Origin of the sequence: Balnearium lithotrophicum (assembly GCF_900182585.1) — a bacterium.
GTDB lineage: Bacteria > Aquificota > Aquificia > Desulfurobacteriales > Desulfurobacteriaceae > Balnearium > Balnearium lithotrophicum.
Map to the genome: position 1 here is coordinate 1 of NZ_FXTM01000009.1, position 56,143 is coordinate 56,143.

At 41.6% G+C, this 56,143-nt stretch carries 63 protein-coding genes, 2 tRNA genes and 1 pseudogene (1 of these 66 cut by a window edge); 42 read left to right on the forward strand and 24 right to left on the reverse strand.

Going from position 1 to position 56,143, the window contains the following annotated elements:
* Window positions 1–302, reverse strand: a 302-nt coding sequence (locus FN732_RS04110) for a helix-turn-helix domain-containing protein (protein ID WP_142933554.1), incomplete at its 3' end; no start/stop codon positions are given.
* Between the two features lie 95 nt (window positions 303–397).
* On the opposite strand from FN732_RS04110, the gene FN732_RS04115 reads away from it, so the two are divergent.
* On the forward strand, window positions 398–1,657 hold the full coding sequence (locus FN732_RS04115) for a porin (RefSeq protein WP_185954239.1): 1,260 nt from the start codon (window positions 398–400) through the stop codon (window positions 1,655–1,657).
* A 16-nt stretch (window positions 1,658–1,673) separates the two neighbouring features.
* On the opposite strand, the gene dnaB is transcribed toward FN732_RS04115, so the two are convergent.
* Both dnaB and trpE read right to left on the reverse strand, forming a co-directional pair.
* On the reverse strand, window positions 1,674–3,122 hold the full coding sequence (gene dnaB / locus FN732_RS04120) for a replicative DNA helicase (protein ID WP_142935031.1): 1,449 nt from the start codon (window positions 3,120–3,122) through the stop codon (window positions 1,674–1,676).
* Entirely contained in the window at window positions 3,119–4,594 is a 1,476-nt protein-coding gene (trpE, locus tag FN732_RS04125; RefSeq protein WP_142935033.1) for an anthranilate synthase component I, read from the reverse strand. Before trpE ends, dnaB begins: the two co-directional genes overlap by 4 nt.
* 85 nt (window positions 4,595–4,679) lie before the next feature.
* Here trpE and queA point away from each other — a divergent pair, with 85 nt between their 5' ends.
* The 6 genes from queA to FN732_RS04155 are packed head-to-tail and all read left to right on the forward strand — an operon-like array spanning window position 4,680 to window position 9,736.
* Window positions 4,680–5,711: a tRNA preQ1(34) S-adenosylmethionine ribosyltransferase-isomerase QueA gene (queA, locus tag FN732_RS04130; protein WP_142935035.1), complete on the forward strand. Its 1,032-nt coding sequence runs from the start codon at window positions 4,680–4,682 to the stop codon at window positions 5,709–5,711.
* A complete protein-coding gene (locus FN732_RS04135; protein ID WP_246051328.1) occupies window positions 5,641–6,534 on the forward strand; it encodes a DUF3108 domain-containing protein in 894 nt (297 codons plus the stop codon). Before queA ends, FN732_RS04135 begins: the two co-directional genes overlap by 71 nt.
* A complete protein-coding gene (locus FN732_RS04140; RefSeq protein ID WP_142935037.1) occupies window positions 6,534–6,974 on the forward strand; it encodes an NUDIX domain-containing protein in 441 nt (146 codons plus the stop codon). Before FN732_RS04135 ends, FN732_RS04140 begins: the two co-directional genes overlap by 1 nt.
* Window positions 6,974–8,380 carry a bifunctional UDP-N-acetylglucosamine diphosphorylase/glucosamine-1-phosphate N-acetyltransferase GlmU gene (gene glmU / locus FN732_RS04145; RefSeq protein WP_142935040.1) on the forward strand — a complete coding sequence of 469 codons (1,407 nt, stop codon included), beginning with the start codon at window positions 6,974–6,976 and terminating at the stop codon, window positions 8,378–8,380. The genes FN732_RS04140 and glmU overlap by 1 nt, the downstream gene beginning before the upstream one ends.
* A complete protein-coding gene (gene trpC, locus FN732_RS04150; protein WP_142935042.1) occupies window positions 8,355–9,131 on the forward strand; it encodes an indole-3-glycerol phosphate synthase TrpC in 777 nt (258 codons plus the stop codon). Before glmU ends, trpC begins: the two co-directional genes overlap by 26 nt.
* Window positions 9,132–9,187: 56 nt before the next feature.
* A complete protein-coding gene (locus FN732_RS04155; RefSeq protein WP_185954240.1) occupies window positions 9,188–9,736 on the forward strand; it encodes a redoxin domain-containing protein in 549 nt (182 codons plus the stop codon).
* Between the two features lie 16 nt (window positions 9,737–9,752).
* Here FN732_RS04155 and rpmB read toward each other — a convergent pair whose 3' ends face one another.
* Together rpmB and FN732_RS04165 are read right to left on the reverse strand one after the other, a co-directional pair.
* Window positions 9,753–9,941, reverse strand: coding sequence for a 50S ribosomal protein L28 (gene rpmB / locus FN732_RS04160; RefSeq protein WP_142935046.1), 189 nt, complete (start codon window positions 9,939–9,941; stop codon window positions 9,753–9,755).
* Window positions 9,942–9,990: 49 nt separating this feature from the next.
* Window positions 9,991–11,058, reverse strand: a complete 1,068-nt coding sequence (locus FN732_RS04165; protein ID WP_142935049.1) for an IS481 family transposase — start codon at window positions 11,056–11,058, stop codon at window positions 9,991–9,993.
* A gap of 305 nt (window positions 11,059–11,363) precedes the next feature.
* Between FN732_RS04165 and FN732_RS09695 the strand changes: the two genes are divergently transcribed.
* The 13 genes from FN732_RS09695 to FN732_RS04220 are packed head-to-tail and all read left to right on the forward strand — an operon-like array spanning window position 11,364 to window position 20,839.
* On the forward strand, window positions 11,364–11,990 hold the full coding sequence (locus tag FN732_RS09695; protein WP_246051329.1) for a hypothetical protein: 627 nt from the start codon (window positions 11,364–11,366) through the stop codon (window positions 11,988–11,990).
* Between the two features lie 31 nt (window positions 11,991–12,021).
* Window positions 12,022–12,453 carry a 4Fe-4S dicluster domain-containing protein gene (locus tag FN732_RS09700; RefSeq protein ID WP_246051330.1) on the forward strand — a complete coding sequence of 144 codons (432 nt, stop codon included), beginning with the start codon at window positions 12,022–12,024 and terminating at the stop codon, window positions 12,451–12,453.
* Window positions 12,398–13,276 (forward strand): FAD/NAD(P)-binding protein, encoded by an 879-nt coding sequence (locus tag FN732_RS04175; protein WP_142935052.1) that lies wholly within the window; start codon window positions 12,398–12,400, stop codon window positions 13,274–13,276. The genes FN732_RS09700 and FN732_RS04175 overlap by 56 nt, the downstream gene beginning before the upstream one ends.
* Window positions 13,276–13,746: an NADH-quinone oxidoreductase subunit B family protein gene (locus FN732_RS09705; protein ID WP_246051331.1), complete on the forward strand. Its 471-nt coding sequence runs from the start codon at window positions 13,276–13,278 to the stop codon at window positions 13,744–13,746. The genes FN732_RS04175 and FN732_RS09705 overlap by 1 nt, the downstream gene beginning before the upstream one ends.
* Window positions 13,747–13,792: 46 nt before the next feature.
* The gene (locus FN732_RS09710) at window positions 13,793–14,038 is read left to right on the forward strand and encodes a hypothetical protein (protein ID WP_246051332.1); all 246 of its coding nucleotides are present in this window, start codon (window positions 13,793–13,795) and stop codon (window positions 14,036–14,038) included.
* Window positions 14,035–15,276 carry a Ni/Fe hydrogenase subunit alpha gene (locus tag FN732_RS04185; protein ID WP_142935055.1) on the forward strand — a complete coding sequence of 414 codons (1,242 nt, stop codon included), beginning with the start codon at window positions 14,035–14,037 and terminating at the stop codon, window positions 15,274–15,276. The genes FN732_RS09710 and FN732_RS04185 overlap by 4 nt, the downstream gene beginning before the upstream one ends.
* A gap of 58 nt (window positions 15,277–15,334) precedes the next feature.
* On the forward strand, window positions 15,335–15,817 hold the full coding sequence (locus FN732_RS04190) for a Crp/Fnr family transcriptional regulator (protein WP_142935058.1): 483 nt from the start codon (window positions 15,335–15,337) through the stop codon (window positions 15,815–15,817).
* On the forward strand, window positions 15,805–17,661 hold the full coding sequence (locus FN732_RS04195) for a proton-conducting transporter transmembrane domain-containing protein (RefSeq protein WP_142935061.1): 1,857 nt from the start codon (window positions 15,805–15,807) through the stop codon (window positions 17,659–17,661). The genes FN732_RS04190 and FN732_RS04195 overlap by 13 nt, the downstream gene beginning before the upstream one ends.
* Window positions 17,658–18,503 carry a complex I subunit 1 family protein gene (locus FN732_RS04200; RefSeq protein ID WP_142935063.1) on the forward strand — a complete coding sequence of 282 codons (846 nt, stop codon included), beginning with the start codon at window positions 17,658–17,660 and terminating at the stop codon, window positions 18,501–18,503. The genes FN732_RS04195 and FN732_RS04200 overlap by 4 nt, the downstream gene beginning before the upstream one ends.
* Entirely contained in the window at window positions 18,500–19,057 is a 558-nt protein-coding gene (locus FN732_RS04205) for an NADH-quinone oxidoreductase subunit B family protein (RefSeq protein WP_142935066.1), read from the forward strand. Before FN732_RS04200 ends, FN732_RS04205 begins: the two co-directional genes overlap by 4 nt.
* A complete protein-coding gene (locus FN732_RS04210; protein WP_142935069.1) occupies window positions 19,038–19,382 on the forward strand; it encodes an NADH-quinone oxidoreductase subunit C in 345 nt (114 codons plus the stop codon). Before FN732_RS04205 ends, FN732_RS04210 begins: the two co-directional genes overlap by 20 nt.
* Entirely contained in the window at window positions 19,383–20,465 is a 1,083-nt protein-coding gene (locus FN732_RS04215) for a hydrogenase large subunit (protein WP_142935071.1), read from the forward strand.
* 11 nt (window positions 20,466–20,476) lie between these two features.
* Window positions 20,477–20,839 (forward strand): 4Fe-4S binding protein, encoded by a 363-nt coding sequence (locus FN732_RS04220; RefSeq protein WP_142935073.1) that lies wholly within the window; start codon window positions 20,477–20,479, stop codon window positions 20,837–20,839.
* Between the two features lie 19 nt (window positions 20,840–20,858).
* Here the strand turns inward: FN732_RS04220 and FN732_RS04225 are convergent, their stop codons facing one another.
* Entirely contained in the window at window positions 20,859–21,803 is a 945-nt protein-coding gene (locus FN732_RS04225; protein WP_142935076.1) for a tRNA dihydrouridine synthase, read from the reverse strand.
* Window positions 21,804–21,874: 71 nt separating this feature from the next.
* On the opposite strand from FN732_RS04225, the gene FN732_RS04230 reads away from it, so the two are divergent.
* From FN732_RS04230 to FN732_RS04240, 3 genes are read left to right on the forward strand one after another with little or no spacing between them, the layout of a single operon-like run.
* A complete protein-coding gene (locus FN732_RS04230; RefSeq protein WP_142935078.1) occupies window positions 21,875–22,216 on the forward strand; it encodes a hypothetical protein in 342 nt (113 codons plus the stop codon).
* A gap of 17 nt (window positions 22,217–22,233) precedes the next feature.
* Complete coding sequence (locus FN732_RS04235) at window positions 22,234–23,055, forward strand: oxygen-binding di-iron domain-containing protein (protein ID WP_142935081.1); 822 nt, start codon at window positions 22,234–22,236, stop codon at window positions 23,053–23,055.
* 11 nt (window positions 23,056–23,066) lie between these two features.
* A complete protein-coding gene (locus FN732_RS04240; RefSeq protein ID WP_142935084.1) occupies window positions 23,067–23,447 on the forward strand; it encodes a roadblock/LC7 domain-containing protein in 381 nt (126 codons plus the stop codon).
* Here FN732_RS04240 and FN732_RS04245 read toward each other — a convergent pair.
* Genes FN732_RS04245 through carB form a run of 8 tightly spaced genes read right to left on the reverse strand, consistent with a single transcriptional unit; the run spans window position 23,430 to window position 31,831 of the window.
* Entirely contained in the window at window positions 23,430–24,125 is a 696-nt protein-coding gene (locus FN732_RS04245; RefSeq protein ID WP_142935086.1) for a hypothetical protein, read from the reverse strand. The two genes, FN732_RS04240 and FN732_RS04245, sit on opposite strands and share 18 nt — an antisense overlap.
* Complete coding sequence (locus tag FN732_RS04250) at window positions 24,122–24,595, reverse strand: hypothetical protein (protein WP_142935088.1); 474 nt, start codon at window positions 24,593–24,595, stop codon at window positions 24,122–24,124. Before FN732_RS04250 ends, FN732_RS04245 begins: the two co-directional genes overlap by 4 nt.
* Window positions 24,596–25,093 (reverse strand): ADP-ribosylation factor-like protein, encoded by a 498-nt coding sequence (locus tag FN732_RS04255; RefSeq protein WP_142935090.1) that lies wholly within the window; start codon window positions 25,091–25,093, stop codon window positions 24,596–24,598.
* A gap of 8 nt (window positions 25,094–25,101) precedes the next feature.
* Window positions 25,102–25,956: a radical SAM protein gene (locus FN732_RS04260; RefSeq protein WP_142935092.1), complete on the reverse strand. Its 855-nt coding sequence runs from the start codon at window positions 25,954–25,956 to the stop codon at window positions 25,102–25,104.
* Between the two features lie 2 nt (window positions 25,957–25,958).
* Complete coding sequence (gene truD / locus FN732_RS04265) at window positions 25,959–26,837, reverse strand: tRNA pseudouridine(13) synthase TruD (RefSeq protein ID WP_142935095.1); 879 nt, start codon at window positions 26,835–26,837, stop codon at window positions 25,959–25,961.
* Window positions 26,824–28,041, reverse strand: a complete 1,218-nt coding sequence (locus tag FN732_RS04270) for a bifunctional folylpolyglutamate synthase/dihydrofolate synthase (protein WP_142935097.1) — start codon at window positions 28,039–28,041, stop codon at window positions 26,824–26,826. Before FN732_RS04270 ends, truD (FN732_RS04265) begins: the two co-directional genes overlap by 14 nt.
* Window positions 28,042–28,061: 20 nt before the next feature.
* Window positions 28,062–28,610 (reverse strand): acyl-CoA thioesterase, encoded by a 549-nt coding sequence (locus tag FN732_RS04275; protein ID WP_142935099.1) that lies wholly within the window; start codon window positions 28,608–28,610, stop codon window positions 28,062–28,064.
* The gene (gene carB / locus FN732_RS04280) at window positions 28,610–31,831 is read right to left on the reverse strand and encodes a carbamoyl-phosphate synthase large subunit (protein WP_142935101.1); all 3,222 of its coding nucleotides are present in this window, start codon (window positions 31,829–31,831) and stop codon (window positions 28,610–28,612) included. Before carB ends, FN732_RS04275 begins: the two co-directional genes overlap by 1 nt.
* 57 nt (window positions 31,832–31,888) lie before the next feature.
* Between carB and FN732_RS04285 the strand changes: the two genes are divergently transcribed.
* From FN732_RS04285 to FN732_RS04295, 3 genes are read left to right on the forward strand one after another with little or no spacing between them, the layout of a single operon-like run.
* Window positions 31,889–32,407: an adenylate kinase family protein gene (locus FN732_RS04285; protein ID WP_142935104.1), complete on the forward strand. Its 519-nt coding sequence runs from the start codon at window positions 31,889–31,891 to the stop codon at window positions 32,405–32,407.
* Window positions 32,370–33,689, forward strand: a complete 1,320-nt coding sequence (rsmB, locus tag FN732_RS04290; RefSeq protein ID WP_142935106.1) for a 16S rRNA (cytosine(967)-C(5))-methyltransferase RsmB — start codon at window positions 32,370–32,372, stop codon at window positions 33,687–33,689. Before FN732_RS04285 ends, rsmB begins: the two co-directional genes overlap by 38 nt.
* Window positions 33,690–33,698: 9 nt before the next feature.
* Window positions 33,699–34,349 carry an HDOD domain-containing protein gene (locus FN732_RS04295; RefSeq protein ID WP_142935108.1) on the forward strand — a complete coding sequence of 217 codons (651 nt, stop codon included), beginning with the start codon at window positions 33,699–33,701 and terminating at the stop codon, window positions 34,347–34,349.
* Here the strand turns inward: FN732_RS04295 and truD (FN732_RS04300) are convergent.
* From truD (FN732_RS04300) to FN732_RS04320, 5 genes are all read right to left on the reverse strand, one after another.
* Window positions 34,339–35,505: a tRNA pseudouridine(13) synthase TruD gene (truD, locus tag FN732_RS04300; RefSeq protein WP_246051333.1), complete on the reverse strand. Its 1,167-nt coding sequence runs from the start codon at window positions 35,503–35,505 to the stop codon at window positions 34,339–34,341. The two genes, FN732_RS04295 and truD (FN732_RS04300), sit on opposite strands and share 11 nt — an antisense overlap.
* An 8-nt stretch (window positions 35,506–35,513) precedes the next feature.
* Entirely contained in the window at window positions 35,514–36,008 is a 495-nt protein-coding gene (locus FN732_RS04305; RefSeq protein ID WP_142935127.1) for a D-glycero-alpha-D-manno-heptose-1,7-bisphosphate 7-phosphatase, read from the reverse strand.
* Window positions 36,005–37,513, reverse strand: coding sequence for a YifB family Mg chelatase-like AAA ATPase (locus tag FN732_RS04310; RefSeq protein ID WP_142935129.1), 1,509 nt, complete (start codon window positions 37,511–37,513; stop codon window positions 36,005–36,007). The genes FN732_RS04305 and FN732_RS04310 overlap by 4 nt, the downstream gene beginning before the upstream one ends.
* A gap of 34 nt (window positions 37,514–37,547) precedes the next feature.
* Window positions 37,548–37,624 (reverse strand) — tRNA-Pro (locus FN732_RS04315).
* A 96-nt stretch (window positions 37,625–37,720) separates the two neighbouring features.
* The gene (locus FN732_RS04320; RefSeq protein WP_142935131.1) at window positions 37,721–39,169 is read right to left on the reverse strand and encodes an alginate export family protein; all 1,449 of its coding nucleotides are present in this window, start codon (window positions 39,167–39,169) and stop codon (window positions 37,721–37,723) included.
* A 214-nt stretch (window positions 39,170–39,383) separates the two neighbouring features.
* Between FN732_RS04320 and FN732_RS04325 the strand changes: the two are divergent.
* The 9 genes and pseudogenes from FN732_RS04325 to atpC all read left to right on the forward strand — a co-directional run.
* A pseudogene (locus tag FN732_RS04325) lies at window positions 39,384–40,022 on the forward strand (integrase core domain-containing protein); the annotation flags it as partial.
* A 135-nt stretch (window positions 40,023–40,157) separates the two neighbouring features.
* Window positions 40,158–41,204 carry a tRNA 2-thiouridine(34) synthase MnmA gene (gene mnmA / locus FN732_RS04330; RefSeq protein ID WP_281279906.1) on the forward strand — a complete coding sequence of 349 codons (1,047 nt, stop codon included), beginning with the start codon at window positions 40,158–40,160 and terminating at the stop codon, window positions 41,202–41,204.
* On the forward strand, window positions 41,204–41,641 hold the full coding sequence (atpF, locus tag FN732_RS04335) for a F0F1 ATP synthase subunit B (RefSeq protein ID WP_142935135.1): 438 nt from the start codon (window positions 41,204–41,206) through the stop codon (window positions 41,639–41,641). Before mnmA ends, atpF begins: the two co-directional genes overlap by 1 nt.
* 9 nt (window positions 41,642–41,650) lie before the next feature.
* Window positions 41,651–42,124 carry a F0F1 ATP synthase subunit B gene (locus tag FN732_RS04340; RefSeq protein ID WP_142935137.1) on the forward strand — a complete coding sequence of 158 codons (474 nt, stop codon included), beginning with the start codon at window positions 41,651–41,653 and terminating at the stop codon, window positions 42,122–42,124.
* 11 nt (window positions 42,125–42,135) lie between these two features.
* Window positions 42,136–42,669 (forward strand): F0F1 ATP synthase subunit delta, encoded by a 534-nt coding sequence (locus tag FN732_RS04345; RefSeq protein ID WP_142935139.1) that lies wholly within the window; start codon window positions 42,136–42,138, stop codon window positions 42,667–42,669.
* 27 nt (window positions 42,670–42,696) lie between these two features.
* Window positions 42,697–44,205 (forward strand): F0F1 ATP synthase subunit alpha, encoded by a 1,509-nt coding sequence (gene atpA / locus FN732_RS04350; protein ID WP_142935142.1) that lies wholly within the window; start codon window positions 42,697–42,699, stop codon window positions 44,203–44,205.
* 14 nt (window positions 44,206–44,219) lie between these two features.
* The gene (gene atpG / locus FN732_RS04355; RefSeq protein WP_142935145.1) at window positions 44,220–45,080 is read left to right on the forward strand and encodes an ATP synthase F1 subunit gamma; all 861 of its coding nucleotides are present in this window, start codon (window positions 44,220–44,222) and stop codon (window positions 45,078–45,080) included.
* An 11-nt stretch (window positions 45,081–45,091) separates the two neighbouring features.
* Window positions 45,092–46,534, forward strand: a complete 1,443-nt coding sequence (atpD, locus tag FN732_RS04360; protein ID WP_142935147.1) for a F0F1 ATP synthase subunit beta — start codon at window positions 45,092–45,094, stop codon at window positions 46,532–46,534.
* A gap of 12 nt (window positions 46,535–46,546) precedes the next feature.
* Window positions 46,547–46,972 carry an ATP synthase F1 subunit epsilon gene (atpC, locus tag FN732_RS04365; RefSeq protein WP_142935149.1) on the forward strand — a complete coding sequence of 142 codons (426 nt, stop codon included), beginning with the start codon at window positions 46,547–46,549 and terminating at the stop codon, window positions 46,970–46,972.
* A 15-nt stretch (window positions 46,973–46,987) separates the two neighbouring features.
* Here atpC and FN732_RS04370 read toward each other — a convergent pair whose 3' ends face one another.
* Complete coding sequence (locus FN732_RS04370; protein WP_142935151.1) at window positions 46,988–47,302, reverse strand: hypothetical protein; 315 nt, start codon at window positions 47,300–47,302, stop codon at window positions 46,988–46,990.
* A gap of 35 nt (window positions 47,303–47,337) precedes the next feature.
* Here FN732_RS04370 and FN732_RS04375 point away from each other — a divergent pair, with 35 nt between their 5' ends.
* The 7 genes from FN732_RS04375 to rsmG all read left to right on the forward strand — a co-directional run bounded on the left by FN732_RS04375 (window position 47,338) and on the right by rsmG (window position 53,398).
* Complete coding sequence (locus FN732_RS04375) at window positions 47,338–48,663, forward strand: APC family permease (protein WP_185954241.1); 1,326 nt, start codon at window positions 47,338–47,340, stop codon at window positions 48,661–48,663.
* 18 nt (window positions 48,664–48,681) lie between these two features.
* Window positions 48,682–48,757 (forward strand) — tRNA-Gly (locus FN732_RS04380).
* Between the two features lie 15 nt (window positions 48,758–48,772).
* A complete protein-coding gene (locus tag FN732_RS04385; protein WP_142935155.1) occupies window positions 48,773–49,507 on the forward strand; it encodes a TonB C-terminal domain-containing protein in 735 nt (244 codons plus the stop codon).
* Window positions 49,494–50,111, forward strand: coding sequence for a lysophospholipid acyltransferase family protein (locus FN732_RS04390; RefSeq protein ID WP_142935157.1), 618 nt, complete (start codon window positions 49,494–49,496; stop codon window positions 50,109–50,111). The genes FN732_RS04385 and FN732_RS04390 overlap by 14 nt, the downstream gene beginning before the upstream one ends.
* Window positions 50,108–50,875, forward strand: coding sequence for an SAM hydrolase/SAM-dependent halogenase family protein (locus FN732_RS04395; RefSeq protein WP_142935160.1), 768 nt, complete (start codon window positions 50,108–50,110; stop codon window positions 50,873–50,875). The genes FN732_RS04390 and FN732_RS04395 overlap by 4 nt, the downstream gene beginning before the upstream one ends.
* A 10-nt stretch (window positions 50,876–50,885) precedes the next feature.
* Window positions 50,886–52,781 carry a tRNA uridine-5-carboxymethylaminomethyl(34) synthesis enzyme MnmG gene (gene mnmG, locus FN732_RS04400; RefSeq protein WP_142935162.1) on the forward strand — a complete coding sequence of 632 codons (1,896 nt, stop codon included), beginning with the start codon at window positions 50,886–50,888 and terminating at the stop codon, window positions 52,779–52,781.
* Window positions 52,778–53,398, forward strand: coding sequence for a 16S rRNA (guanine(527)-N(7))-methyltransferase RsmG (rsmG, locus tag FN732_RS04405; RefSeq protein WP_142935164.1), 621 nt, complete (start codon window positions 52,778–52,780; stop codon window positions 53,396–53,398). The genes mnmG and rsmG overlap by 4 nt, the downstream gene beginning before the upstream one ends.
* On the opposite strand, the gene FN732_RS04410 is transcribed toward rsmG, so the two are convergent.
* The 4 genes in view from FN732_RS04410 to mltG are tightly spaced (at most 23 nt apart) and all read right to left on the reverse strand, a layout consistent with a single transcriptional unit that may run on beyond the window.
* Window positions 53,395–53,997, reverse strand: coding sequence for a TIGR00296 family protein (locus FN732_RS04410; protein WP_142935166.1), 603 nt, complete (start codon window positions 53,995–53,997; stop codon window positions 53,395–53,397). The two genes, rsmG and FN732_RS04410, sit on opposite strands and share 4 nt — an antisense overlap.
* Window positions 53,998–54,020: 23 nt before the next feature.
* Window positions 54,021–54,395 (reverse strand): fluoride efflux transporter CrcB, encoded by a 375-nt coding sequence (crcB, locus tag FN732_RS04415; protein ID WP_142935168.1) that lies wholly within the window; start codon window positions 54,393–54,395, stop codon window positions 54,021–54,023.
* A gap of 1 nt (window position 54,396) precedes the next feature.
* Window positions 54,397–55,542 (reverse strand): ATP cone domain-containing protein, encoded by a 1,146-nt coding sequence (locus FN732_RS04420; protein WP_142935170.1) that lies wholly within the window; start codon window positions 55,540–55,542, stop codon window positions 54,397–54,399.
* Window positions 55,518–56,143, reverse strand: partial view of an endolytic transglycosylase MltG gene (gene mltG, locus FN732_RS04425; RefSeq protein ID WP_185954242.1) — the 3' portion only. It continues 394 nt past the right edge of the window; only the last 626 of its 1,020 coding nucleotides appear in the window; its start codon lies beyond the right edge, outside the window; the stop codon is at window positions 55,518–55,520. Before mltG ends, FN732_RS04420 begins: the two co-directional genes overlap by 25 nt.

Consider the following 56,143-nt stretch of genomic DNA (forward strand, 5'->3'; position numbering starts at 1 on the left):
ATCTGAGGTTGTCTTACTCTGTGGGGTCTTTTGTTTCTGTCTTTGAGGCCTTCTAAACCGTACTTTTTGTATCTATTTTTCCATTTGTAGAAGGTGGTTGGACTTATTCCGAAGTATCTGCAGGTTAGTCTTGCATTTTGGTGTTTTTCGTAATGTTGAATCCATTTAAGTCTTTTTCTCACGTTTGGGTCTTTTGTTAGGTCGAGTTTTGTTTTTATTTTCGTTCCTCTTTTGATTGTTTTTTTGAAGGGTGTATTTGATATGTGCAGGGATGTTCCTTTGAATTTCTTTAATTGTTTCATTGGTGGACACCTCCTTTTGTTGGAGTTCAAATCTTATTTTAGGGTGTCCACCTTCTTTCTGAACTTCAATACTCCCCAAAATTGGAAATTTAATATTGATTAAGTCAATTTGTATAATCCGCTTTCACAATATAATTAAACAAGGAGGATTCCATGAGGAGGTCCCTCTTACTGGCAAGCATTTTTCTTTTCTTCAGGCACTACCCTCTGCTGGAGCTCCTCTTTCACAGGAGGAGATACTCCAGAAAATTGAGAACTTAGAAAAGAAGGTTCAGGAGCTCGAAAGGGAAAACAGAGAGCTTAAAAGGCTTTTAACGGAAAGAGGAGGGGTTGTTCCTTTAAGAAAGAAAACAGAAAAGGTGAAGGTAGGAGGAAGGGTTCTCTTTAGGTTTTCCCAGTCTGAGGACTTGAAGGAGGGACAGAAGACATTATTTGGAGACCCGGGAAACGGATTTACAGTGAGAAAAGCCAGGTTAAACGTTAAGGGAAAACTTAACGATGGATTCTCTTACGGGATTCAGATAAGGGCAGACAGGGGTAGTAAGGTTGAACTCTGGGATGCCTACGTAAAGTACCGTCTTTCTAACTTTCCCGTTTCGATAAAGGCTGGTCAGTTTAAAATTCCGGTCTCGATGTCCTACCTAAAGAGTGGAACGGAGCTCTGGATTCCCGAAAGGCCCGTTGCAGTAAACCAGATTGCTCCGGTTTGGAGGGATGTTGGAGTATCCGTTACGTACAAACTTCCGTTTAACGGGACGAAGTTAACTGCAGGCATCTTCAACGGAGAGGGTTGGACCAACAAGGATAAAATCTACAACAAGGACAAAAATTACCTGTACACAGTAGCCCTCGATACGGTAGCGTTAAACAGTGAAAACCTCTTCTGGAGACTAAGAGTAGGCGGAACTTTTGGTACCGACAGTGAAAGTAAAGGTTATAAAAAGTCTTACGGTGTAGCTTCCTTAAAGAGACACCTCTTAGACGTGGAGACAAATCTGACACTTAAACCCTACAGACTTTCTCTTGAGGCTGGATATCTCTACGACAATCCATCTGATGCAAAGGATAGCAACGGAAAAGATGTTTCAATTGGAAATGCTAAGGGTTACTACCTCCAGTTTAACTGGGGAGCTCCCGTATTTTCAAAACTCCACTTAGTTGGAAGATACTCGTACGTTGACCCTAACGACGACGTAGATGACAACCGTGATGTTGACTACACAACGTTAGGTTTCTACTACCTGTTGGATGGTTGGCAGGCTGCTCTAAGGTCGTCCTACACGTGGGCTAACGAGCGACACGGTGAGGAAGTTGACAACGACCTGTTTGTGACGGAATTCCAGCTTCTATTCTAAGGGGGAGGCTCCCCCTTTAAAATTCAAACAGTTCGTCATCGTCAAAGGAAAAGTCCCCAAGGTCCGTAAAAGGTTCCTCATCGGAAAAGGAGGGTACGGCCTCCTCAGAGCTCTCAGGAAGAGAGGTTTCAACCTTAACTGCTTCAGGTTCCTCGTTTTCAAATCTTGTCAAGTCCTTTATAAAGGCGAGTCTGACAGTTCCTATAGGACCATTCCTCTGCTTAGCAATTATTATCTCGGCAATTCCCTGTTCCTCTGGGTCGGGGTTCTTCTTGTAAACTTCCGGCCTGTGAATAAAGAGGACTATGTCTGCATCCTGCTCCAAACTTCCACTCTCCCTTAGGTCTGAAAGCTGAGGCCTTTTGTCTGCCCTGTGCTCGACCTGACGGGAGAGCTGGGAAAGGGCAATTACAGGAACGTTTAACTCCTTTGCAAGTCCCTTCAAGGAGCGGGATATTTCTGAAACCTCCTGTTGGCGACTCTCGGTTCTCTTAACTCCCTTCATCAGCTGAAGGTAGTCAACTATTATGAGGTCTAATCCCTTCTCTGCTAAGAGCCTCCTTGCCTTTGCCCTCATTTCAAGGATTGATATTCCCGGAGTATCGTCTATAAAAATGGGAGCCTGTGAAATTTTATCCGCAGACTTCAGGAGGAGGTCAATCTCCTGTGGCTTTAGGAAACCGCTCCTTATCTTGTGAAGGGGAATCTTGGCATCCTGAGCCATGAGCCTTGTTATAAGCTGCTCCTTCGACATTTCTAAGGAGAAAAATGCAACGGTTTTCCCCTCCCTTACGGCAACGTTGTAGGCGATGGAGAGGGCAAACGCCGTCTTTCCCATAGAGGGGCGGGCAGCTAAAATTATGAGGTCTGACTGCTGCAGTCCAGAAGTCATCTGGTCTAACTGGAAAAAGCCCGTCGGGAGTCCCGTGACTACTTCCCTTCTACTTGCGAGTTCCTCTATCTGGCTGATTATCTCAGGTATTACATCACCCACGTGAACTAAGGAGTTTGTAACCCTGTCCTCAGAAAGGGAGAAGACCTCCTTCTCAAGTGTTTCTATGAGAAGCTCCGGGTCAGGGGTCTCCTCAACGAGTTCGTTTATTCTCTTTCCGACTCTGACAATCCTACGAAGGAGGGATTTATCCTTAACAATTTTGCACGCTGACTCAAACTTTTCATAGTTCTCAAGGGCATACTCAATCAGGAGAAGGAGGTAGTTTTCCCCTCCTACCTTTTCAAGCAGACCCCTCTTTTCAAGTTCGTCCTTAAATGAAATCTCGTTGAGTTGTGATTCAGTGTAACCCTCCGCAATTAGGTCTCTTACGAACCTAAAGAGATTTCGGTGCTCCTCCTTGAAAAAGTCCTCAGGGTTAAGTAGCTCAACCCCTCTAAATGAATACGAGGGTTGAACAATCATCGTTCCTAAAACCGAGTACTCAGCTTCAAGGTCGAAGAGTTTGCTCACTCAAGTCCTCCCTCTGCCAGTTCAACTGCTCTAAATAGGGCCCTGGCCTTGTTCAACGTCTCCTTTGCCTCAAGTTCTGGAACTGAATCTGCAACGATTCCAGCTCCGGCCTGAACGTAAACCTTGTTCCTCCTAACAACGGCAGTCCTTATTGCAATTGCAGTGTCCATATTTCCATCAAACGAGAAGTAGCCAACTGCCCCTGCATAAACTCCCCTCTCTGAGGGTTCTATCTCATCAATTATTTCCATTGCCCTCACCTTTGGAGCTCCAGAAACAGTTCCGGCGGGAAAACAGGCCTTCAAAACATCAAAGGCATCCCTATCCTTCATCAACTTTCCTACTACGTTTGAAACTATGTGCATGACGTGTGAGTACCTCTCAATCACCATAAGGTCTGTGACCTTAACGCTTCCCGTCTCCGCTACCCTTCCAACGTCGTTCCTTGCAAGGTCAACCAACATTATGTGTTCTGCCCTCTCCTTTTCGTCTGAAAGGAGCTCCTTCTCTAACTCCTTATCCTCCTGAGGAGTTCTTCCCCTTCTCCTCGTTCCGGCTATTGGCCTCGTTTCAATCGTTTTGTCCTCAACTCTAACCAAAACCTCGGGAGAGGCTCCAACAATCTGAAAGTTGCTGTAGTCCAAATAGTACATGTAGGGAGAAGGGTTAATGTGGCGGAGAGCTCTGTAAAGGCTTAAAGGGTCGGCGTAAAAGGGCTTTTCAAACCTCCTTGAGAGGACAACCTGGATTATATCGCCGTTCCTTATGTACTCCTTAGCCCTTTTTACCATCGTCTTAAATTCCTCGTCTGAAACGTTCACTTTCCAGTCTGAGGTGGATTTTACAGGCTCAGTTTTTGGAAACTCCTGAGGTTTCTTTAAACTCCTCTCGATGGCTTCCAACTTCGAAAGAGCTCTCCTGTACTCGTTTTCAACCTCACCCTTTTCCGTGAAAACGAAAGAAACGGCAGTTATGAGGTGGTTTACGTTGTCAAATATGAGGAGGGCCTCCGGCAGAGTAAATATCATATCGTAAAGGTAGGAGTCCTCCTTATCGCTTCTAACGTTAACCCTTGGTTCAAAGAACTTTACAGCATCGTAGGCCAGGTAGCCGAAGAAACCACCCCAAAGCTTTGGAAGGTTCTCGGTTTTGTAGGTTTTAATGGAGTTGAACACGCCTCTAAGGAGCTCCAAGGGGTCCTCATGTTTAACAACTTCTATTCTTCCGAGCCTGTTAATTTCTCCAAACTTTCCCTTGCTCTTAACGGTAATGTAGTTTCCCAAACCGATTATCGAGAATCGCCCCCACTTCTCTCCACCCTCAACGCTTTCAAGGAGCATAAAGGCACCTAATCTTTTCAACTTTAAAAAGGCAGATAGGGGTGTTTCAAGGTCAGCCAAGAAACTCTTTGAAATAGGGAATAAATTAAATCCCTCTTTAGAAAGTTCTTCAATCTCTTTAACTTCCAACATACAGCTTCTCCAATTTGAGATTTGTAAAAGGAACTTATACCATTTTCATTACTATATTACTCAAGAACAAAATCTCGGAGTAAGTGTGAAGGTAAGTGAGTTTGATTACGAACTTCCAAAAGAGCTAATTGCGAAGTTTCCCGCAGAGCCGAGGGACTCTTCAAGATTAATGGTTCTCCACAGAAAAACAGGAGAAATTAAGCACAGGGTATTTAGGGATATTATAAACTACCTTGAAGAGGGAGACCTTTTAGTCATTAACGATACAAAGGTTATTCCTGCAAGGCTTTTTGGAAGGCTTGATACAGGTGGTAAGGTGGAGCTCCTTTTAATCCGCCAAATAGAACCAGACCTGTGGGAAGTTATGGCAAGGCCTGCAAGGAAGTTGAAGGAGGGAAAGAGATTAATTTTTGATGATGAACTCTCAGGAGTTGTAAGGGGATACTCAGGAGAGGGAAAGAGACTGGTTGAATTTGAACTTGTTGGAGATAAGACCTTTATGGAAAAACTTGAGGAGATTGGCCACGTTCCACTGCCTCCCTACATAGAGAGAGAGGAGAGAAGAGAAGACAGGGAAAAGTATCAGACGGTTTTTGCTAAGAGGGAGGGAGCCGTTGCTGCTCCTACTGCAGGTTTGCACTTTACGAAGGAGCTCTTAGAGAAACTCAAAGAAAAGGGAATTATAATTAAACCTGTTACGCTTCACGTTGGTCCTGGAACCTTTAAGCCTGTTAAGGTTGAAAATGTAGAGGAACACAGGATGGACTACGAAACATACTTTGTTCCAGAGGAGACTGCCAAAGCTGTAGAGGAGACTAAGAGGAAGGGAAAGAGGGTTATCGCAGTTGGAACGACCGTTGTCAGAACACTTGAAAGTGCCTCTGATGAGTTTGGAAATGTGAAACCTGGTGAAGGAGTGACAAACCTGTTTATATATCCAGGATACAAATTTAAGGTTATAGATGCCCTAATAACGAACTTTCACCTACCAAGGTCAACTCTTTTAATGTTAGTAAGTGCATTCGCAGGAAAGGAGAAAGTGTTAAATGCTTACAGGGAAGCTGTTAAAGAAGGTTATCGCTTTTACAGTTACGGTGACGCTATGTTTATCGTTTAAGGCGTACAGTTCAAATTATAAACCTGAAATTGTTATCTCAAAAGAACCTTCAAACTACGACTTTGACGGAGAGGTTTTAAAGTATCGTCTCTACTGGACAATATTTCACGTTGCAGATTCTGAATCGAAAGTTGAGAGGATAGGTGAAGGAAGGCTTAAAATTTGGGGAAGGGCTTCCACTGCGGGAATTGCATCGTGGTTTCAGAGGATATCAGATGAAGGGTACTCAATCTGGAACGAAAAAACATTATGTCCAGAAAGAACCTACATATTTCAAAAGGAGGGGGACTACGAGAGGAACAGGGTTTACACCTACGATTTGAGAAGAAAAATTGTAAAGTACGAAAAGATTCACCCCAAGAAGAAGAAAGTTCAGATAAAGTTTATAAAAATTCCCTTTCTTCCCTTTGAGGACATAGTAACGGCAACTTTCTTTTTCAGAAAGTACGGGATATTTAAGGTTGGAAAAACAACAGTTTTTCCTCTTTTTGCAGGAGGGAGGTTTCAGAACGTAAGCTTCAAAGTTGTAGATAAGAGAAAGATAGATACACTGTTTGGGAAGATAGAAGCCTACAAGGTTATTCCATCAAACAACCTGTCACCTGAGGGAGCCTTCAAGAGAAAGGGAAAGGTGGTTTTCTGGTTCTCTGCCGATGAGAGGCACATTCCGATAAAGGTTGTTGCTGAAGTTGCAATAGGGAGTGTAAGTGCTGTTTTAGTAAAGGCAAAGGGAAAGAACTTTGACTTAGAGAAGGAGATGGAGAAAAAAAAGAGAGAGAATTTAATTGAAAAGTTAATGAGTGGAGAATTTGGAGGTGAGTGATGCCATTTCAACCTAAAACTCCTTACTTGGCAGTCGATGGAATTATAAATATTCAGAGTGAAGATGGAAAATTTGAGGGTATCGTTCTAATAGAGAGGAAGTATCCTCCGGTTGGTTTGGCCCTCCCCGGCGGGTTTGTTGAAGTTGGGGAGAGTGTAGAGAGAGCTCTCTTGAGGGAGATGAAGGAGGAAACGGGACTTGATGTTGTAGCATTGAGGCAGTTTAGAGTTTACTCCGACCCTGAAAGGGACCCTAGGTTCCACGTGGTTTCCGTTGTATTTGAGTGTGTTGCGAGGGGTATTCCAAGGGGTAGTGACGATGCAAAGGTAGCGAGGATTTACAGGTACGATGAAGTTCCACTTGATAAGTTGGTCTTTGACCATTCAGAAATCCTAAGGGATTACCTTTCAGACAAAAGTGCGGTGTTTAGGGGGATTTAATGGATTTCAAAGTTGTAATCCTTGCAGCTGGAAAGGGAACCAGATTTAAATCGAAGTTCCCAAAGGTTCTCCATAGGATACTTGGAAAACCGATGCTCTGGTACGTTTTGAGGTCTGCATTAGAATCTGGAGCCTCCGAAGTAGTTGTTGTTACAGGTCATAGGAGAGAGTTGGTTGAGGATTTTATAAGGAGCGAGTTCCCTAACGTCAAAGTGGCCGTTCAGGAAAAACAGTTAGGCACTGGACATGCAGTTCTCTCAACGTACGAGTACTTAAAGGATTACGGTGGAAAATTGGTCGTCTTGAACGGGGATATGCCTCTAATTAAAAGTGAAGACATAAGGAGAATGGCGGAAACTAACGGAGATATGGCCGTTTTAACTGCTGTGACCGAAAATCCTAAGGGCTATGGGAGAATTATTGAGGAAAATGGAGAGGTGGTAAGAATTGTTGAAGAGAAGGATGCAAGTGAGGAAGAGAGGAAAATAAGAAAAGTAAACACCGGTGTTTACTCCTTTGATTCTAAGAAGCTTTTTGAGGCTCTAAGGGAGGTAAGGAACGAAAATTCTCAGAGAGAGTACTACTTAACAGATGTTCTTGAGATTTTTAAGAAAAAGGGTTACAAAGTTGTTGAAGTTGTAACCGATAACTTCTCCTCCGTCATGGGGGTAAACAACAGGTACGAGCTTTCAGTTGCAGAGAGGGAGATTCAGAGGAGAATTGTTAAGGAGCTCCAGCTGTCGGGAGTAACCATCCACAATCCAGAAACTGCCTACATTGAGCCAGATGTTGAAGTAGGTAGGGATACAGAAATATTTGCTCCCGTCTTTATAAGGGGAAGGACCAAAATAGGAAACAACTGTTACATAGGAGCATTCTCCGATATAGGGGATTCAGAAATAGGTGATGAGGTTACAGTTGAGAGCCACTGCTGGATGAGGGGAGCTCTTTTAAGGAAGGGAGCAAGTGTTGGGCCATTTGCAAAGCTCAGACCAGGAACTGTTTTGGATGAAGGGGCAAAGATTGGAACTTTTGTTGAGACAAAAAAGGCTCACCTTGAAAGGGGAGCAAAGGCCAACCACCTGACCTACTTAGGTGACTGTAGAGTAGGAGAGAACACAAATATTGGAGCTGGAACGATTACCTGTAACTACGATGGATTTAAAAAGTGGTTTACGGATATTGGTAAGAACGTTTTCGTTGGGAGCAATACGATTTTTATAGCTCCTGTAAAAGTGGGGGACTGGTCAATTACGGCTGCAGGTTCTGTTATTAACAGGGACGTTCCTGAAAATTCACTGGCGGTGGCAAGGGCTAAACAGGTTAACTACCCTGGCAAGGCTGAAAGGATAAGGGAAAAACTCAAAAAGAGGGCTGAAGATGAACATTCTTCAAAGGATAGTTGAGTACAAAAAGAGGGAGATTGAAGAGGTAAAAAAGAATTTCAACATACCCGTCCTTATAGACGAGGCTGAAAGGAGAGAAGTTCCCTTCAATTTTAAGGAGGCCCTTTCGAAAGAGGGAATTAACATAATTGCCGAAGTTAAAAAAGCTTCACCCTCAAAGGGAGTTATAAGGGAAGATTTCAACCCTGTTGAGATAGCAAAGGCCTACGAGAGAGGAGGAGCTGCTGCTGTATCTGTTTTGACTGACAAGGAATTCTTTCAAGGTTCTCCAAGGTATTTGGTTGAGGTTGCAGAAAGTGTTAATCTGCCTGTCTTGAGGAAGGATTTCATAGTAGATGAATTTCAAATTTACGGTGCAAAGACTTTAAAGGCATCCTCATTCCTCCTGATTGTTTCAATACTGTCCGATTCTCAACTTAAGGACTTTATAGAACTTGGTAGGGAACTTGGAATGGAGCCTTTGGTTGAGACCCACGATGAGTGGGAGGTGGAGAGAGCTCTAAAGGCAGGTGCAGAGATAGTGGGAGTAAACAACAGGGACCTAAAAACGTTCAACGTCTCCCTCTCAACAACACTAAGGCTCCTACCCTTAATAAAGGAAGAGGGGAAGATTGCCGTTTCCGAGAGTGGAATAAAGGGGAAGGGGGACATAATTAAACTTAAAGAGGCAGGAGTGGATGCCTTCCTCATTGGAGAAACGTTGATGAGAAGTGAAAATCCTGAGGAGGTTCTAAAAAGTTGGCTTTCTTGAGAATCCTATTGCTCTGTTTCCTTTTTACCTCAAATGCCTTTGCAGACTGGTACATTTTGATTCCCAAAAAGAGACCTGTTCGGAAGCAGATTCCCAAGAATGTTCCTATTCCTAAATTAAAAGGAGAAAAGATCCAACCAAAACCATACTCTATAGAGATAAACAAAATTTTAGCTCCCGACTTTTCTATACCAGTCAAGAATAGGAAAATCTCCAAAGAGGAGTTTAATGGAAACAATATCATTGTAGTTTTTGTTGATAGTCTCTTTTCTCCATTTACAGAAGCATTAGCATCCAAAGTTGAAAAACTTAATTTGAAAAGGACAAAATTTATTATTATCAGTGTCAATGATTCAGACTTTGCTTTTGTAGAAACTTTTAAGAAATTACTTCACATCAAGAAGACGATAGTAAGTGCAGATAGCTATGTTTTTAAACAGTTTAAGAGTAAAATTAAGGAAATTTCTGTTCCATCAATGCTAATAATTGATAAATATGGCTTTATAAGATACTTCTCTCCTCATATAGAAGGGGAGAACACGGAAAAATTAGTTTTAGAGCTTAACGAACTTTTGAAGTCATTAAACAAGGAAAAAAAAGGATAAGCGGCAGGGAGCCGCTCTAAATTGCTTTTTGAACTTTTCCGGCTTTAAGACACTTAGTACACACCCAGATTCTCTTCTTCTCTCCATTAACTACAGCCTTTACCTTTTGAAGGTTTGCCTTCTGCTTTTTGCTTGAAACCCTGTGAGAGTGGCTAACCTGATTAATAAAGATACTTGTCTTTCCACATATAGCACATCTTGCCATTTAAAACCTCCTATATTAAAAATGCATCGGCTAATTTATCACTAAGTTTTCAAAGTTTCAACACATTGTTCTCGTTCAATACATGGTGGACACCCTGGAGTTTTTTAATATATTCCTCAAACTTCTCTACTGGAGTCTTATAACCAAGACCTTGATGAGGCCTAACGAAGTTGTAAAAGCTTAGATACCTAAATAGTTTCCTGTTCATTTCATCAACTGTCGGCTCAGTCCCTTCTATCATCCACAGTTCCTTCTCCACCGTCTGTATGAACCTTTCAACATGTGCATTGGTCTTGGGAGACCTCGGATAGCTGAAGTAGTGTTCTATTCCCCTCTCCTTAAGGTAATCCTCTAACTCTCCTATAAACTCACTTCCGTTGTCAGTTTGAACCTTTTCTATTTTGAAGGGAAGAAACTTTTCAAGTTCTTGAAAGAATCGTTTCCCACTCCTGCTGCTTTTTGTAGAATAAATCTTTGCAAAGCCTATTCTGGTGAATTTATCTATAGCTGTGAATTGGTAGAAGGTTTTTCCGCACCAGTAGAGGTATTTGACGTCTATGAGGACTGTTCCGGGTTTATCGGCTCTAAGTCCTCTTCTGGTGCGGTTCTTTTTCCCTACTTGTTTTCTTTTCTTAAAGTTCCATGTGAGTTTTCTGGTTCTTTCTATCAGATTGTTTCTCTTTAAAACTCTGTAGATGGTTGAAGGAGAGACTTTTATGTCGAGGTACTTTTCTATAAAGACTGATATTTTTTCTTTGCTCCAGGTAGGGAATTTTTCCCTCACTGTGATTATGAGAAGTTCAAGTTCTGGTTCTATCTGAGGTTGTCTTACTCTGTGGGGTCTTTTGTTTCTGTCTTTGAGGCCTTCTAAACCGTACTTTTTGTATCTATTTTTCCATTTGTAGAAGGTAGTTGGACTTATTCCGAAGTATCTGCAGGTTAGTCTTGCATTTTGGTGTTTTTCGTAATGTTGAATCCATTTAAGTCTTTTTCTCACGTTTGGGTCTTTTGTTAGGTCGAGTTTTGTTTTTATTTTCGTTCCTCTTTTGATTGTTTTTCTGAAGGGTGTATTTGATATGTGCAGGGATGCTCCTTTGAATTTCTTTAATTGTTTCATTGGTGGACACCTCCTTTTGTTGGAGTTCAAATCTTATTTTAGGGTGTCCACCTTCTTTCTGAACTTCAACAGAAATTGTTAAAACAATAAAGTCAATCGTAAGGTCCAAGTATCCTATTCATTGTACTGCATGATAAAGAAATGCACTAAGTCTTCAAATCACTACTTAGTTTCTATTACTAACATAAAGAATATTTTATATATAGATTGCTTAATCATATAAGATTTTGCTTAATTTATAAAAATTTGACTAAATAAAACTGTTTTTTTATACTTCCACATATATCTCTTAAAGGGGGATAGAAGTGGAATTTCACTTGGATAAAGCAAAGATACTTTCCAAAGCAGACCTAAAGGAGTTTTTAGAAGGACTTAAAAACTTCGGAACCTTAATTGCCCCAAAGAGAAAGGGTGAAAAATTCGTATTCGATAGAGTTGAGAACGTTGATGAAGTGGAATTAAACTATACGAGAACCATCCTCCCGCCAAAGAAATTTCTCCTTCCTTACAGAAGGGAGAGATTTTCCTACAACCTGGAAACTTTGGAGTTTGAAAATCCCCCTTTCACCGAGAACCAAGTTATCTTCGGCATTCACTCATGCGACCTCCATGGAATAACGATTCTTGACTCAATCTACCTAAAGGAAAATCCAGACCCCAAATATTTGGACGTTAGAAGAAAAACAATTTTAATCGGAGTTTCGTGTAAACCTGATGAATACTGCTTCTGTTTATCAACGGGAACGGCGTTTCCCGATGGTGCTAACTGGGACCTGTTTCTAACTGATATTGGAAATGACTATTTCATTACGGTAGGAAGTCCTAAAGGGGATGAAGTATTAATCTCCCTTAAACACCTACTTAGAGAAATTACTCAAGAGGACTTGAACCTCTATAAAAAAACCTCATCACGAAAAAAAAACGCTCTTTAGTGATACTCCAGAACTGAGCAGAATCTCCCAAGTGATAGAACTTGAGTACGAGTCACAAGTTTGGGAGGAGGAAGCGAAAAGGTGTCTCGGATGTGGAACCTGCACCAACGTATGTCCAACTTGTTTCTGTTACTCCTCTGTCGATATCCCAAGTATCGATGGAAGAACTGTCTCAAGGATTGAGTTCACAACCTCATGTCAGTATCCATACTACTCCTTAGTAGCCGGTGGACACTACTTCAAGCCAAAACGTTCAGATAGGTTTAAGCACAGGTACTACCACAAGTTTGTAGGTTACCCATACCAAGTAGGTAAATTCGGCTGTGTGGGGTGTGGAAGGTGCTCTGCTGAGTGTCCAGCAAAAATCAGCATAGTCCAAACACTTAAAAAGTTAAAGGGAGAGGGTAATGAAGAAGGAGTTCGAAAAGTTACTGACGAAACCATTACCACAAGACCCGTTTAAACCACAAAAGGTTCTTATAACTGACGTTGAAGATTTGGCTCCAGACCACAAGAAATTTTCCTTTGTATTTACAGATGATGAACTCAATGAAAAGTGGAATCACACTCCCGGACAGTTCGTAATGATTACAGTTCCAAAAGCCGGAGAAATCCCAATATCTATCTGTTCCTCTCCCACGAGGAAAGGAACTATCGAACTAACAGTACGGAAGGTAGGAAGGAAAACAGAAGTTTTACACAGAATGAGACCCGGGGATTTCGCTGCAATAAGGGGTCCCTATGGAAACGGTTTTCCAGTGGAAATAATGCAGGGACATAACGTTCTAATTATTGCAGGAGGATTGGGAATAGCTCCTCTCCGTTCACTCATTTGGTACATCTTGGACAGGAGACAGCTTTTTAAAGAAGTTTACATCCTCTACGGAACGAGAAACTTTGAATCTGTCCTTTATAAGGAAGAACTCAGGAGATTAAGAGAAAGAAAGGACGTTAAATGTATCTACATCCTTGACAGAATTGAAAATGAGGAAGATAGGAGATGGACCGAGAGGGAGGGGCTTTTAACAGAGGTCATTTCTGAAGTTAAACTAAATCCGGAGGAAACCTACGTTGCAGTCTGCGGACCTCCTGTAGCCTATCGGTTTATAGGGAAGGAACTTCTCAAAAACGGATATCCGGAAAGTCAAATATTTGTTTCCCTTGAGAGGAAAATGGAGTGTGGAATAGGTAAGTGCGGTCACTGCCAAATCGGATACAAGTTCGCCTGTATTGATGGTCCCGTTTTTCCCCTTTGGGATACAAAAAATCTCCCGGAGATGATCTGATGGTAAGGGTAGGAATATTAGGACTAACAGGTTGTTCAGGGTGTCAGTGTGAAATCCTCAACTGTGAGGATGCAATTATCAGTTTGTTAGGTAGGGTTGATTTTTCATTTTTCCCCCTTGCGAAAGACAGCAATTCTATTAAAAACCTTGACATCCTTTTTGTTGAAGGCTCTGTATCATCCGAGTTAGATGAAGAATTGGTAAAGAAGGGAAGGGAAAATTCAAAACTCCTTGTTGCTATAGGAAGTTGTGCCTGCTACGGAGGAGTTCAGGCCCAGAGAAACGATGAGGTATCCCTTGAGGAAATGATAAGGGAGGTCTACGGAGAAAAAGGTGTTCCAATAAAGGTATTTAAGGCAAAACCTCTTAGGGAAGTAGTGAAGGTGGATTATGAACTTCCTGGATGTCCACTCGATAAAAAACAGTTTATCTATGCAGTTTCCTTCCTGCTTAACGGTATAAGGCCCTAAGATTCCCGTCTGCCATGAGTGTAAGCTTTCAGAAAATGACTGTTTATTGCTTAAAGGAATTCCCTGTTTAGGACCGGTTACTCAGGCTGGATGTGGGGCTCCCTGCACAGAGAGAAGAGTCGGTTGCCAGGGATGTCGGGGAAGCTGTGATTTCCCAAACCTTGCCGAGATGCTTTCCCTTCTTGAAGAGTGTGGATTAAAGGAAAAGGATGCCATCAACTTTTCTAAGGTTTTTGGTGGAGTAGATGTTCAGAGGGAACTTTCAAAACTCAACAGGAGAGCAGTGAAATGAGAAAGGAAGTAAACATAAATCACCTAACGAGAGTTGAAGGTCACGGAGCTGTCAGCATTGTTTTCGAAAATGATAGATTGAAGGAGATAAAGCTGAGATTTACAGAAGGACCAAGGTTTTTTGAGTACATTACGAGGGAAAGGTTATTCACCGAAGTTCCAAAGATTGTTTCAAGAATATGTGGAATATGCTACGTATCTCACCGATTGGCCTCCTGTTTTGCAATCGAGGATGCCTTTAAGGCAGGTATTCCTGACGAAATAAAACTTCTTCGGGAACTCCTCACAGTAGGGGAATTCCTGGAAAGCCACGCTCTACACCTTTATTTCCTTGTCCTTCCAGATTTTATGGGGTACGGTTCAACTTTGGAAATGGCCAACGACTATCCCAACGTGGTTAAGAGGGGATTTTTCATAAAGGACGTTGGAAACAGAATAATGAAGATAATAGGAGGAAAAACGGTCCACGGGGAGAATATCGTTCCTGGGGGATTTGAATCAATACCTAAAAAGGAGGAACTTGAAGAAATTAGAGAGCTTCTCTACAGGGTGATTCCGGAGATAGAAGCAACTATCTCCTTATTTGATTCTTTCAACTATGAAAAAACTAACAAAGAACACTCTTTAAGACTGTGCATAGACTCTGAGAAATTTTCCCTTATTGGGGACAAACTGTTCCTTTCCGATGGAACTCTTTTTACAAAGAGGGAGTACGAAATTTTTGTTGAGGAAAAGGTATCGGATTACAGTACTGCTAAGTACTCCACAATAAAGGGAAAACCTTATCTCATAGGTCCACTATCAAGGGTAAATCACTACATTGAGAAGTTTTCAGGAGAGGTAAAGAAGAGAATACAAACTCTCAAAAACAGATTTCCCACCGACAATACGCTACTTGCAAACCTATCGAGAGCTATTGAGATGTTGGAACTCTCCTATCAGGGTTTGGATATAGTTGAGGATTTGCTCAAAAGCTACCCATTTACAGGAAAGGTAAAGCTCCATCCAAAAAAGGGAACGGGCTACGGAGTAAAGGAGGCTCCTCGAGGAACCCTTTACCACAGGTACACGTTTGACGAAGAGGGAAGGTGCATCGGTGCCAACATCATAACTCCAACAGCTCAACTTCAGTCGGTGATAGAGAAGGATTTGAAGGAACTCATAGAACTCTATCCAGAACTTAATGACAGTGAACTTAAAAAGAAAGCAGAAATCCTTGTAAGGGCCTACGACCCGTGAATTGCCTGTGCTGTCCACCAGTTTGGTGGAGAAGAACAGATGGTTGAGGTGGTGAGGTATGGTTAAGACATCTCTTGTGAACGAATGTAAGCTCTTTTCAACTTTTAACGAAAAAGAGAAGGAAGTACTATCGGAGTTTCTTAATGAGGTCTCTTTTAAAAAGGGAGAAGCCCTCTTTGAAGAGGGCAGTGGAGCAGATGAATTTTTCTTCATAAGGAAAGGGAAGATAGGTCTATACCGAAACGATAACTTTGGAAATCTAACAAAGGTAGCTGAAGTTCACGGAGGAGTTCCTTTAGGGGAGTGTGCCTTCTTCCTTGGAACACCACACTCACTTAGAGCTATAGCAGAAGATGATGTTAGGGCTCTCTCGCTTTCAAGAGAGAAGTACGAACTTCTAAAGAGTAACTATCCCCAACTTGCAATAAAGTTAATTGAAATCATTAATGGAATTGTTTCTGAAAGGCTTAAAGAGGAGGATAAGAAGTTTGCAGATATATTCTGCTTTTTTAGGGTTGGAGGACAAGGATGGAGAAGATAGTTGGAATGTTAATAGTTGTTCCTTGGATTCTATCTGTTTTAGTTTTTCTCTCATCCAACCACAGGTTGAGACAATTTATAACCTTTTTGTCCCTTCCTCTACTTACAGGCCTATCGTACATCGTATGGAATTCTCACCTTCCCATTTTTATTGAAACACCTGATTGGATGGAAACAGCAGTCACTGTATTTGATTATCTACTACTCGGTTATTTTCTACTCCAGGGAGTAAGATTTAAAAATTTCTTAGTCTTTATTCTTGTCATATTCCAAGTATTCCTACTTACGTGGGCTCTTCTAATACTGCCCCATTCAGAAACACCTTCAATCTATGTTGATAAGCTGACAGTCTTCTTCTACTTTTTGGTTTCAATTGTCGGTTCAATCATCTGTATATACGCAACAAAGTATATGGAACAGGAGGACTTAAGTAGGGAAAATAGGTTTGTATCAGTGCTTCTCTGGTTTTTAGGGGTTATGAACTTTATAGTCTCTGTTAATAACATCGAATGGTTCTTTGCACTGTTTGAAACAACAACTCTCGCTTCCTACGTCTTAATCAGGTTTAGATGGGATGAAGTATCCATTAAAAATGCTCTTAGAGCTCTCTGGATGAACCAGATTGGAGGAGTAGCCATCCTCCTCTCCATACTTTTTGCAGTCAAATACTATGGAACGTTTTTCTTTACAGATTTCCTTAAGTTAGGAATTCCTACTGCTTCTATGATTCCCTTTGGATTTCTCTCAATTTCTGCCCTTGTAAAGGGAGCTCAAATGCCCTTTCACAGGTGGCTGTTGGGAGCTATGGTAGCTCCAACTCCCGTTAGTGCAATTCTCCACTCAGCCACAATGGTGAAGGTTGCTCCCTATCTGATACTCAGACTCTCACCTGTAATAAAGGGGACCCTCCTTGCCAAACTTCTCATTGTGACGACGGGATTTGTATTTGTAGCGGCCGGCCTTCTGGCTCTAACTCAGGAAAATTTTAAGAGGATTCTTGCCTACTCAACAATTTCCCTGTTGGGCCTCATGATGCTAACTGCAAGTATTGGAAGCCCCGTTGCTGTTACAGCATCCCTCCTTTTGATTCTTTTCCACGGAATAGTAAAAGCCCTTCTCTTTTTGGAAGCTGGAATTATGGAGAAGGAGTTTAATGCAAAGTACATAGAGGATATGAGGAGGCTTGTAGAGAGAGCTCCTATCACCGTTCTTTTTATTGTGCTTGGTTTTATGAATATGACACTTGTTCCGTATGGAATATTTGTAGCAAAGTGGATAACGCTTGAGGAAGCCTGTAATTTCCTCTACCACGGGGCGTACATAGCGTCTGTTATCCTCATAACTGTTGGAGGGGTTATCTTAACTGTCCTTTACTTTAAAGTTATAGGTGTAATTTCAAGGAAAAGAGGTGAGTTTGTAAGCTTTAAATTGGAGAAGCTTCCGCTAACGTATCTTTTAACTACAAGCACCTATTTAACACTTGCCATCTTGGGTTCAATCTTCATAGCTCACCTCAGTACAGACTTTATATCCCCAATAGTAAAGGAGATTACACATGAAATTCCTATGATAGAAGCAAAAGGCCTCACCCTCACTACTCCCTACTCAAAATTATTCGGCTGGCAGATTGTTGGAGCAATACTTTTACTGATAATTGTTCCTCTACTGGCCTACTTCATTCACTTTAGAGCAGACAAAATATACGAGTATACATGTGGGGAAAACCTCCAGTTAAGAATTGGAACCTATGATTTTGTATGTATCTCAAAACTTGAGCCATTTGTAGAAACAATATCTATTGCCTTTTTCATCCTCACTCTCATTTTAGGAGGAGGACTGGTATGACAAATTTATTTTCGATAATAGCTACCCTTCTTTCTCCTATTGTAGGAGGATTTGTGTACGGAATAGAAAGGGTTTTAAGGGCAAGGATGCAAAATAGAATTGGGCCTCCTCTTCTTCAGCCTTTTTACGATTTCCTCAAGCTGATGGATAAAAGACCTGTGATTATTCACTCGTTCCACGCATTCATGGGAATCATGTACTTGATAGGAACGTGGTTTTCCCTCTACGTCCTATTGGCAGGTGGCGATATACTAATAGCAATATTCTTTCACGTTCTTTCTCTTGCCTTTTTGGTTCTTGGAGGTTTTAGCGTAAGGTCTCCCTACTCCGTAGTTGGGAGTATCAGAAAGCTGACCCATATGCTTGCTTACGAACCAATATTCGTACTTACCGCTGCAGGACTGTACCTTGTAACAGGGACCTTCCAGATTTCAGAAATGTTAAAATCTCCATTCATTCCCCTTCTTTATTTACCTTTGGTCTTTGTAGCATTCATCCTTTCCATCCCAGCTGTACTTGAGAAATCCCCCTTTGATGTTGCGGAAGCCCATCAAGAAATAATAGGTGGATCCGAAATTGAGTACTCAGGAAAGTTCTACGAGGCCGTTTATACTGGAAAGTGGCTTGAGTACGTTTACGTGTTCTTCTTTATTTTCCTGTTCTCAGGAAATCACTACTGGCTTGGACTTCTTCTTGTTTTACTGTCGTTTCTTTTAGTAAACCTTATAGATAACTCAACAATGAGGGTTAATTTCAGGCAAATGGTTTCGTTTCATTGGTACATACTAATTCCTCTTGTTGCAACCAACGTAATGCTCTTAGCTCTCTGGAGGATTCAATGAACTTAAAAGTTTTCAGGAAAAAGTCCCCATGGATACTTCACTACAACACAGGAAGCTGTAACGGTTGTGACATTGAGATTCTTGCCTGCTTAGCTCCAAAGTACGATATCGAAAGGTTTGGAGCCCTTAACAGAGGGAACCCTAAACAGGCAGACATATTTCTCGTAACTGGTCCTGTGACAAAGAGAGCAAGGGAAAGATTGATAAGGCTGTTCATGGAAATTCCTGAGCCAAAAGTTGTAGTAGCAGTTGGAGCTTGTGCCTGTACCGGAGGTGTATTCAGGGGAATGTACAACGTTGAAAACGGTGTAGATAAAGTTATTCCCGTTGATGTTTACGTTCCGGGATGTGCTGCCAGGCCTGAGATGATAATAGATGGTATTGTGAAGGCCTTAGAAATCTTAGAAAAGAAAAATAAAGAGATTGAGTTTCCACGTAAATGTAAGTGTTCAAAAGGTCTTGAAGGTGCTGAGTATCTCTTAGGAAAGCAGCTCAACAGAAGAAAGCTTGTCTTGGATGGATTGAGGAGGTGCAATGAAGATAGAGGAGATTAAGTTGCCTTTAAGGGATATAAGGAGGGCCATCAAAGATTTCTACGACCCTGAAAAGTGGCACTTTATAACCGTCAATGGAACAGATTTGGGTGGGAAAGTAAAACTTAAATGGTTTTTCGCGAGCTATGAAGACGTTAACAGGTATACTGTTTTTGTTTCTGAAGCTGAGTATAACGATGAAGTCCCAACTATAACTTACATAGTTCCCTCAGCCTGGATAGCAGAGTGGGAACTTGCAGACCTTTTAGGTTTAAACGTTGAAGGAGCAAGGAAGGGATTGTTTTTAGAACCAGATAGTCCTCAAGCACCTTTAAGGAGAGGTTAAATGGGAAACAGAATAACCATACCATTTGGAAGTCAGCACATAGCTCTACCAGAACCTATAAGATTTGTTTTTCAAACAAGAAACGAAAAAATAGTAGATGTTGATGTTGATGTGGGATACGTTCACAGGGGAATAGAAAAGGCCTGTATGACCAAGTTCAAGTACATGCAGGTCGGATACGTAGTTGCAAGAGTCTGCGGACTCTGTGCTATTTCCCATACGTTAGGATACGTTACTTCTATTGAAAAACTAATGGGGATTGAGGTTCCTAAAAGGGCTCTCTACCTCAGACTAATTGTAAGCGAACTTGACAGAATACACTCTCATCTTTTTGCAATGGGACACACTGTCGAAGCTGCGGGGTATGAAAATCTCTTTATGAAAACCTTTAGAGAGAGAGAATTGATAATGGAGCTCCTTGAGCTCCTGACGGGAAATAGAGTCCAGTTTGACTATGCAGCGCTCGGCGGAGTTAACAGAGATTTAAGTTCTGAGGTTGAAAAAGAACTTAAAGAAAAGCTGATTCTCTTAAAGGAAAAATGTTGTGAATTAAGAGACATTTTTGAAAATGATTACACTCTAAAGTATAGATGGAAAGGAACGGGAGTTGTTACACCTCAAATGGCAAAGGAGCTCAACGTAGTTGGGCCTCCTGCAAGGGCTTCTGGACTGAAAATTGATATGAGGGAAACAGGATACCTTCCTTTCAAAGAGGTCGGATTACGAGTTATAACGAGAACTGAGGGAGATATCTATGCCAGAAACTTAGTTAGAGCAGATGAAGTTTTAAACTCAATTGAAATGGTTGAAAATGCTTTAGAGGGACTACCAGAAGGAAATATAAAGGTTTCTGTAAAGGGCTTACCTAAGGGTGAAATGTTTGTTAGGGTGGAAGCTCCAAGGGGAGAGCTCTTTTACTATATCAAAGCAAGTAAGAAACTGGTACTTGATAGATTAAGAATAAAGGTTCCTACATTTTCAAACATTCCAGTAATGAAGGAACTTTTTGTTGGAATGGACTACTCAGACGTTCCAGCAACAGTCATAAGCTTTGACCCCTGTTTATCATGTACTGCAAGGTAGGAGGAGAAAGAATGAAGGAAATGTTTATAGAATCAATCAAAAACCTATTTAAGAAGCCTGCAACTGTTAAATATCCTGAAGAACCCTCTCCACCTCCTCCAAATTACAGAGGCCTTATAGTGTATAAGGAGGAACTGTGTATATTCTGTACAAGATGTGAAATGGTCTGTCCTCCTGGTTCCATAAAATTTACCTCCAGTTCAGATGGTTCAAAGAAATTCCACTATAATCCCTACCTGTGTATATACTGTGGAGAGTGTGTCAGAGCTTGTCCTAAACAGGGTTGTCTCACACAAATCGAGGATGTAGCTCCTCCAGCCACACACGAAGAGGTTCCAAATTGGGACAAAATAGAGGGAATATCTAAAAGTTAACTAATTTCCTCCTTACAGATTAAGTTGTATTCCCTCTTCTAACTTCTTCCAAATTCTCAATAAGCTCCTTGCAGGTTTTACTTCTCATGATTCTATTATTGATTTTCGCCTTCCCTTTTATTCCCTTAAATATTTGGCTTATCTGGGCTTTTATAACTTTACATGCTTTTTCTCTTTCAAAGAACTCCCACATTAAGAAGAGCTCCTTAAGTATAAAGTCAACCCGTTCTGAAATACTTGCTGTGTAACTTTTCTTTTCCTTATACTCTTTAAAAATCCAGGGATTTGAAACTGCTGCTCTACCTATCATTACTCCATTACATCCAGTTTCTTCAAACTTCTCATCAACCTCCCTCCAACTTCTTACATCGCCGCTTCCTATTACTGGAATATTTCCGGCCAATCTCTTCAAATCCTTAACTCTGTTCCAGTCTGCCTTTCCAGAAAATCCCTGTTTTGCAGTTCTTGGATGAAGAGCAATCGCCGATACTCCTGCCTTTAGGAGCTCTTCAGCAATCTCTTCCAGATTATCCTCGTAAAAACCAAGTCTTATTTTTGCAGTTACAGGAGTACCGTAGGGTTTAAGGGCTCTTACCGTTTCTTCAACGATTCTTCCCATCTCCCTTGGAAACTGAAGCAGATATCCTGCCGCCTTTGCCTTTAAGACCTTTTTTACAGAGCAGCCAAAGTTTATGTCTATTGCATTGGGTTTGTACTTCTTCACAACCTTTACTGCCGCCTCTGAAATCTCCTCAGGATTCCTGCCGTAAAGTTGAAGGTGGATAGGTCTTTCCTCTTCTGTAAAGTAGAGGAGCTCCCTCTCCTCCCTTCCGTAGATTAGCCCAGTTGCATTTATGAGCTCAGAGTAGACTCTATCTGTTCCAAGCTCTCTGCACAATCTCCTAAATGCAGAATGGGTATAACCAGCCATAGGAGCAAGAATTACTTCTCTTTTTATTTCCATGGTCTAAACCTCAGTTTTAATTCTTTGCCATGATACAATAAACTAAACGGTTTAACGGTTAGGAGGTAAATATGAACGTTTCAAATTTAGCCAGGGAAGAAATACCTTTCATCTTAGGTTATGCTGCAGTTAAATTTAACGGTGATTTAATAGATTCCTTCGGCGAAGAAACACAAAAAATTTTGGACAACATAAAAAATATTGTTAAAGAGTATCTAACAATATACAAGAACTTAGGAGAATACTCCATAGGAATGCCAAAAGAAATACTTATGAGCACAACAGAAATATTTATTTTAGTTAGAATTTTCTACAATGAGGAAATTTTCCAAGTTGCAATTCTTCAAAGTGATGCAAATCTTGGCTTTACACGTTATAAACTACACGAGTACATTCAAAAATTAACTAAATAATCCAATCTGAGGTTGTCATGGGACTAAAAATTGAAGAATTAAAGGGCGGAAATATTGATTTAAATAAACCAGTTGTTCTTTATGAAGATGAGAACCACAGAGTGGCTTGGGTTGGAAGTTCTGAGGATTTTATATTTAGGTGCAATGCTTACCTAATTTCATCAGGGGACAAGAACGTCCTGTTAGACCCAGGAGGAATCCAGCACTTTCCTCAGGTTAAGGATAGGGTTTCACAGCTTATAGATCCTAAAGAGGTTACCCATATTGTTGCTCATCACCAGGACCCTGACGTTGCAGGGTCTACTCCTAAGTGGTTGGAGATTAATCCGGAAATAACAATCGTAACTACTCCAAGGACTAAAGTTCTTCTTCCCTACTACGGTTTTGATAGAAACAAAGTTAAATGGTTGGACGTTAGCGTTTTGGATGATACGATGCTTGAGCTTGGAGATGGAAGTACTTTAATCTTCCTTACAGCTCCATTCCTTCACTTTCCTGATGCATTTGTTACTTACGATTCAAAATCTAAACTGCTGTTTTCTGGGGACATTTTCGCTGCAATCCAACAGAAGTGGGAGCTTATCGTTTCTAATTTTGAAAGGCACAAGACAGAAATGATGTACTTCCACGTCTACTATATGGCTTCGAATAAGGCACTAAAGTACTTCGTCGATAAAATCAAGCCCTTCCCAATTGAAGCTATAGTTCCACAGCACGGTTCTATAATACCAAAGGAGTTTGTGAAGGATGCCCTTGAATTTTTAGAAAACTTGAAGTGTGGAATTGACCTCCTCTATGAGGAGTCTCCAATTCAGATAGTTTTAAGCGATTTAATTTAGATGGAGGAGCCATGGCAAGCAAAAAGGAGATGTTGGAGCAGGTTTTATCAGATTTGTCAGATTCTCTTGGAAGTGACCTTCTTGGAGCTCTTATTGCTACTCCTGACGGTCAGGTTGTAGTTTCCCTTTTGATGAAAGGTGACTTGAATGCCCAGAAACTTGCAGCTATGGCAGCTGCTGTTGTCGGTACGTCAGATAGACTTTCAAAACTTGTTGAGGCAGGAGACTTTCAGGATGTTCTCGTTCGCTGCGAGAGGGAAAACATTATGGCAAGAAGAACTGGAAGGAGAGCAATTTTAGTTACAGTTGTCAAGAAGGATGCAAATATAGGACTCCTTAATATAGAAATCGAGGATGCAGCAAGCAGGATTATCTCAATTTTGGGAAGTTAGAAGTTTTCGGAGCTCCCCAATAATGAAAGGTTCATTTAACTTAAAGTCGGGGAGCTCTTTCGAGTCTATTATCAATGCTATAAAGTTTTCTCCACTGTAAACTATGAGGAGAAAATATTTAGAGAAAGTCTCAACTATTTCCCCTTCGCTACAGTTTTTATAGGCTAACGTTTCCTTTATCAAATCTACAATAGAAACTTTAATTTCTGAATTATTCGACTCGTTAGTGATAATATACTTTATACTTTTTTGGTCAAAGAATTCGCTACTTACTCGCAGAATTTCCCTTTCTATCTCCGATGTAGTTCCTTTATCTTCTCTCAATATGTTTTCTTCAGTTTGAATTGTCTCAGAGAAATCACCAATGTCAGTAGAAAGTTCCTCTCCTGGAAGTTCAAATTTGTCAGATAAAAGAGAGAACAGCTCCATCTGCCCAATTTGACACCTTCCCTTTTCAACCTTTAACGGCATCAAATCTACAGATTTTATTTCGTTTTCCCTATCAAAGATGAACTTCAGTCCCTCTATCCCTTCCAAAATCCCATCATTTTCAACTACCACATCTATAATATTCTCTCCCTTTATCGAAACTTCCCCTTTCCAGTCTTTACCTTTAACTAAAAGAGTTTTCTTTGTATGAACTGAAAGAAGACCAAAGAGAACTTCCTGAAAGGTCAATGTTTACCTCGTCCTAAAATTTTGTCAATATCCTGTGATATTTTAAAAACCCAACTGCGAAGTTTCTTTAAACCTTTATCTATTGAAAAGTGAGGGGATAGTTCGGGGTCAACAATATAAACAACAAAGAAGTCCAGCTTTTTTGAGAATCCTTTAACTACAAAAACAATCTCTCTTGTATCCATCTGATAAATTAGCACCCTCGGCGGTTCAAAATTGGCTATTTTAAGTCCCGGATGAGATTTTTCATGAAATTTAAGAGCACTTTGAAAAAGTTTCTGGGCATAGGGTAACAATCTCTCCACATTATAGTTATCGTTCCTCTTTTTTAAAAAAATTTTAAGGCCATCCGTTCCGACAATAGCGGTTGATATCCAAGCAGTGTTCTCTACCTCTTCTGACCTTTTTTCAAAGAGTTCTCTTAAATTCCTTACCTCCTGTTCCTCCTTCCTTCTAAAAAGCCCAAACATTTAAATCTCTCCTGAAAGTTCTTCTAAAAATTTTTTAACCTCTTCCTGCTGGGTCGGGTCAATAACTTTAATTGGAACTCCTAAGAGGGAAAATGTCTCCTTTTTAGAGGATGTAAGCTTCTCAGGGTATGTTACCAAAAGCCTTTTAAAGGCAATTTTAAAGGATTCAAACTGGCTAAAAAAGTCAATATATAGAGATGCATCCCTAAGCGTTGCTGTTGATGGTACTAAGAAGAGAATACCGTCAAATTTGCTCCCGACTGTTTCCCAAATAAAATCAAACTTTTCTTGCCCAGGAAGACCGATAAAAACTATTTCTTTTCCCTTTATCTTAACACTGTTTATTTCGACTCCAACGGTAGTTGTCGTGGGGAGCGCCTCTAACGATTCTATGTCTATTTCATTTTCCTCTGTCCCAACAAATTCTTCAGGATTCACGTTTTTTATAAACGATGTTTTCCCTGCATTGTAAGGACCACAGACAATAACCTTTTTCACAACACCCCCTAAACAGCAAGTCTAAGTTTTAGTTTCTTCGCATAATTATAAACAACACTGTATTCTTCTTCTGTTATTCTTCTACATATCTCAGGAAAATCGCACGCTCTGTAGTAGGGGTAGTACTGGTCCATAATGTTGACGTAAGTTTCCCTTCCTAAGTTATCGGCAATCCAGTTCAAAATCTCTAAACTGTCATTAGTCCAGTTTGGCATTACAAGGTGCCTTATCATTACTCCTTTCTCTGCTATTCCATACTCGTTTACTTTAAGGTGACCCACTTGATTAAACATTTCGATTACCGCTTCCCTTACAACGTCTGGATAGTCAGGGACTACTAAGTACTTTTTTGAAAACTCATAGCTGAAGGTTTTAATATCGGGCATGTAGATATCAACCAATCCTCTAATTTCCCTAAGGACTTCAACGCTTTCGTAACCTCCACAGTTGTAGACTATTGGAACATTTAGTCCCTTTGTCTTTGCTATTTCAACAGCTTCAAAGATTTGAGTCACCTGATGAGTAGGGGTTACAAGGTTAATATTGTGGCATCCCCTTTTTTGAAGGTAGAGCATTATCTCTGAGAGCTCTTCAACAGTAATGTAATCTCCCTCCATAAGGTGAGAAATCTGGTAGTTCTGACAGAATACACACCCTAAGTTACACCCCGTAAAGAATATCGTTCCAGAACCTCCCCAACCAACCAGTACAGGCTCCTCTCCAAAGTGAGGGCCAAAGGAGGAGACCATGGGTTTATCCGTCACCCGGCAGTAACCAACATCGCCCTTACTTCTCTCTGCCAAACAGTTTCTTGGACACAACCTGCAGGGAGATATAAACTCCTTCAACCTCTCAACTGCCACATTTACTCCACAATGGCGTGTTTTAAAAGCATCGTTGCAAAGGCTCCCTTTGGAAGGAAGAAGAATAGATAGTTCCCTATCCTCTTGGTTTCCCTTGGGATAACATACGTCATTCTGTAGTCTCCCTTTATTCCAAGCTTCTTTAGGAGCTCCAAGATTTCCTCCAATTTCCACCCTTCCCTTTCCAAAACTCTCCTGTAGTAAATTTCTGAGTTAAGGAGCTTCTTTTTATAACCTAAAATCGTCCAGAACTTTGGAAGTTTCTCCACTTTCAACTCGTCTGGTATAAAGAATTTCTCTCCGCTTTCCCTTACGTAGTAACCAGAAAATTTCTCCTTTAAAAACTCCTCTAAGGATTTGTTCCAAAGATAAGATAAGTAGGAATCTATTAGGAAATTTTGAGACCATGATAACCTTTTCTTAGGTTTTTCAATTAATTTTTCTAAAATTTCCTTCCCTCTCTCCCAATTCTTAGAAGTTCTCTGGATATCGTAGTAGTTTATAAAGGCCGAGATTTCCTTAATTTTGAGATTTTTCACGTTAATGGCAAACTTGTTTCCCTTTAACTGACCAATTTTTACCTTCTTTTTCACTCTACCTAAAAACTTTAATTTAAACCAAGAGGTTTCATCTAAATGCTCCTCGTAGTAGTCACCCAAAAATTTTTCGGCTGAAACCTTTTGAAAAGTCAGAGCAAACCTATCCTTCATTCCGGCATAAGACAAATTAAATTTCTTGCATACCTCCCTTGTTGTAAGGTTTCTCTTTGCCAAAAGATAAAGGAAAAAATTTCCAGAACTTTCCATTTCAAATTCTGAAACTTCCCTTACTATAAAGTCCTCCGGCTTTTCCCTTTTCCAGGTGAACTCAACCTCTTTCAATAAGGCCTCCTAAGTAGAAGGAACCTGTTATCACAGACGGCTTCTTTATCTCTTTTATCCTTATTTTTCCCTTTACTATCCTTGGCCTCAGGCCTTTCCCTTCTGCAATTCTGACCAGTTCATCAATCGCCATTCCCCTCTCGTTTTCAATCTCAAGGAGGTGGAGCTCCCCCTTAGAAACTCTCAGGTAATCTCCAATAATGGAGAGGTTCTTCTCCTGTTCCTTATCCCTTAGTCCTGAGTAGTAAACATCACCGAAAATTTTCAGCTCAATCAGGTTTTTTACGAGTTTTGAGAGAGCTCCCTCATTGTGAGCAACATCAAATACAACCGGAGGATTAAAGTTCAAAACCTCAAATCTCCCGGGAAGCTTAACTCTAAACTCTTTAGGTATGAGGAAGTGCCTATTAAAAAACTTTTCTACAAAAATTTGCGAAGTCCTGATTGCTACGGATGCATTTATCGATTGGAATTCTCCAATCAGTGAGGTTTTTACAGGTAACGTTCCCATGTAGAAAAAGGAAGTTCCGTCAAGGTTAACTGAAACTTCATCTGCCCAAAAATCCCTACCGTAAATGTAGAGCTCCCCCTTAAATTTCCTTCTAACAACTTCCAAAACGTCTCTATTATCCGTTCCAACAACTCCAAACTCAGCACCTCTGAAAATCTCTGATTTCTCTTCAGATATTTCCCTTACCGTTGAACCTAAGTAGTTTGTATGGTCTAAAGAAACGTTTGTTAAAACGGCTACCTGGTGCTTCAGGACGTTCGTTGCATCTAACCTCCCTCCAAGTCCAACCTCAAAAACAGCTGCATCTACCCTTTTTTTTTCAAATATCTTAAGGGCAAGCAGAAGGGAGGATTCAAAGTAGGTCAACTGGAATCTCTCCACTACGGGTTTAATCTCTAAAAATACCCCGTTTAACTCCTCATCTGAGACTTCTTTCAAGTTTATCTTTATTCTCTCGTTAAAACGGAGAAGGTGAGGGGAGGAGAAGAGACCAACCTTAAGACCGTTTCTAACGAGCGCTTCTACTATCAGGTGAGAGGTTGAACCCTTACCGTTTGTTCCCCCTACAATGATACTCGGATACTCCTTTCTCCCTGATAATTCAACTGCCCCTTTTATTCTGTCAAGTCCGGGTCTCCAGACAAATTCCTTACCTTCAAAGAATCTCTCAAACAGAGTCAATCTGAACTCCAAAAGGGAGGAAAAAACCTCCCTTAGTTGTCCTCCTTCTTGTTGGACGTTCTATCGGTTATCAGCTTCTTTAGTTTTGATGAGATGTCCTCCTCCTTCTCCTGAGACTTTTCCTCTGTTAGCTCCCCCTCTTTTATCAAGCCCTTCGACTTGAGAAACTCAAAAACTTCCTTTCCAAAGGAGACCGGCCTTCCCTGAGGGTCTATAAAGATGTGCTGAGTAAATCCAACAGCTAAAACAACGTCCTCCCTGAGAACTCTGTAGTCAAACCTTATTCCCCTCGTTCCAATGTTCGTTATTGCCGTTTCAAGGGTTATAAGGTCGTCGTAAACAACGGGAGCAACGTACCTACAGGCAGCCTCAACAACGGGCATTAAAATTTGCCTCTGTTGAAGCACCTGTCTGTACTCCATTCCTAAAGCCCTAAAGAGCTCCGTTCTTCCCCTCTCAAAGAGCTCAAAAAACCTTGAGTAGTACATAACTCCGTAGGCATCAACCTCCGCCATAGATACTCTGTACTGCATACTCCCCACTATAACCTGTGGTTGTTGATTTTCCTTCTTTTCTTCCATTAGTCTCCTCCGTAGTACTCCTGAATAGGTTTAACGTCCAAGCTGGCCTTCCTCATTGCCTCAATTGCCATAACAGCTGCCTGAGCCCCTCTAACCGTTGTGTAGTAGGGAATCTTGTAGTTTACTGCAAGTCTCCTTATACTGTAGGCATCCCTCTTGGACTTTGTTCCTGTTGGTGTGTTTATTATCAGGCATATTTCGTTGTTCTTTATCAGGTCTCCGATATTTGGCCTTCTTCCCTCCTGAATCTTATACACAAGCTCAACGGGAATGCCCTTTTCCTTTAAGAAATTGTAGGTTCCTTCAGTTGAGACAATTTTGAATCCCATATCCGAAAGCTTTTTGGCTATTCCAAAAATTTTGGGTTTGTCCTTATCCTTGACACTTATAAAGACCTTTCCGCAGGAAGGTTCTAAGGGAAGTCTCGAACCTGATGCGAGCTGAGCCTTGTAGAAGGCAATTCCTAAGTTCCTGTCTATTCCCATAACCTCACCGGTTGATTTCATCTCAGGTCCCAAAACGGGGTCAACTTCGGGGAACCTGTCAAAAGGAAATACTGCCTCCTTTACCGAGTAGTAGGAGGGTTCAACTTCCCTGATTCCTAAATCCTTCAGTTTTTTACCCATTGATACCTTTGTTGCAATTTTCGCAAGAGGAATTCCGGTTGCCTTACTAACAAATGGAACGGTTCTTGAAGCTCTCGGGTTAACTTCAATGATGTATATCTCGTTGTCCTTAACGGCAAACTGAATGTTTATGAGCCCCTTAACCTTTAGTTCAAGAGCTATCTTCCTTGTAATCTCCTTAATCCTTTCAACTATTTCCCTCGAAACTGAAAACGTCGGGAGAACACAGGCACTATCCCCTGAATGGATACCCGCCTCCTCTATGTGCTCCATTACTCCACCGATAATAACGCTCTCTCCATCTGCAACGGCATCAACGTCAAACTCAACTGCATCCTCCAAAAACTTATCGATTAGGACCGGCTTTTCCTCGGAAACTTCGACTGCTTCTGCCATGTACTGGCGGAGCTCCGTCATGTTGTAAACGATTCTCATAGCCCTTCCACCCAAAACGTAGGAAGGCCTCATAAGAACCGGAAAGCCTATTTCCTCAGCAATTTTTTCAGCCTCCTCTAAGGAGCGGGCAATCCCTGAGGGGGGCTGCTTCAGGTCGAGTCTGTTGAGGAGCTCCCTGAACCTCTCCCTATCCTCAGCTATATCTATGCTCTCTGAGGAGGTTCCTAAAATCCTTACTCCAGCTCTTTCAAGAGGAACGGACAGCTTTAATGGAGTCTGCCCTCCAAACTGAACCATCACACCCAAAGGCTTTTCCCTTTCAACTATGTTCATCGCATCCTCGAATGTTAGAGGCTCAAAGAAGAGTTTGTCCGAGGTATCGTAGTCCGTTGATACCGTTTCCGGGTTGCAGTTAACCATGTGAGCTTCGTATCCGAGCTCCCTCAGTGCCCAAACCGCATGAACACAGCAGTAGTCAAACTCTATTCCCTGTCCTATTCTGTTTGGTCCTGAACCAAAGACCGTTACCTTCTTTTTTTCACTCGGATTTGCCTCACACTCCCTTCCATCGTAGGAGGAGAAGTAGTACGGAGTATAGGCTTCAAATTCTCCTGCACAGGTATCAACAGTCTTATAAACAACGGGAGAAATTTTCTTTCTCCTCTCCCTAACTCTCTCTTCGGAAGTTTTAAGAAGGGTTGCAATCTCCCTATCTGAGAATCCCCATTTTTTAGCCCAGAAGAGAACATCATCCGGAATGTTCTCTATCGAGTACTTTTTGACCTCTTTTTCAAGTTCAACCAACTGCTTTATGTTGTTCAGAAACCACCTGTCAATCCTTGAAAGCTCGTAAATTCTGTCTAAATCCCAATTCCTTCTAAAGGCCTCTGCTATGTACCAAACCCTGTCTGGAGTCGGAACTGCTATTTTTGTCTCAAGTTCCTCCTCCGTTACACTTTCAACACCCTTTAAGGTTAGTCCGTACCTACCGGTCTCCAGTGAGCGAATTGCCTTGTTGAGGGCTTCCTTGAAAGTTCTTCCTATCGCCATAACCTCGCCAACTGACTTCATCCTCGTAGTTAAAACCGGGTCGGCCTCCGGAAACTTTTCAAAAGCCCACCTTGGAAACTTGACAACGCAGTAGTCGATAGACGGTTCAAAAGAGGCTGGAGTTTTTTTCGTTATGTCGTTAGGGAGCTCGTCCAACGTATAGCCCACTGCCAACTTTGCTGCAATCTTAGCAATCGGAAATCCCGTTGCCTTTGAAGCCAAAGCAGATGAGCGGGAAACCCTTGGATTCATCTCTATAACGATAACCCTTCCATTTTCAGGATTAACTGCAAACTGAACGTTTGAACCACCCGTTTCTACGCCGATTTCCCTTATTATTGAAATTGCAGCATCCCTTAAAATCTGGTACTCCTTGTCCGTTAAAGTCTGTGCGGGAGCTACAGTTATAGAATCTCCAGTGTGAACCCCCATAGGGTCAAAATTCTCAATGGAACAGATTATTACAACGTTGTCGTTTAGGTCTCTCATTACCTCAAGTTCGTACTCCTTCCAACCGATAACACTCTCCTCTATTAAGACCTCACTAATAGGGGATGCATCAAGGCCTTTTCTAACAATCTCCTTGAATTCCTCCCTGTTGTAGGCAACTCCTCCACCCTCTCCCCCTAACGTAAATGCTGGCCTTATTATTGCAGGAAGGCCAACGTAGTCAAGAACCTCCATTGCCTCCTCTAAGGAGTGTGCCAGACCACTCCTTGGAACTTCAAGGCCTATCCTTAACATAGCCTCCTTAAAGAGCTCCCTGTCCTCTGCCTTTTTTATTGCCTCTACATTTGCACCTATGAGTTCAACACCGTACTTTTCTAAGATTCCGGTTTCGTGGAGCTCCACGGCCAGGTTGAGTGCCGTCTGCCCCCCTACCGTCGGTAAAAGGGCATCAGGCCTCTCTTTCTTTATTATCTTTTCAAGAACTTCCGTTGTTAATGGCTCAATGTAGGTTCTGTCTGCGATGTCAGGGTCTGTCATTATGGTGGCAGGGTTTGAGTTTACAAGAACGACCTCGTAACCTTCCTCTTTAAGGGCTTTACAGGCCTGAGTTCCTGAGTAGTCAAACTCTGCTGCTTGACCAATCTTTATTGGTCCAGAACCGATTATCAGGATTTTTTTCAAGTCCTCTCTCTTTGGCAAGGAAGCCTCCGGGAAAATTTTGATGTAATTTTAACTGAAATTATTTAAGGAGATACCATGAGAATAGCTATAACCGGAACGCCGGGAACAGGAAAGACAACTGTATCAAGGATTCTCTCCAAAAAACTCTCCTACCCTGTTTACAGTCTAAGTGAACTTGTAAAGAGGGAGAAACTCTACTCAGAATTTGATGAAAGGAGAAATTCCTACGTAGTTGATATTGAAAAATTGAAGGGATTTTTCAAAGGCAAGGAAAATTTCATAGCTGAGGGGCTTGTTTCCCACTATATTCCAGTTGACCTAATCGTCGTTCTCAGGGCAAAACCTGAAACAATCAGGGAGAGGTTGAAGGAGAGAAACTACAGTAAGGAGAAGGTGGAGGAAAACGTTGAGGCTGAAAGAATAGGATTTATAGCAACCGAGGTTTTTGAAGGTTCAGGAAAAGCCCGCGTGGTTCAGATTGACACAACAAGGAGAACTCCGGAAGAAGTGGCAGGACTCATAGGGAGAGCTCTAAAAGGGGAGGAGGTATTTGACGATGTCGACTGGCTGGAGGACGAGGAAGGAGGCAATTAAAGTTCTCTGTGCCTTTGAAGTTGATAAAAGGCTCAGGGAGCACTTAGAGCCTGTTCTCGTCAAATTCCCAAATCAGGACAGAGCATTCATAAAGGAAACTGTTTCGGGAACTGTCAGGTATTTAAAGCTTCTTGACTTCTCAATAGAGAGGGCAACGGAGAAAAGACTTGGGAAACAGTCATGTATAGTTAGGAATGGACTGAGATTAATAGCCTACCAGCTCTTCTTCACAGGCGTTCCTGCATATGCTGCTGTGAACGAGGTTGTTGAGGCAGTGAAGAGACTTTCGGGGAAAAAGAGTGCAGGTTTTGTCAACGCAGTTTCAAAGAAGCTCATAGGATTTGACTACAAAAGGGAAGTTGAAAGGATAGGGGACTTTTACGAGAGAATCTCTACCCTCTACTCCTTTGAAACGTGGATGGTTAAGAGGTGGCACAAATTTTACGGTGATGAGCTCATACCACTTTTAGATTCCTTAAACAGGGTTGCTCCGCTGTACGTAAGGGTTAACCTCTTAAAAATATCAGTGGAGGATTTTTTGGGCCTCTTAAAGGACAAGGGTATTGAGTCGGAGCTCCACCCCAAAATACCCCACATGGTCAGAATCAAGGGAAGAGTTCCCGTTGAGGAGATTCCCGGATACAGGGAGGGGTTATTCTATGTTCAGGACCCAGCCTCCTACCTATCGGCACTCCTCTTGGAACCCAAACCGGGAGAGTTAGTCTTGGACGTTGGAGCTGCTCCAGGAGGGAAAACTACGGCAATAGCTTCTCTTACAGGCAACAGAGCAAAAATTATTGCCGTTGATGTAAGTAGAAAGAGAATGGAACTTCTCCTTGAAAATTGCCGCCGATTAGGAGTTAAAAATGTTGAGACTGTCATTACAGACATTTCATCGGACAGGAATTTCATTAAAAAGTATGCCGGCAAATTTGATAGAATTTTAGTGGATGCTCCCTGCAGTGCTACCGGTGTAATAAGGCGACATCCTGAAGGGAAGTGGAACAAGAGCTTAGAATTAATTAAGCGCAATCAAAAAATTCAAAGGAAACTTTTATCCTCTTCTAAGGAACTTTTAAAGGAAGGAGGAAGGTTAGTTTACAGTGTTTGTTCCTTGGAGAGGGAAGAAGGAGAGGAAAATACAGATTTTGCACTCTCCTTAGGATTTCGCAAAGGGGAATTAATTAATTCTAGAGTCGGAATGAAAATAGGAAGAGGTGAGCTAAGGGTTTTTCCCCACAGGGATGGATTAGATGGATTTTACTATTCACTACTATCATAGGGAGGTGTTATGTCAGAAGTTGAGAATTTGGAGCTTAAAAGAGAGGTAATGCTGAAATTAATTAATGCTCTACTTGAAGGGGAGGATTTAAACAAAATAGCTGAAATCGTTAGTCTTGATCCTAATCTCTCCGTTAAACTTCTTAAATTTATAAATTCTCCCTATTTTGGTTTGAAAAAGGAAATAAAATCTATAATACAGGCTATCGCTTATTTAGGTTATAAAAACTTAAGGGATTATATATTTCTTCTACTAACCTCTTCCATTTTAAAAAATGCCTCTAAAGAGGAAATAAAAAGAGTAATTAAATTTGCCTATCTAATGAGGGAACTGGCAAAAAGACTTATGCCAGAGTATGAAGATGAAGCATTTATGGTGGGGATTTTGGACAGCGTTTATCAAGAAATAGGTGATGAAATAAAGGAAATCTTAGAAAAGGCAGGAGTTTCGGAGTATGTAATTAACGGTGTTTTAAGGGAAGACAGCAAACTGGGAAAATTAAAAGTATTAGCTAAAAAGGTACTTAAACTCTGCGATAAGGTCACAGAAGAAAGGGGAGAAGAAGTTATTGAAGGCCTCCCAGAATTAGCAAAAAAGGATATTGTAGAAAGTTGTCTTATAGCTGAGGAAGACGCAGAATCAATTTTATCTATCCTTTAAGCAGAAACCTCAGAAGGACTGTTGCGTATGAGCCGGGGGGGAGGGAAAACCTTACTTTTATTCTATTTTTTGTTTTCTCTAAAATCTTAAAGTCCTTTAGAAAAACAGCAGCTTTCCTCAGTCCATCTGTCATTACAACCATTCCCCCAACTTCTCTGTCAAACCATTCCTCTTTTACACCATACTTCCTTAAAACTCTCATCATTGCTCTTCTTAAAGTTTTATCCTTTACTTTAAATTCCTTTCCTGTGTAGGGGATTTGAAGCTCTTTTAGATACTCTACATCGGGAACCTCAATCCAATAGCTCAACTTCCAGTTATTTATAAATGGAATTCTTATAAAAGGATACTTTTCTTCAATGTACTCCCTCAGATACTCGTTCCACAGGAAGCTCTGATAGGCGAAGTTGAACATTAGTCTTACATTTTTCGGAAGAATTCTGAAGGCCTTTTCTGCTGAAAGCCCCCTCATTAATCCCCTTATCAGGTCCTTTTCATACTCCTCCAACGTTGGAGAAAGGGTTTTGTACAGTTTCCTCCAGTCCCCCCAGTACTCAACAGATGACTTTCCAAAAAAGTAGGACTTGAGAGCTCCCTCGAAATCCCCCCTTAGTAAGTACCTTAAGACAAAATCATCCCTACTCTTTACACTTCCAAACCTCTGTTCTCCAAAATAGTTTGGAAAACCATACCTTTTAACAATATCGTAGTTTCTGTAAAACCTCTCCCTCAGGTTCTTCTCAAAGTTTCTAACTGTAATCGTGAATCTATTCTCCCTTAAATCACCAAGTTTTAGAGGTCTTTCTACCTTTCCTAAGGGTTTAATGCAAAATCCGTACTCCTTTTCCCAGTTAAGATTTTTAACCTCTTTCCATCTTCCGTTAAATCGAAAACAGCGTTCGTCAATTTCATAGTTCGTAGGAATTGTTAAGTACTGCGTTGTAACTGCAAATCTGTCCTTTAAACCGGCAAACCCTATCTCCTTTAAAGGAATTTTTAGAAATCTGGAAATGACCCTTAAAGTCTCAAGAGTTGAAACGTTCCTCTTTTTTAGCTCGACAAGGTAAAAATTTCCCTCTTTCTTTAGCTCTAAAGCAGGAATCTCCTCAACTATAAAGTCCTCAGGAGTCCTCTTAATCCTCGTGTAGAGCTTCAAACTTCCTCCTATGTAGAGCTTAAAACAAACTCAACTGCCTTTAGGAAGTTATCAAAGGGGGGAGCTCCAACCTTTACAGCCAACCTGCATCCCGCTCTAAATCCCATCTCAACATCAGAATCTTTATCCCCTATTACTACACTCTCACTCACACTCACTCCAAAATCCTTGGCTGCTTTTTCAACTAAGAGAGTTTTTGGTTTTCTACAGTTACACTTCTCGTTAGGTTTATGGGGACAGAAGTAAAATCCGTCAATCTGAACATCGTAAGGCTTTAGGAGCTCCTGAAGCCTCCCATTTACAGCCCAGAAATCCTCCTCCTTAAAGTATCCCCTTCCTATTCCTGATTGGTTGGAAATCACAATCAGTAAAAACCCCTTTTCCTTTAAAAGCTTTAAACCCTCAGGAACTCCTTCCAATAGTTCTACCTTTTCAGGTTCGTGGATGTATCCAGGGTCGTAAATTAACGTATTGTCCCTGTCTAAGAAGGCTGCCCTTTTCAAGAGAAACTCCTGAAGCTGAGAGCTTCAGCTACGTGGTGGGTTTCAATCTCTTCCTTTCCTTCAAGGTCTGCAATAGTTCTTGACACCTTTAAAACTCTGTCAAAGCTCCTTGCAGAAAGGCCTAAAGCCTTAACAGCCCTTAAAAGAACTCCCTCAGCCTCATCTGTTAAAGAACAGAACTTCTTAACTTCCTTTTTTCCCATTTGACCGTTGAAGTTTATAGAGCTTTCCTGAAATCTCCTCCTCTGGATTTCCCAAGCCTTGATTACTCTATCCCTTACCGACTTTGAAGATTCTCCCTTTGTCTTTGACTTTAAATCCTCAGTTTTAACCGGAGGAACGGAGACGTAAAGGTCAATCCTGTCAAGTATCGGCCCTGAAATCTTAGTCCTGTACCTCTTTATCTGGTTTGGAGAACAGGTACAGTAGTGTTTTTCATCGGAAAACCCATAGTAACCGCAAGGGCAGGGATTGAGAGCTCCAACAAACAGAAAGTCTGCAGGAAACGTAGCAGAACCTGAAGCCCTTGAAACGGTTACAATTTTATCCTCTAAAGGCTGTCTCAATGCTTCAAGAACACTCCTTTTAAACTCAGGAAGTTCATCCATGAAGAGAACTCCGTTGTGGGCTAAGCTTACCTCCCCAGGCTTTACGTTTTTTCCTCCTCCTATTATTGAAACGTCTGAGGCGGACGTGTGTGGAGCTCTAAATGGCCTGTTTAAAACGGGAACTTGGTCTATTAAACCGGCAACGGAGTAGATTCTACTTGACTCTATTATTTCGTCCTCTGTCATAGGGGGAAGAATCGTAGGAATTCTCCTTGCAAGCATTGTCTTTCCAGAACCGGGAGGCCCTACCATTAAAAGGTTGTGCCTTCCGGCCGCAGCAATTTCAAGAGCTCTCCTTGCCTGATACTGACCTACAACGTCAGATAGGTCAACGTTGTAACTAAATTCAAGGAGAATGGAGCTCCTTTCAGGTGGCGTTATTTCCAAATCCCCGTTTATAAACGAAACGGCTTCAAAGAGAGTTTTAACTGGATAAACTGAAATTCCTTCAATTAGCAGGGCTTCTTCCGTATTCTGATATGGAAGAATTAACCCTTTTAACCCCCTTTCCTTTACAAGAACAGCCGCCGAGAGAATTCCCTTGACAGGCTGGAGCTCCCCGTTTAATCCCAGCTCCCCTGCAATCAAGTAATCATTTAAATTCTCAGGATTTACAAGACCTGATGATGCCAGAATTCCCAAAGCTATCGGTAAATCGTAGAGAGTCCCTTCTTTTTTTATATCTGCAGGGGCAAGGTTAATAACAATCTTTTTTGTAGGAAAGGGATACCCCGAATTTACAATAGCAGACTTAACTCTTTCCCTACTCTCCTTAACTGCTGAATCTGGAAGACCTACGATTACAGTTCCTGGAAGTCCACGGGAGGAGTCAACTTCAACCTTAACTAAGGTTGCATCTATTCCGATAGTCGTATAGCTGTAAACAAAAGAAACCATTAAGTTAGTTTCCTGAAATGTTATTATTTTTAAATGGTCGGGGCGACCCGACTTGAACGGGCGACCTCTGGCCCCCCATGCCAGCGCGCTACCAGGCTACGCCACGCCCCGACGCTACGGAAAATATATGTCCAACTTCTCCTAAAAACAAGGTTCAAAAATAAAAAGGGGGCAAAAGCCCCCTTCATTGATTTCAACTGAATTAGCTTAGAACTTGAGGTCAGCCTGAGCCCATACGTGGTGCTCAGCTTCATCGCCTCCTGCAACAGCTTCCATAGCATCGTCTGGGTCAAAGTAGTCGTAACCTACGCTGAGACAGAGGTTTTTGCTGTACTTGTACTTAGCCTCAAGGTCAGCTTCCCATCCAATGTCGTCGCCGTAGTTTTTCACTTTTTGCCAAGTATTGCCACTTTTCTGATATTCTACAACATCTTCAGCAGCTTGGAAATAGTGAATATCAAGTCCAAGAGCTAACTTATCAAGAGGTTTAGCATGGAGTTTTAAGTAAAGGTCTTCTACACCAGCAACGTTAAAGTACTTATCCTGACCTTTTACAGTTATTTTCATTGTTGGAGAGGCCACATGAAGAAGACCTGCTCCATTAAACTGGTAGAACGGAGTATTTACCCAAACAGTGTCAGCATGTCCTAACCACTTGTGAGCTGTTGGAAGAACTGACCAGAATGCATCAAGGTCATCATCATTTGGATTGTCATCACCAGAGTAATAGTCATATCCTAAGAATACACTTGGCGTCCAAGCAACTTGGTCAAAGTCAGCTCCAGCTCCTACGCTGAACATATAACCACCAAAATCTGGTTTCCCAGCACTACCACTCTGATAAGCACCTTCCAAGTTTACTTTAATCTTTGCAAAATCCGTATCAAATGCAGGAGTTACACGTCCATAAATTGTGTTTACATCTGCATCAACACCAAGAGCAGGGGTTGTTGGATTAACGTAAATATCTGTTAACTCGTAAGTTCCGCCAACTCCAAATGGCTTGAACTTACCCTGCCATGTAGCAACGTAGAGGTCAATGTCTGGTTCATCCTCAACTGTTGGAGTAGCCCAAGCTCCTAATTTGGCATCATCTTTAAGCTTTCCATAGAAGAACCCAGCAAGTCCGTAGTCTCCTGCTACGTAACCCACTAAAATACCGTCAAGACTTCTTCCAGCTTGAGACCAGCCAACAGCACCTACGAGCCTTTGATTACCGAGGTTAACTTCTTGACGACCGAGCTTGACAATTACATTGTCAATTCCAAATGGATTGGAAAGAAGCATATATGCTTCGTGCATATTAACAGTATTAGTTGTGCCACTTACTCCGTCTGACTCTGTTATTTTTTCTCCAAGAGCAAGTCCTTGACCGTTCTCTCCCCAGTAACCTACAGCCTGTGGTGTAAATACTGCAGTTACACCATCGGAAAGTTCAGCCTTAATTTTTAACCTTGCTCTGTAAGAACCAACAAGCTCTGCACCTTTTCCTGTTCCTACTTCCTGGCCCCACCATTCAAGTCTTTCTCTTAACTGTCCACCGATTGTTACTTTAGTGCTGCCCATATCCATATCGGCAGCCTTAACTGTAGCAGCAGGAGCCATTAGTGCTGCTGCAAGACCCATTAAGGTCACTGCTTTCAATGCCTTTCTCATTAGGACCTCCCCATTAAAGTTTTTCCAAGATAGTTGTTTCCTTTATCTTCAAGCTCAAAATTTAGCATTTTAAAATATCCCATGTCAAGCTTTCCTTTACGTTTCAATCTCTTAGGTTTGCAAACTTGCAAAAACAAGCTAAATTTCAGCTTTGACTTGAAATATATCAAAATTAGAAACAGTAGGAAAGTCCACCGTACATTGAACTAGTGCAGTTTTAAAGAGAAACAATCTGATAGAAAGAACCAGAAAACTCACATGGAACTTTAAGAAAAGAAAACAAGTAGGGAAAAAGAACCGCACCAGAAGAGGACTTAGAGCCGATAAACCCGGAACAGTCCTCATAGACGTCAAATACCTCTACTGGTGCGGAAAAACCTTCTACCAATTCACAGCTATAGATAAATTCACCAGAATAGGCTTTGCAAAGATTTATTCTACAAAAAGCAGCAGGAGTGGGAAACGATTCTTTCAAGAACTTGAAAAGTTTCTTCCCTTCAAAATAGAAAAGGTTCAAACTGACAACGGAAGTGAGTTTATAGGAGAGTTAGAGGATTACCTTAAGGAGAGGGGAATAGAACACTACTTCAGCTATCCGAGGTCTCCCAAGACCAATTCCCACGTTGAAAGGTTCATACAGACGGTGGAGAAGGAACTGTGGATGATAGAAGGAACTGAGCCGAAAGTTGATGAGATGAACAGGAAGTTATTTAGGTATCTGAACTTTTACAACTTCGTTAGGCCTCATCAAGGTCTTGGTTATAAGACTCCAGTAGAGAAGTTTGAGGAATATATTAAAAAACTCCAGGGTGTCCACCATGTATTGAACGAGAACAAGGGGTTGACAAATTAAAAATGATAACTATTATTAATAAAATGATAACTATTATTAATAACAGACACCCCCTATCCCCCTCCCTCCTCCCCATAAGTCTTAAGGGGCGCCTCGAAGGCGCCCTTCTTTTTATAAAATTCTACCGAACTTAACATCAAGGAATTTAAGATGAAAAAAGTTATTTTGGGTTTCAGTGGCGGAATAGACAGTTTCTATACTGCCTACATACTAAAGGAATCAGGCTACAATGTTTTGCCTGTTTTCCTAAAACTTCTTCCAAATTCAAATGTAGAAGAGGCAAAGAAAAGTGCAGAACTTCTAAATCTCCCTTTAAAAGTAGTTGACCTCCAGAAGGAATTTAGAAAAGAGGTTATAGACTACTTTATATCCTATTATAAAAAGGGATTAACCCCTAATCCTTGTACTGTGTGCAATCAGAAGATAAAGCTTAAGTACCTTTACCGACTGTTGGAGGAAACAAATTCGAATTTTGTATCAACAGGTCACTATGCAAAAGTAACATACGTCAGGAAATTTAAAAGACACCTAATAAAAAGAGGAAAGGATAGAAGAAAGGAGCAATCCTACTTTTTAGCACTCGTTGAACAGAAAATTTTTGAAAAACTTCTACTACCTCTTGGAGACTATACGAAAGAAGAAGTTATTGAAAAAGCCAAAGAGTTAGGTTTCCCCTTTGAGGGGGAAAGTCAAGATGTATGTTTTATTGACTCAAACTATGTAGATTTCTTAAAACCTTATATAAAAGAGAAGGAAGGAAAGTTTGTCCTTGAGGATGGAACAGTTGTAGGAAAACACACCGGTTTTTTTAAGTTTACAGTTGGGCAGAGAAGGGGGTTGGGAATTTCTTATAAGTATCCCCTCTACGTTTTGGAGCTCCGCCCCGAGGAAAACATCGTAGTTGTAGGTCCTAAGGATAGAGTTTTAAAGAATGAGATTTTTATCTGGAAGGTCAACTGGCATATTGATTTCCAAAGGATTAGGAAGGTTCCTCTATTCGTTCAGATAAGGTACAGGTCAAAACCTACGAGAGTTTCTTCAATAGAGTATTTCAAAAATGGAATTTATCGTGTAAAATTAGCCGCGAAAGTTGAGGCTCCTGCTCCGGGGCAGGTGTGTGCCTTTTATACAAACGACCTGCTCTTGGGGGGAGGAGAAATCACAAAGGAAGGAGTAGGGTGATGGCGGAGAGCATTGTAGCAATAGATTGGACTCTAATAGTCCAAGCCGTTAACTTTCTTATTTTTATGGTTCTAATCAATAAATTCCTCTTTCAACCTCTCCTAAAGCTTATGGAGGAGAGAGAAGGGGAACTCAGCGGAATCTACTCCGAAGCCGAAGCCCTCAAGAAAAAGGCAGAATCAATTCTAAAAGAGGTTGATGAGGTTTTAGAGAAGGCGAAGGAAGAGGCTAAGAAGTTAATCGATTCTGCAGTGAAGGAAGCCCGTCAGGAGAGGGAAAAGATAATTTCAATGGCTCAAGAGGAAGCAACTGCAAAAATTGAGTCTGCAAAGAAGGAAATCTGGGAGTCCTTTGAAAGGGAAAAGGAAAAGATTGAGGCTGAAGCTGATAAAATCGCCGAGGAAATTGTTAAGAAAATCATTGGCAGGGTTGCCTAAGGGGGTAACATGGAACACGGTGGACATCTGCTTTTTTGGAAAACGGTAAACCTCATAATTCTCTTTGCTCTTCTCTACTGGTTTCTCAAGAAACCGGTTTCAAACTTCCTATCGAACGGAATTGACTCTGTAGTGAGCAGGTTTGATAGGGCTAAAAAGGAAAAGGAAGAGGCCTTAAAGCTATTGAAGGAAGCTGAGAAAAAATCTGAAGAGGTTAAGGCCGAGGCTGAAAGGATACTGGCCTACTCAAGGGAAGTTGCTCAAAGAGAAAAGGAACAGATAATTTCTGAGGCCAAGGAGACTGCAGAGAGAATAGTAAAGATGGCGGATGAGGAGATAGAGAAGGAACTCTACAAAGCTAAAGAGGAACTTAAGAAAGTTGCAGCTCAAAAGGCAGTTGAAATTGCAGAATCCAAGCTTAAAGGGGCAATTACACCTGAAGTGAATAAAAAACTTATAGAAACAAGCCTTGAAAAGCTTTAGGAGGGGTCAAGTTGAGATTGGAAGTGAGAATTGCCAGAAGGTACGCTAAAGCCCTTTCAGAGGTTCTTACTGACGATAAGATTGAAAAGGTTTTAGAAGAGCTAAAAACCCTCCTCTCTCTCTTTGACGACAAAGCCATCAGGTACTTTAAGAGTCCAATTATTCCTACAGAAAAGAAGAGAGAACTCCTTTCAAACGTTCTCCAAAAAGTAGAAGTAACTGAGGAACTGAAAAAGGTTCTAAACTTAATGGCAGAAAGGGACAGGCTTGGACTCTTAAAGGAGTTTTCTGAGGAGTTTGAAAAGTTTGCAGATGCAAGGTTAGGAGTCGTTAAAGCTGAAATAACGAGTGCAACAGAGTTGGACAGTGAGGTTTTAGAGAAAATCAAGGCAAAGATAGAGGAAATCTTTAAGAAGAAGGCTGAAGTAACCGTAAAGATTGACCCCTCCTTAATAGGTGGCTTTATAGTAAGGGTAGCTGACAAGGTTTTAGATGCATCTGTTAAGACGCAGCTTGAGAACCTTAAGAAGGCTATAGCAGATTAACATAAAAAACGATAGCGAGGTGCAGAGATGCAGATTAGAGCAGAGGAGATATCTGAACTAATAAGAAAGCAGATTGAGGAGTTTGAGGCATCTGTAAACTTGGATGAGACCGGTATTGTTATCAAGGTTGGAGACGGAGTTGCAAGGGTCTACGGACTTGAAAACGTCGAGTACGGAGAAGTTGTAGAGTTTGAGGACGGAACCGAGGGAGTTGCCTTCAACCTCGAAGAGGACAACGTAGGTGTTGTTCTCTTGGGAGAAGGAAAAGGGATTGTTGAAGGCGGTAAGGCAAAGAGAACAGGAAGAATCCTTGATATGCCCGTTGGCGATGGCCTCATTGGAAGGGTCTTAGACCCCCTTGGAAATCCCATTGATGGTAAGGGAGATATTGAATTTGTAGAGAGAAGAGCTGTTGAGCGTATTGCTCCAGGTATTGTAACTAGAAAGCCCGTTCACGAACCTCTTCAAACGGGAATTAAAGCGATAGATGCCCTCATTCCAATTGGAAGGGGACAGAGGGAATTAATCATTGGTGATAGGCAAACTGGTAAAACAACAATTGCAATAGATACGATTTTGAACCAGAAGAGGGAAAACGTTATCTGTGTTTACTGTGCCGTAGGTCAGAAGCGTTCAACTGTTGCTCAAACGGTTCAACTTCTAAAAGAACTTGGGGCTATGGACTACACAATCGTTATTTCTGCTACAGCTTCCGACCCTGCTTCACTTCAGTACTTAGCACCCTACGCTGCATGTACAGTTGCCGAGTATTTCAGGGATACAGGAAGGGCTGCTTTAATCATCTATGACGACCTCTCAAAACAGGCTGTTGCTTACCGTGAAATGTCACTCCTCTTGAGACGTCCTCCTGGACGTGAAGCTTATCCTGGTGACGTTTTCTACCTTCACTCAAGGCTTCTTGAAAGGGCTGCCAAGCTTAACGATGAGCTTGGAGCAGGTTCATTAACAGCTCTACCAATAGTTGAGACTAAGGCTGGAGATATCTCTGCTTACATTCCAACAAACGTTATCTCAATTACAGACGGACAGATTTTCCTCGAAACTGACCTTTTCTACAAAGGTCAAAGGCCAGCTATCAACGTAGGTCTTTCCGTTTCAAGGGTTGGTGGTGCAGCTCAGATTAAGGCCATGAAGCAGGTTGCAGGAAAGTTAAGACTTGAGCTTGCCCGTTATAGGGAACTTGAGGCATTTGCTCAGTTTGCATCAGACCTTGACCCTGCAACAAGGGCTCAGCTTGAGAGGGGAAGGAGGATGATGGAGCTCCTAAAACAACCCCCTCACAAGCCAATTCCTGTTGAAAAGCAGATTGTTGCATTTTTTGCAGCAATTAATGGTTACCTTGATGACATTCCTGTTGAGGCTGTTAACAAGTTTGAATGGGAACTGTACGCCTTTATGGATGCAAAGTACTCTGATGTTCTTCAAGGAATCTTAGAGAAGAAGCAACTTGACGACGAGTTAACCGAAAAGCTCCACAAAGCAATCAAGGAGTTTAAGGCTACGTTTACAGCCTAATAGCGAGGTAAAAAATGCCTGGAATGAGAGAAATAAAAGCAAAGATAAAGAGTTTAAAGGGAACAAAGCGGATAACTGCCGCAATGAAGGCAGTATCCGCGGCTAAGCTTCGCAAGGCTCAGAGTGAACTATTTGCTGTAAGACCTTACGCTGATGTTATGATGGAAATTGCTAAGGGCCTTTATACGAGGGGGAATCCCTCCCTCCATTCTATATTTAAATCAAGACCTGTAAGAAGAATAGAAATAGTAGTTATCTCTTCCGATAAGGGGCTCTGTGGAGCCTTTAATGCAAATATAATTAGGAATGTCAATAGATTTGCCAGAGAAAAGCAGTCTGAGGGTATTGAAATATCACTAACAACGGTTGGAAACAAAGCAAGCCAGTTCTTTACAAAGTACTCAGATTTAAACGTTAGAAAAACATTCACAGATACGTTCAGGAGAATTGGACTTCCACTTGCAAGGGAGATATCTGCAGACCTTTACTTGGGTTACCTTTCTGAGTACTTTGATGAAGTTTACGTTGTGTACAACAAGTTCTACAACGCCTTAAGGCAGGAAGTAACTTTTGAGAGAATAATGCCACTTTCAGTTGAGATAGAGGAAGGAACCCCCGTTTCCGAGTATACAGTCGGTCCTGATGAGGACGTAATTGAGGAGGCAATAAAATCTTACATTTCTGGAATCGTCCTTAGAGCTCTAAAGGAGTCCGAAACATCGGAGCACGCAGCAAGAATGACAGCAATGGATAATGCAACAAAGAACGCCGAAGATTTGATTAGAAAGCTGACGATTTCGTTCAACAAGGCAAGGCAGGCTGCAATTACTAAGGAGCTTATAGAAATCACAACTGCTATTGAAGCAATGAAATAGGGAGGATAGATATGGCAGAGCATAAAGGAAGGATTGTTCAGATTGTCGGTCCTGTTATAGACGTTGAATTCCCCGATGGAAAGCTTCCTGAAATATACCACGCTTTAAGGGTTCCAAACGTAAAGACGATTACATGGGATGGAAAGATTGAAACCGGTGATTTAATGCTTGAAGTTCACCAGCACTTGGGAGAGAACAGGGTAAGGTGTGTTGCATTTGGTGCTACAGAGGGACTCAAGAGGGGAATGGAGGTAATTGATACGGGAGATTACCTCAAAGTTCCCGTAGGTCACGCAACAAGGGGTAGAATTTTCAACGTTGTTGGAAAGCCGGTTGACGGTAAGGGGCCTGTTGAGGCTGAGGAGTACTGGCCTATCCACAGACCTGCTCCACCACTTACAGAGCAAAAGACCGTTGCAGAAATATTTGAAACGGGAATTAAGGTTATTGACCTCCTTGAGCCTTACGCCAAAGGTGGAAAAACAGGGCTTTTTGGTGGTGCTGGAGTTGGAAAGACGGTTCTCCTCATGGAGCTTATCCACAACGTTGCAATGAAACACGGAGGTTTCTCCGTTTTTGCAGGTGTTGGGGAGAGAACGAGGGAAGGAACAGACCTATGGTTGGAAATGCAGGAATCTGGAGTTCTCGAGAATACAGTTCTTGTTTACGGTCAGATGAACGAGCCTCCAGGAAACAGGTGGCGCGTTGCTATGACAGGCGTTACCATGGCAGAGTACTTCCGTGACGTTGAAGGCCGTGATATGATGTTTTTCGTTGATAACATGTTCCGCTTCATCCAGGCAGGTTCTGAGGTTTCTGCCCTCTTAGGAAGGATTCCATCTGAGGTTGGTTATCAGCCAACACTTTCAACAGAGGTTGGGGCAATTCAGGAACGTATTACATCAACGAACAAAGGTTCAATTACATCCGTTCAGGCTATTTACGTTCCCGCCGACGACTTTACAGACCCTGCTCCATTTACACTATTTGCTCACTTAGACGCTACGACCGTTCTTTCAAGGGCACTTGCAGAGCAAGGTATCTATCCAGCTGTTGACCCGTTAGAGTCAACGTCCCGTATGCTTGACCCCCACGTTGTAGGTGAAAGGCACTACAGGGTTGCAAGGGAAGTCCAAAGGTACTTACAGCGCTACAAGGAGCTCCTTGAAATCATCGCAATCTTAGGTATGGAGGAACTCTCAGAGGAGGACAAGTTAGTTGTCCACAGGGCAAGGAGAATTCAGCTATTCCTCACACAGCCGTTCCACGTTGCAGAGGTATTTACAGGAATGCCGGGTAGGTACGTAACAATCGACGAGACAATCAGGGGATTTGAAATGATTGTTAACGGTGAGCTTGACCACCTACCTGAACAGGCATTCTACATGGTTGGAACAATCGATGAAGCTATAGAGAAAGGTGAAAAGTTAATGAAGGAAGCCCAGAGTAAATAGGGGAGAAGATAGATGGCTGCCAAAAAGGGACTGCCTACAGTAATGGATTTTAAACTTGCCTCCTCAACAGGTAAACATTACGAGGCAAAGGCTAAAGAGGTATACGTCGAAACGGACGATGGGGACTTAGGAGTTCTTCCCGGACATCAACCTGAGTTCTACTCAATAGGTGCTGGGTTTGTTGTCTGTAAAACAGAATCCGGAGAAGAGATTAAAAAGTTAGTTTACAACGGTTTTGTTCAGATTGAGCCTGATGCTGTAAGAATAGGTGCTCAGGAAATTTACGAAACCGGAGAAGTAGATATTGAGGCAGTTGAAAAGGAAATAGGAGAGTTGAAGGAAAGGCTCATTAGTTTGAGTGAAGAGGAGACAGAACAGAGAAGCCAGATAGAACGTGAAATAAGAAGAAAGGAAACTCTCTTAAGGAAAGCCCGCTAAGGGCTTTCCTCTTTCTTATTCCCTTCTAAACTTATACCAGATTACTGCCCCTCCCACCAAACCTCCAACTAAAAAGGCTAAGGATGTCAGTAAAATCCAATTTGCCTTAGATTGTGGAAGTCTGTTTTCAACCTTAGGTATCTGGTGAGGTGCCAAACCTGGATATATCTCATAGACCTTTCCCGTATTTGTCTTTATCTTTACAACCTCAACTACCTTTCCATTAACTTGCTTATAGGATATCCAGGCCTCAACAGGCTTTTCTTCAGAAAAACCTTGGTTAAAAATTAGTAGAATAAACAATACTAGAGTTACAAAGATTTTTCTCATTTCACCACCCTTAAAAAATTTTATCATGAGGGATTATGGAAGGAAAAAAGCTTTCCCTTTGGCAGGCCGTTGCAATGGCGGTCGGAACCATGATAGGAGCAAGTATATTTTCAATTTTTGGCTATGGAGTAAAAATAGCCGGAAATGGACTTCCCATTGCCTTCTTTATTAGTGGTATCTACGCTCTAATGGTAGCTTACTCCTATGCCCACTTAGGTCGTAAGTATGTTTCAAATGCCGGCCCTATAGCCTTTATTCAAAAAGCTTTTGGAAATACCGTTTGGGTTGGAGCTCTCTCCATTTTAATGTGGTTCAGTTACGTAGTTGCCATCTCGCTTTTTGCAATAAGTTTCGCTGGATACCTTTTACCACTAATTCACTTGAACTATCCAACTCTACACACTGTGACTGAGGTCTTCGTCGTAGCTTTTTTTGGAGCTCTATCCTACTTTGGAGGTTCAAGGGCTGTAGGAAAGTTGGAGTTCTGGATAGTTTCACTGAAGTTAACGATACTCCTACTTTTCATAGTAGCAGGTTTGAAGGTCCTTCACATAGATTACCTTAAACCTCAGATATCACAGAGTTATCTAAAGGGAATACTTAACGCCTCTGTTATTTTCTTTCTGTCCTACATGGGTTTTGGCCTTGTAACAAACATAAGTGAGAATTTGGAAAATCCCTGGAAAAACGTTCCAAGGGCTATCTTCATAAGCATATTTATTGTAATGTTTGTCTACGTTGGAGTTTCCGTATCGGCAATCGGAGCTCTACCAACTGAAGAGCTAATTAAGTACGCCGAGAATGCCCTTGCAGTTGCTGCAGAACCGATGTTGGGCAAGTTTGGCTTTGTTCTCTTGAGCCTGGGAGCTCTCATAAGCATATCATCCGCTCTCAACGCTACTATATACACTGGAGCAAACGCCTCTTACGCCCTAATGAGGGATGGATACATTCCCGTTCCCCACTACTTAGTTGAAAGAAAGTGGTTAGGAGAGCACTTAGGATTGTACATTACAAGTAGCTTGGGTCTCCTCTTCGCTCTGCTTTTCAATGTAACCTCTGTGGCATCCATCGTAAGCATAGTAACGTCCGTTCTCTACATAGGCGTTATACTCTCCCACCTTAAACTGTGGGAGAATGTTGGTGGAAGAAGAGGTTTAATCTTTTTCAATCTTATCGTTATAACGTTTGTAGTTTTTCAAATACTCACTTTCCAGTTTAAGAGCAGTAAACTAACCTTCTATACAACCATTCTCCTCTTTCTTACCTCCTTCCTTTTAGAGCTGTTCTACTATGGAAAGAGGAGGAGAGTCTCTCCTTTCATAAGGACGAAAAAGCTGTTGCACAGTTCAGCAGGTTGACTATTTTTAATTAAAAAAGCGGGCGTAGCTCAGGTGGTAGAGCATCAGCTTCCCAAGCTGAGGGTCGCGGGTTCGAGTCCCGTCGCCCGCTCCATCAACGGAAAGTAAATTGGAGTTAGAAAGGGAAAGAAAAATAGATGTTATATTCCTGCTGTTATCCCTAACCATCCACCTGTTGGTTCTCTCCTACATTTCCCTTCATGAGGTATTTTCGGGTAGAGTTTATCAAGTTGTTAGTTCCGTTCCACTTTCATTCGATACGGACGTTGATTCACAGTTAATAGGCCTAAAGTCGGTAAGGGGTAGTAGAAATGGAGGGACAGAACTAAGAAAACCTTCCATTTCAAGGGGAGAGGTCTCAAAACAGAGGAAAAGGAGAGGCGGAAACCCCATAGTTTCGAAAAGAAAAACGGGAGCTACAAAGTCATCATCAAACTTCTCCTACGGAGGGAGCTCCTACTACCGGAGAGTTACCCTTTTAGGTAAGGGGGAGGGAAATAGCCTTTTGAAACTCTCGGCTGATATTTTAGAAGGTTCTAAAAGTAATCCCGCCATAAAAGCCTCCTCCATTGCTCCCTATCTTATCTATGTAAGGGATTCAATTATGAAAAACTGGAAAGTTCCTTACTATGGGAAGAGGAAGAAGGGTGAAAGAACAACAGTTGTTCTAACCCTAAGGAGGGACGGAACAGTAGATGAACTTTTAATTAAGGAAATTTCGCCCGACATCACCTTTAACAGGTCTGCCGTATCTGCCATATACTCCGTTGGCAGATTTAAGCCCTTCCCTAAAGGGATAAAACAGGAAAAAATTAGGTTGAAGGTGAGCTTTGAGATTAAGTAACCCAGAGTTCCTCTTTAGAGTTTCCTCTTTATGGGTGAGGACCCTTAGAATTGAAAAAATATTCCTCTCGGAACCCAAATTTCCGTCAATTGTTGCCTTCTGGCACGGAAGAATGTTTCTATTACCCTTTGCCCTTAAGGAGTATTCAGATAAGGTTGCTATTTTAATAAGTAGACACAGGGACGGAGAACTCATTTCAAACATAGTTGGGAAAATGGGATTTAAAACAATTAGAGGTTCTACAGGTGTAGGAAAGGGGGGAGAGAGAGCTTTTCTGAGGATGGTTGACTGGCTTGAGAAAGGAGGAGTAGTTGCTATAACTCCAGACGGTCCAAGAGGACCGGTAGAGGTTGTTAAGAGAGGAATAGCAAAACTTTCAATGAAAACAGGAGTTCCTATCTATCCTCTAACCTTTTCCTCAAGTAGAAAAATTCACCTTAACTCCTGGGATAGGTTCTTAATTCCTCTACCTTTTTCAAGGTGTAAGGTTGTTTTAGGGAAACCCATACTTCCCGAGAAATTTAAAGATGAAGAGAGTTTGAGAAAAGAAGTAGAATTAAAGCTTCGAAGTTTAATCCGAAAGGTGGATAGGGGTGAACTATGAGTAATGTAATCGCAGTTATCTCGGATTACGGACTTAAGGACCATTACGTTGGAACGGTTCACGGTGTTATCTATCAGAACAATCCGGAAGCTAAAGTAATAGACATTACCCACTTTGTCCGCCCATTTGACGTTGTTGATGGAGCTCTAAAATTGAAGTGGTCCTACAAATACTACCCAATCGGGACCGTTTTCCTGTGCTTGGTTGACCCAAACCCTAAGGATGAACTGATAATCGTCACGACCGAAAAGTACTTCGTCGTCTGTCCAAACAACGGAATAGGTAGCTTAATGTTTGAGGAAGAACCGGCAGGGAGTGTCTATAGAATAACGGCAGAGCACTACTTTATCAGTGGCCTTGGAAACTTCAGGGGTAGGAATCAGTTAGCCCCCATTGCCGCTGAGCTTGCAAGGTTACAGTCTCCAATTTACTTAGGGGAGGAGGTTGAAATTGGTAAACTCAAGAGGTTTAGGTTGCCCGACCCTCAAAGATTGGGAGAAAATATGTATGAAACCCTTGTCCTTGACGTTGATTACTTTGGGAACCTAATTCTCAATTTCAGATACCAAGGTTCTCTGCCGAAGGAGGTCGAAATAAACGGGGTCAAGATAACAAACTCCTCCGAAACGTTTAGGGGAGAAAGGAAGGGAGAATTGTTCGTTTCTGTTAATCCTGAAAACTACCTTCAAGTAGTTGCATACATGGGAAATGCCTCAAAACTTTTGAATGCCACGAGGGGAACAAAGGTAAAAATCTCCTTTTAGGGAAGGATAAATGTGGGACGAGGTTTTTGACGTTATTGTTGTTGGAGCCGGACACGCAGGATGTGAGGCAGCCTTAGCAGCAGCAAGAATGGGATGCAAAACTGCTCTCTTCACAGTTAACGTTGACAGAATTGCTGAGATGTCCTGTAACCCTGCCATTGGAGGAATTGCAAAGGGAACAGTTGTGAGGGAGATTGATGCCCTTGGTGGGGAAATGGCAAGAAACATAGATGAAACGGGAATTCAGTTTCGGATTCTCAATAAGAAGAAGGGACCTGCCGTTAGAGCTCCAAGGGCTCAGGCCGACAAGGAGGCCTACAGAAAGAGAATGAGGCAGGTAATTGAGGAAACCGATAACTTAGAGGTTATCCAGCAAATAGTTGATGATATATTAGTTGAAGATGGAAAGGTAAAGGGAGTAGTTACCCATATAGGAGCAAGGTACGGAGCAAAGGCCGTTGTTGTAACGGCTGGGACATTTTTGAGGGGAAAAATCTTTATAGGCTTTCAGGAGTTTGAAGGGGGGAGAATGTGGGAGCCCCCTGCAAACAAGCTTTCAGAGTTTTACGAGAGAAACGGCTTCAGGGTAAGTAGGCTTAAAACGGGAACTCCGACAAGAATAGATGGGAGGACTATAGACTTTTCAAAGATGGAGAAGCAGGACGGTGATGAACCTCCTCCTTTCTTCTCCTACTGGACTGAACCAAGGGAAATTGAGCAGATTCCCTGCTGGCTAACCTACACAACCCCTGAAACCCATAGAATAATAAGGGAAAACCTACATCGCTCTCCAATGTATGGAGAGTGTAAGCTTATAAGTGGTGTTGGTGTCAGGTACTGTCCATCAATTGAGGACAAGATTGTCAAGTTTCCAGAGAAGGAGAGACACCACGTTTTTGTTGAACCTGAAGGAAGGGACACAGTTGAGTTCTACCCAAATGGAACGTCAACGAGCCTTCCCTACGATGTTCAGGTTCAGATAATCCGCTCAATTCCAGGGCTTGAAAGTGCAGAAATCATTAGACCTGCCTATGCCATAGAGTACGACTTTATAGACCCTACCCACCTCTACCCTACACTTGAGACAAAGCTGATTAAAGGGCTCTTTAACGCAGGTCAGGTAAACGGAACGACAGGCTACGAGGAGGCAGCCGGACAAGGTATAGTTGCAGGAATAAATGCTGCTCTCTATGCATTGGGCAAAGATGAAAGGTTCGTTTTAGGAAGGGATGAGGCATACATAGGGGTTATGATTGATGACCTTGTAAATAAGGGAGTGAGGGAACCCTACAGGCTCTTTACGTCGAGAGCTGAGTACAGACTCCTTTTAAGGTACGACAATGCAGACTACAGGCTTGCAAAGTACGGCTACAAATTCGGACTTTTAACGAGGGAACAGTACGAAAGGGTAGAGAAAAAGTACGAAACTGTGAAGGTGTTTATTGAGAAGCTCAAAGAGGTAAAGCTAAAACCTCATGAGGTAAATCCAGTTTTAGAAAGGAACGGTTCAACACCAATTAGTGAGAGTAAGAGTGCTTATGAGCTTTTAAGAAGGCCGGAAGTAAAATTTGAAGATATCGTCAGGCTTATTCCGTTTGAACTATCTGTTGATGATAAAAAGCTCCTAAAGGAAATTCTTGAGGAAGTGAAGATTGAAATCAAGTATGAGGGTTACATAAAAAGGCAGTTAGAAGAGGTTAGGAAGTTTAGAAAATTGGAGAACATAAAAATTCCAGAGGATTTTGACTACGACGTGGTTCCCATCTCTGTTGAGGAGAGACAGAAACTAAAGGAATTTAAACCGTTAACGTTAGGACAGGCTGCAAGGTTGGAAGGAATAAGGCCTGCCTCAATTCCCATCCTGGCAGTCTACATAGAGAAGTGGAAGAGGGGAGAGTTACGTTGAGCAGGTTAAGGGAGCTCTGCCAGCTAAACGGAATCGAAATCTCTGATGAGGACGTTAAAAAGTTTGACATTTACAGGGAGCTCCTTAAAAAGTGGGGAAGGAGAATCAATATAACCTCAATTCTCAGTGACGATGAGATAGAGGAAAAACACTTTTTTGACTCTCTTTTAGGAATGAAGGCCTTTGAATTGGCAGGGCTACAAATTCACGGTAAAAGGTTCTGCGATGTGGGCTCCGGCGGAGGATTTCCCGGAGTTCCTCTCTCTATAGTAGTAAAGGATTCTCAATTTACCTTGGTCGAGCCAAGAAAAAAGAGGTGTGTTTTCTTAGAGGAGGTTGTTAGAAGGCTAAAACTGAAAAATGTAGAGGTTCTATGTTCAAGGATAGAGGACATCAATCACGAGTTTGATTTCCTCTTAATGAGGGCAGTAGAGGACCCGAAAAGTGCCGTTAAACTCACAAAACACCTCTTAGAGAGGGGAGCTATCCTCTGTATCTACAGGGGCAAGGAGAAATTTAGTGAAGAAATCCCTGGATACTATGTTAAAGAGATAATAGTAGAATCTAAAGGAATAAATTTTTTAAGGAGGTTCCTATTTATTAAAAAACAGAGTTAAATTTTCTCCTCAACAACTTCGCCGTAAGGCTCTAACTCCGTAAATATCTGCCCCTGAAACTTGAAGAACTTACACCTTGGGTCCAACCAGCAGTTTGGAGGAAGCCCTGCCTTCATGCAGGTTTGAGACAGAAACTCTGTTTCGTTCCATCCCCACTCAACAGGAACCTGCGGAAGTAAAAGTCCACTTGCAAATCCACACCTAACAATTAGTCCGTCCCTTCCTACCTTTATCCTGTTTGGAAGTTCCTCAGGTGGTGCATCTATTGGTTCAGGAGGCGTTAGTACGGTTACCTCAAAAACTAAATTTGGTAGCTCCTCAGGTCTAACAGGGTAGAACCTCGGGTCTCTTGTAGCTGCCGATATAGCGGCATCTATAGTAGCCAAAACCAGGGGCATTACCGGTTCTGGGTAACCTATGCATCCGCGAAGTTCCTTTCCGGGAAATGTCTTTATCGTAACGAAAACTCCCCTGTTTTCGAAGAGCTCCGGTGGGGTATTTTCAGGTGGAGCTATCTTAACTCCACTCTTTAGGTACTCTTCAACGGCAGCCCTTGAAAGTTTAACTAAGAAACTTCCCTTTTCTATATCCAAAAGCATCTCTCCCTCCTCATTAAATTAATTTAAAACCTAAAGATAAATTTAAAAAGAGCCATTCCTAAGAGTGTTGCAGATAAACAGAGAAAAACGTTTAAAAGGATGTTAATTAGAGCGGTAAACCACATTCCTTCCTGAATCAAGACTGTTGTTTCGTAACTGAACGTTGAAAAGGTTGTGAGAGCTCCCAAGAATCCTGTTATAAAAAAAGCCTTCCACTCTGGGGCTATGAGGTTTTCAAATAAGAGAACCAATAAGCCAATGAGAAAACTTCCTAAAACGTTAACTGTAAGTGTTCCAACGGGAAATGTTGTTCCTGCCAACTTCTGGGCAAATCCTGATATAAAGAACCTTGAGAGAGCTCCAAAAAAACCGCCAAGTCCTACGTAGAGCCACGTCAATTTACACCTCTATCTCCTCAAGTAGTCTTTCTGTTACTACGTTTAAAACCCTATTCCTCGTTTCGTCAAAGTCGATATTTTCAACTACGGGAATGTTCTTCTCTTTAGCCTTTTCGTACAAAAACTCCTGTATTTTTCTTATTGCCTTAAAATTTTTAAGGTACTTCTTGCTCGTTCTCTGGGAGCTCTTTTCCCTTGATTTAAACCTCCCCTTATGTATCTCCTCGTCTAAAGTTGACAGAATGATGTGAACTATGTGAGCTTTGTCCTTAAACTTCTCTGCAAATCCAGGGATGAGGTGAATTCCTTCAACTATAAGGCTGACGTTTTCCTTGATAGCCCTGTTTATTATTGCATTAACTCCAGTTAGAACCTTCTCCGATTGGTCTAAAAAGCCGTAGATAATTCTCTCTTCCTTTTTAGTTTTAGGAAGCTGAGGAAGAAACTCACCTGCCTCGTAGGACGAAACGTGAATTGAAGGAACTAAGTCCTTAGAGACCATTTTTCTCATAACTTCCCTTATTGAATCTGTTGAGGCAGTCCTGTTTATCTCTAAAACTCCCGAAAGTTCCGAGGCAAGCTTTGACTTTCCTACTCCAGTAGCTCCACCAATGAGGATAATTATAGGCTTTTCCAACTTCTTTGCCTTTCTCCAAAGTAAATATCTCTTTGAGAACTCCTCTCCCAACTTTTTCTTTAAGAGTTCTGCTGTAATTGAGCGGAGCTCCGAACGGGTAACCTTGTACTTTCCCCTCTTTTTTAGTGTATCGTGAACCTCCTTTGCTATTTTAAAAGCCTCGTTTACATCAACCCCTGCAGACATTATTGAACCTGCAAGGATTCCCCTTGAGAATGGAACGAACGTCTTTCCACACTCCTCGCAGACTAAAACCTGTCTTTCCCTGACTAAGAGTTTGTACTTGTTAGCAACTTTCTTTCCAAACTTTCTCTTTAAAACGGAATAAACTAACTCAACCAATTCATTGATTGAAATTGTTCCCTTGAACTTCGAGGCAACAGAGTCTGCAACCTTGTAGGCATCCTCAACAGAGAGTCCCGTTTTTATGAGGGAGCGAACGAGAACCCCCTTTGAAAAAGGATACTTTTCCCCAGAATCATCAACTACAAATCTCTTCTTCTTTGCCATTTTCTACGGAACTTCCTTACATTTTTTAAGTGTTGATTATACATCCTTGAAAATACATGACCTCCTTCACCGTTTGCAACAAAGTAGAGGTAGTCAACGTTAGCTGGATAGAGTGCTGCTTCAATCGATTCAAGAGAAGGATTACAGATGGGATGAGGAGGGAGTCCTCCTACAACGTAGGTGTTGAAAGGGGACTTAACCTCCAAATCCTTATAGGTTAAGTTTTTCTTAAAAATACCCTTAAGTTTCAAAGAGTAGATAACTGTTGGGTCACACTGAACTTTCATCCTCCTTATTAACCTGTTGTAGATTACTGCGGAAATTAGAGGTTTTTCCTCCGAAATTGAGGTTTCCTTCTCAACAATCGAGGCAACAGTTAGAACTTTATTTTTATCGATTTCCTTAAGAGCTCTCCTTACCTTTTCAGGAGGAGTGTAGTTCTTCATAAGCTTACTCAGTTCCTCCTTCATTCTTTTAACCGTTATCTCAATCGCCTGTTTGCAGTCTGAACTTTCGTTTATGTAGTACGTGTCAGGAAACATGTAACCATCAAGGGACGGTACTTCTAACTTCCTCAAAAACTCCCTACTTTTTGACAGTT

Bases quoted from the DNA above. Each gene is read 5' to 3' on its own strand.
- trpE (WP_142935033.1), bottom strand. From the start codon at position 4,594: ATGTTGGAAGTTAAAGAGATTGAAGAACTTTCTAAAGAGGGATTTAAT.
- FN732_RS04135 (WP_246051328.1), top strand. From the start codon at position 5,641: ATGCTTACAGGGAAGCTGTTAAAGAAGGTTATCGCTTTTACAGTTACG.
- FN732_RS04140 (WP_142935037.1), top strand. From the start codon at position 6,534: ATGCCATTTCAACCTAAAACTCCTTACTTGGCAGTCGATGGAATTATA.
- glmU (WP_142935040.1), top strand. From the start codon at position 6,974: ATGGATTTCAAAGTTGTAATCCTTGCAGCTGGAAAGGGAACCAGATTT.
- trpC (WP_142935042.1), top strand. From the start codon at position 8,355: ATGAACATTCTTCAAAGGATAGTTGAGTACAAAAAGAGGGAGATTGAA.
- rpmB (WP_142935046.1), bottom strand. From the start codon at position 9,941: ATGGCAAGATGTGCTATATGTGGAAAGACAAGTATCTTTATTAATCAG.
- FN732_RS04165 (WP_142935049.1), bottom strand. From the start codon at position 11,058: ATGAAACAATTAAAGAAATTCAAAGGAGCATCCCTGCACATATCAAAT.
- FN732_RS04175 (WP_142935052.1), top strand. From the start codon at position 12,398: ATGAAGAAGGAGTTCGAAAAGTTACTGACGAAACCATTACCACAAGAC.
- FN732_RS09705 (WP_246051331.1), top strand. From the start codon at position 13,276: ATGGTAAGGGTAGGAATATTAGGACTAACAGGTTGTTCAGGGTGTCAG.
- FN732_RS04185 (WP_142935055.1), top strand. From the start codon at position 14,035: ATGAGAAAGGAAGTAAACATAAATCACCTAACGAGAGTTGAAGGTCAC.
- FN732_RS04190 (WP_142935058.1), top strand. From the start codon at position 15,335: ATGGTTAAGACATCTCTTGTGAACGAATGTAAGCTCTTTTCAACTTTT.
- FN732_RS04195 (WP_142935061.1), top strand. From the start codon at position 15,805: ATGGAGAAGATAGTTGGAATGTTAATAGTTGTTCCTTGGATTCTATCT.
- FN732_RS04200 (WP_142935063.1), top strand. From the start codon at position 17,658: ATGACAAATTTATTTTCGATAATAGCTACCCTTCTTTCTCCTATTGTA.
- FN732_RS04205 (WP_142935066.1), top strand. From the start codon at position 18,500: ATGAACTTAAAAGTTTTCAGGAAAAAGTCCCCATGGATACTTCACTAC.
- FN732_RS04210 (WP_142935069.1), top strand. From the start codon at position 19,038: ATGAAGATAGAGGAGATTAAGTTGCCTTTAAGGGATATAAGGAGGGCC.
- FN732_RS04215 (WP_142935071.1), top strand. From the start codon at position 19,383: ATGGGAAACAGAATAACCATACCATTTGGAAGTCAGCACATAGCTCTA.
- FN732_RS04220 (WP_142935073.1), top strand. From the start codon at position 20,477: ATGAAGGAAATGTTTATAGAATCAATCAAAAACCTATTTAAGAAGCCT.
- FN732_RS04225 (WP_142935076.1), bottom strand. From the start codon at position 21,803: ATGGAAATAAAAAGAGAAGTAATTCTTGCTCCTATGGCTGGTTATACC.
- FN732_RS04230 (WP_142935078.1), top strand. From the start codon at position 21,875: ATGAACGTTTCAAATTTAGCCAGGGAAGAAATACCTTTCATCTTAGGT.
- FN732_RS04235 (WP_142935081.1), top strand. From the start codon at position 22,234: ATGGGACTAAAAATTGAAGAATTAAAGGGCGGAAATATTGATTTAAAT.
- FN732_RS04240 (WP_142935084.1), top strand. From the start codon at position 23,067: ATGGCAAGCAAAAAGGAGATGTTGGAGCAGGTTTTATCAGATTTGTCA.
- FN732_RS04250 (WP_142935088.1), bottom strand. From the start codon at position 24,595: ATGTTTGGGCTTTTTAGAAGGAAGGAGGAACAGGAGGTAAGGAATTTA.
- FN732_RS04275 (WP_142935099.1), bottom strand. From the start codon at position 28,610: ATGGAAGAAAAGAAGGAAAATCAACAACCACAGGTTATAGTGGGGAGT.
- FN732_RS04285 (WP_142935104.1), top strand. From the start codon at position 31,889: ATGAGAATAGCTATAACCGGAACGCCGGGAACAGGAAAGACAACTGTA.
- rsmB (WP_142935106.1), top strand. From the start codon at position 32,370: ATGTCGACTGGCTGGAGGACGAGGAAGGAGGCAATTAAAGTTCTCTGT.
- FN732_RS04295 (WP_142935108.1), top strand. From the start codon at position 33,699: ATGTCAGAAGTTGAGAATTTGGAGCTTAAAAGAGAGGTAATGCTGAAA.
- FN732_RS04310 (WP_142935129.1), bottom strand. From the start codon at position 37,513: ATGGTTTCTTTTGTTTACAGCTATACGACTATCGGAATAGATGCAACC.
- FN732_RS04320 (WP_142935131.1), bottom strand. From the start codon at position 39,169: ATGAGAAAGGCATTGAAAGCAGTGACCTTAATGGGTCTTGCAGCAGCA.
- atpF (WP_142935135.1), top strand. From the start codon at position 41,204: ATGGCGGAGAGCATTGTAGCAATAGATTGGACTCTAATAGTCCAAGCC.
- FN732_RS04340 (WP_142935137.1), top strand. From the start codon at position 41,651: ATGGAACACGGTGGACATCTGCTTTTTTGGAAAACGGTAAACCTCATA.
- atpA (WP_142935142.1), top strand. From the start codon at position 42,697: ATGCAGATTAGAGCAGAGGAGATATCTGAACTAATAAGAAAGCAGATT.
- atpG (WP_142935145.1), top strand. From the start codon at position 44,220: ATGCCTGGAATGAGAGAAATAAAAGCAAAGATAAAGAGTTTAAAGGGA.
- atpD (WP_142935147.1), top strand. From the start codon at position 45,092: ATGGCAGAGCATAAAGGAAGGATTGTTCAGATTGTCGGTCCTGTTATA.
- atpC (WP_142935149.1), top strand. From the start codon at position 46,547: ATGGCTGCCAAAAAGGGACTGCCTACAGTAATGGATTTTAAACTTGCC.
- FN732_RS04370 (WP_142935151.1), bottom strand. From the start codon at position 47,302: ATGAGAAAAATCTTTGTAACTCTAGTATTGTTTATTCTACTAATTTTT.
- FN732_RS04375 (WP_185954241.1), top strand. From the start codon at position 47,338: ATGGAAGGAAAAAAGCTTTCCCTTTGGCAGGCCGTTGCAATGGCGGTC.
- FN732_RS04395 (WP_142935160.1), top strand. From the start codon at position 50,108: ATGAGTAATGTAATCGCAGTTATCTCGGATTACGGACTTAAGGACCAT.
- mnmG (WP_142935162.1), top strand. From the start codon at position 50,886: ATGTGGGACGAGGTTTTTGACGTTATTGTTGTTGGAGCCGGACACGCA.
- FN732_RS04410 (WP_142935166.1), bottom strand. From the start codon at position 53,997: ATGCTTTTGGATATAGAAAAGGGAAGTTTCTTAGTTAAACTTTCAAGG.
- FN732_RS04420 (WP_142935170.1), bottom strand. From the start codon at position 55,542: ATGGCAAAGAAGAAGAGATTTGTAGTTGATGATTCTGGGGAAAAGTAT.